This is a genomic window from Serinicoccus sp. CUA-874 (genome assembly GCF_001942225.1).
GTDB classification, from domain to species: Bacteria; Actinomycetota; Actinomycetes; order Actinomycetales; family Dermatophilaceae; genus Ornithinicoccus; species Ornithinicoccus marinus.
In genome coordinates this window covers 1-57,671 of sequence record NZ_MKJZ01000005.1, presented here as the reverse complement: position 1 = coordinate 57,671, position 57,671 = coordinate 1, and the positions used below count along the sequence as shown (strand labels likewise).

Here is a 57,671-nt window from a genome sequence, read left to right as displayed (position 1 = left end):
CGTCCTCCGCGGCCCGGGCGGCGCGACGCACGTGGGCCTGCGGGTCGAGGTCGTAGACCAGGGCGGTCACGGCGTCGCGGAGCTGCTTGGTGGACAACCCGCAGAGTCGACCGGCCAGGCGCTCGTCGACGAGGGAGCGGTCCTCCACGGAGAGGCAGGCGGTGGCGCGCGTGACGACCTCGGCCTGGTGCGCGTCGATGACCCCCTCGCGCAGGGCGGCCAGGGTCCGCGGCATCTCCCGGGTGAGGGCGCGCGAGCAGGCGAGCCGGTTCGAGGACCGCGCGGGGGACACCTTGCCGGCGAGAGCCAGGTCGTCGGCCACGCCGGTGCCGACGCGGGCAGCCGGGACGCCCTCCGCCTCCTGCCGGGCTCGCTGCGAGCGGTCGAACTCGTCGCTCAGCACGGCGTGCGCGGCAGCGGCGGACCGGGTGAGGTCCTCCAGCGCCCGCACGAGCTCCAGTCGCTCGGCGTCGCCGCAGTCCGGCCGTGCCATGGCGAGGCGCCCGGTGAGCGCCCGGATCTCGTCCACCCTCGCCGGCTCCACCTGGCTGCTCGGGCTGCCATCCACGTCCCCCACCCCCTCCGGAGGTCTCTATTTTCTACCCTCAAGGTATCGAACACATGTACGATTGTCAAGGGAAGGGGCCGACCCGTCGCCGCGACGGTGGCGATCATGCTCATCGTGGTCCGCGGCAACTCCGGGTCAGGGAAGAGCACGGTGGCGCGTCGGCTCCAGGAGCTACTCGCACCGCCCCCGACGGCGATCCTCCAGCAGGACCACGTCCGGCGGGTCGTCTATCGCGAGCGGACCGGTGAGGGCACGGCGCACGCCGAGATGCCCGAGGTCGCCGCCCGTCATTGCCTCCACCGCGGGCACCACGTCGTGCTCGACGGCATTCTCGATGCCACGACCTACGGGCCGATGCTCCAGCGGTCGGCCACGCTCGCCGGGAACGCCCGGTTCTTCGCCTTCGACCTCACCTTCAAGGAGACGGTGCGCCGGCACGCGACCAGGCCGCAGGCCAGGGAGTTCGGGGTCGAGGCGATGGCCGGATGGCACCACGGCTGGCAGCCGCTGCCTTTCGTCGAGGAGGAGCGCATCACCGCCGAGGAGTCCGTCGACGAGATCGTCACCCGCGTCGTGGGCGTCAGGCACCCCTGAGCAGGGCGAGGTCTCCAGGCCCAAATGTCGAGTGGCCCACTCCGGGGCACGTCAGCGGCCTCTCGGGTCACCGGAGTGGCCACTGGGCGTCATGGGTCAGTCGCTCCGGGCGAGCATGCGTGAGTGCCAGGCGCGGGCGGTGCGATAGCCGATCCGCGCATACAGTCGCCGGGCGGCGTCGTTGTCGCTGAAGACGCCGAGCGTGCAGACGCCGTGCTCGGCCACCGCCCACCGCGTCAGCGCGGCGCTGACGACCCGCGCGAGCCCGGCGCCGCGACGGTCGGTGGCGGTGACGATCCCGGCGAGGTGGGGTATGCCCGTTGCCTCGCGCTCCGCCCCGCCGATCGCGACCAGTCCGCCAGAGCGGTCGCGCAGCCCGACCCACCGGTGCACGCGCCCGGTGCCGATCTCGGTCCAGACCCGCGGGTTGTGGGCACGCGTGAACGACTCCAGCTCGGCCGCGTCAGCCGCGTCGTCCAGGGGTATGACGTCGCGCTCGCGGACGTCGACCTCGGGTGGCTCCTGCGTCCACATCCACTCCCAGTCGCCCCCGCCGCCGAGGTCCAGCACCTCGTGCGCCACGGCCGCGTGCTCCTGCGGCACCGACACCGCCCGTGCGGCCAGCCGCCGCAGGTGACCCCCGTCGCGCAGCTGGGTCAGGGCGGCCCGGACCCGGGAGCCCTCCCGAGGGTCGGCGCCGGCATCAGGCATACCCGAGGACAGCGGCGCGACCCAAAAGCCGGGCCGCTCGCCGAGCCGCTGCACCAGCGCCACGTCCTCGTGCACCCACACCTCACCCAGGAGCGGGTCCGGCAACGCCCAGCGCACCCACGGGTCGCCTCCGGAGAGCGCCAGCAGGTCGGCGTGCCGGGTCAGTCGGTCCACGGCGTTAGCCTGACATCCGTGTCCGACCTGTTCACCTCCGCCCAGAGCGACGCGACCGCAGGGGCCGCGGCCGGGGACGCCGGCGGGGCGCTCCTCGCCCCGCTCGCGGTGCGGATGCGGCCTCGCACGCTGGAGGAGGTCGTCGGTCAGCGGGAGGCGCTGCGGCCCGGCTCACCGCTGCGGCGGCTCATCGAGGGTGGTGGGGGAGCGGCCGGCCCGCTCTCGGCGATCCTGTGGGGCCCACCGGGGACGGGCAAGACCACCTTGGCGCACCTCGTCGCGCACGCCGCCGACCGCACCTTCGTCGAGCTCTCGGCGGTCACCGCCGGGGTCAAGGACGTCCGCGCCGTCATGGACCAGGCGGTCCGCGAGCGCTCGCTGCACGGCCGGCAGACGGTCCTCTTCCTCGACGAGATCCACCGCTTCACCAAGGCCCAGCAGGACGCGCTGCTGCCCGGTGTGGAGAACCGCACCGTCATCCTCGTCGCCGCCACCACGGAGAACCCGTCCTTCTCGATCATCGCCCCGCTGCTGTCCCGCTCGGTGCTCGTCACCCTGACCTCGCTCGACGACGACGACGTGCGCGGCGTCGTCGCCCGCGCGCTGACCGACGAGCGCGGCCTGGCCGGGGCGCACACCCTGGGCGAGGAGGCAACCGAGCACGTGGTCCGGATGGCCGGCGGCGACGCCCGCCGGGCGCTGACCACGCTGGAGGCGGCCGCCGGGGTCGCCGCGGACGAGCGGGCCGCCGGGCGCGAGGACGAGGTCACCGAGATCACGCTCGCCCAGGTCGAGCAGGCGATGGCCCAGGCCGCGGTGCGCTACGACCGGGCCGGCGACCAGCACTACGACGTCGCCAGCGCCTTCATCAAGTCGATGCGCGGCTCCGACGTCGACGCGGCGCTGCACTACCTCGCCCGCCAGCTGGAGGCCGGCGAGGACCCCCGGTTCATCGCCCGCCGCATCGTCATCGCGGCCAGTGAGGACGTCGGCATGGCCGACCCGACGGCGCTGCAGACCGCGGTCGCCGCGCTGCACGCCGTCGCCCAGATCGGTATGCCGGAGGCCCGGATCATCCTCGCGCAGGCGGTCGTGCACAACGCCGTGGCGCCGAAGTCCAACGCCGCCTACGCCGCGGTCAACGCCGCGATCGCCGACGTCCGGGCCGGCAAGGGCGGCCCGGTCCCGCCTCATCTGCGGGGCACGGGGTATGCCGGGGCCACGCGGCTCGGTCACGGCGAGGGCTACCGCTACACCCACGACGAACCCGCCGGGGTGGGGGAGCAGCAGTTCCTCCCCGATGACCTCGCTGCGGCCGACGCCGACTACTACCGGCCCACCAACCGGGGCTGGGAGGAGCGACTGGGCCCGCGCTGGGCCGAGTTGCGCCGGGTCATCCGCGGGCGCCTCCGCGGCGGGGAGTGAGGGCATACCGGGTGGCGCCGGTGATCTAGAGTGGATCAGTCCCGATCCGCCTCGTGAGGAGACCATGGAAACCGCCGAGATCCGCCGCCGCTGGCTGTCGTTCTTCGAGAGCAAGGGCCACGCGGTGGTGCCCAGCGCCTCGTTGGTCAGCCAGGACCCGACGCTGCTGTTCACGGTCGCCGGGATGGTTCCCTTCATCCCCTACCTCACCGGTCAGCAGACCCCGCCCTGGGATCGTGCGACGAGCGTGCAGAAGTGCGTGCGCACCCTCGACATCGAGGAGGTCGGCAAGACCACCCGGCACGGCACGTTCTTCCAGATGAATGGCAACTTCTCCTTCGGCGACTACTTCAAGGAGGGGGCGATCTCCTACGCCTGGGAGTTCGTCACCGGGTCGCAGCACGAGGGCTGCCTGGGCTTCGACCCCGAGTCCATCTGGGTCACCGTGCTCAAGGGCGACGACGAGGCGCGCGAGCTCTGGGAGCGCGTCGCCGGCCTGCCGCCGGAGCGGATCCAGGAGCGGGGGCTGGAGGACAACTACTGGCACACCGGCGTCCCCGGGCCGGGCGGCCCGTGCAGCGAGATCTACGTCGACCGCGGCCCGGAGTTCGGCCCTGACGGCGGCCCGGTCGTCGACGAGGACCGTTTCCTGGAGATCTGGAACCTCGTCTTCATGCAGGAGGAGCTCACCGAGGTGCGCTCCAAGACCGACTTCGACGTCGCCGGCGAGCTGCCGAGCAAGAACATCGACACCGGGATGGGCCTGGAGCGCGTCGCCTACCTGCTGCAGGGCGTGGACAACCTCTACGAGATCGACGAGGTCTACCCGGTCATCGAGCGCGCCGAGGAGCTCGCCGGCCGGACCTACGGCGAGGACCACGAGGACGACGTGCGCTTCCGCGTCGTCGCCGACCACGTGCGCTCCGGGCTCATGCTCATGGGCGACGGCGTGGTGCCGGGCAACGAGGGCCGGGGGTATGTCCTGCGCCGCCTGCTGCGCCGCGCGGTGCGCTCGATGCGGCTGCTCGGGGTCGAGGAGCCCGCGCTGCCGCACCTGCTGCCGGTGAGCAAGGACGTCATGAAGGCGTCCTACCCCGAGCTCGAGGAGCAGTGGGGTCGGATCAGCGAGGTCGCGTATGCCGAGGAGGAGGCCTTCCGCCGCACCCTCGCCAGCGGCACGAGCATCCTCGACGGTGCGGTCGCCCGGGCGAAGGAGGCGGGCTCGACCCGGCTCGCCGGCTCCGAGCGTTCGCGCTGCACGACACCTACGGCTTCCCCATCGACCTCACCCTGGAGATGGCCTCCGAGCAGGGGCTGAGCGTCGACGAGGACGGCTTCCGCACGCTCATGACCGAGCAGCGGGAGCGGGCCAAGGCCGACGCCAAGGCGAAGAAGACCGGCAGGGGCGGAGCGGGCGCATACCGCGGGCTGGCCGACCGGCTGGGCGCGGCGACCGAGTTCACCGGCTACGAGCAGATGACGGGGGAGGACCGCGTGCTCGGGCTCCTCGCCGGTGGGCAGGAGGTCGAGCGGACCCGGGTCGGGGGTGACGCGGCCGAGCACGGTGCCGAGCTGGAGATCGTGCTCGGCAGCACCCCCTTCTACGCCGAGGCCGGCGGTCAGCTGGCCGACCACGGCACCATCCGGCTCGGTGGCGGCGGACTCTTCGAGGTCACCGACGTGCAGCGCCCGGTGCCCGGGCTCGTCGTGCACCGGGGTCGCCTCGTCGAGGGCGAGGTCGCGGTGGGCGAGGGTGCGTTCACCGAGATCGACGTCGTGCGCCGCGCCTCGGTGTCGCGCGCGCACACGGCCACGCACATCGTGCACAAGGTGCTGCGCGAGACCCTCGGCGACAACGCCACGCAGGCCGGCTCGGAGAATGCCCCAGGACGGCTGCGCTTCGACTTCCGCTCGACCCGGGGGCTGGACGCCGCCGAGCTGGCCGCGGTCGAGGCGCGGATCAACGAGCGACTCATGGAGGACCTGCAGGTCAGTGCTGCCGAGATGAGCTTCACCGAGGCCCGGGAGATGGGCGCGATGGCGCTCTTCGGGGAGCGCTACCCTGACCTCGTGCGCGTCGTCTCCGTGGGCGGCCCGTGGAGCCTGGAGCTGTGCGGCGGCACCCACGTCCCGGGCAGCGCGCAGCTGTCCCTGGTCAAGATCGTGGGCGAGTCCTCGATCGGGTCCGGCATCCGTCGCGTGGAGGCCCTCGTCGGCGCGGACGCCTACACCCAGCTGGCGCGGGAGAACATCATCGTCAACCAGCTCACCGACACCCTCAAGGTGCGTCCGGACGAGCTCTCCGACCGGGTCGCCCAGCTGGTGTCACGGCTCAAGGACGCGGAGAAGGAGATCGCCCAGGCCAGGGCCTCCCAGGTGCTGTCCTCGGCGGCCGGGCTCGTGGACCAGGCGCGCGACGTCGACGGCACCACCTTCCTGGGGCACGACCTGGGTGAGGGCGTCGGCGCGGACGACCTGCGCCGCCTCGTCACCGACCTGCGGACCCGGTTGGGTCAGGACCGGCCCTCGGTCGTGGCCCTCACCGGCGTCCAGTCGGGCCGCCCGGTCGTGGTCATCGCCACCAACGAGGCGGCGCGGGAGCGCGGCACCACGGCCGGCGCGCTGGTCAAGGTCGGGGCCGGTGCGCTCGGTGGCGGCGGTGGCGGCAAGGACGACCTCGCGCAGGGCGGCGGCCAGGACGCTGCCGCCACCGGCACCGCGCTCCGCGCGGTCGAGGACGCGTTGCGAGGGTGAGCGATCCGCACGGGGCGTCGCCGGAGGGGCCGGCCGGCGTCCTGCTGGGGATCGACGTCGGCGAGGCCCGGGTGGGCCTGGCCGCCTCCGACGCGCTCGGGCTGCTCGCCCACCCCGTCGACACGCTGCGGCGGGACCACGAGGGAAGCACCGACCTGGACCGCGTCGCGGACGAGGTCCAGGAGCGGGCTGCCGTGACGGTCGTCGTCGGGCTCCCGCGGTCCCTCGACGGCCAGGAGCGGGTGGCCGCCGCCCGGGCGCGGGAGTACGCTGAGCGGCTGCAACGGCGCCTGGAGGTGCCGGTCCGCCTGTGGGACGAGCGTCTGACCACGGTCGACGCGCACCGGGCGCTGCACAGCAGCGGCGTCCGGGGCCGTGACCAGCGTGGCGTCGTCGATCAGGCGGCGGCGGTGCTTATCCTCCAGGGAGCCTGGACGCTCGCCGAGCCGGCCGCCCCGTCGGCTCGCCCCTGAAGGCGAGGAAGCCACGGGGCCGACGGTCTCGCGACCCTGACGCGAAGGACGCCACATGAGCCAGCCGCCCGGCGGGCGCGACGCGCACGACGAACCCGGCGACCAGCACCTCGGCGCGGGCTATGCCGACGAGCACGGCGCGGCACACCTCGAGGACGACGTGCTCGGGATGCGCGGCGCTCGGCACGACGACGAGTCCCTCGCCGACCACGTGCTCTCGCCCGAGGAGCACGAGGAGCACGAGGAGCACGAGGAGCTGATGTTCGGGCCACGCCGTCGGCGCCGCAACCCGGTGCTCAAGGGTCTGGCGCTCGCCCTCGCGGCCGTGGTCGTGGTGGTGGCGGCGGTCTACTCCTTCGGGTCCCTGCGCTCGATGCTGCCCGACCTGTCCGCGGGCGAGTCCGTCGACACCACGGACTACGAGGGCGAGGGCAGCGGCGAGGTGATGGTCGAGATCCCGCAGGGCGCGGCCGGTGGGCAGATCGCCCAGATCCTCACCGACGAGGGGGTCGTGGGCTCGGTCTCCGCGTTCTCCACCGCCCTGCAGGCCGAGCCGGACGCCGCGGCGATCCAGCCCGGGACCTACCGCATGGCCCACGAGATGAGCTCGGAGGCGGCGCTGGCACGGCTGCTCGACCCTGCGTTCCGCGAGCGCAACGGCGTGACGATCCGCGAGGGTCTCTGGGTCGCCGAGACCTTCGAGCTGCTGGCCGAGGGCACCGACCACGAGGTGGCCGACTACGAGTCCGTCGACCCGGCGGACCTCGACCTGCCCGCCGCCGCGGAGGGCGAGCTCGAGGGCTTCCTCTACCCCAGCACCTACGAGTTCGGACCGGACAGCACGCCGCAGGAGCAGCTGCAGACGATGATCGACCAGGGGCAGCAGGTCTACTCCGACATCGGCATACCGGAGGAGGACCTGCGCGAGGTCGTCATCAAGGCGAGCATCGTGCAGGGCGAGGGGCAGTTCGCCGAGGACCTGCCCAAGATCGCCAGGGTCATGGAGAACCGCATCGAGGGCAACTCCGAGACCGACGGCTTCCTGCAGATGGACTCCACCATCCACTTCATCTTCCAGGAGCGCGGGCGCGCCGGCACCACCGAGGAGCAGCGCGCGCACGACAGCCCCTACAACACCTATCGGAACCCGGGTCTGCCCCCGGGGCCGATCAACTCGCCCGGCGAGGACGCGCTGCGCGCCGCCTTCGAGCCCGAGCCCGGCGACTGGGTCTACTTCGTCACCGTCAACCCCTCGACCGGTGAGACGAAGTTCGCCGAGACCTACGACGAGCACCTCGTCAACCAGGACGAGTTCCTCCAGTGGTGCGAGGACAACCCGGACCAGTGCTGAGGCGCGCCGGCGTCGTGGGCTCACCCGTCGCCCACTCGTTGTCCCCGGTGCTGCACCGGGCCGCGTATGCCGAGCTGGGGCTCTGCGGCTGGTCCTACGACCGGGCCGAGGTCGGCTCCGGTGGGCTCGCGCGGCACGTCGCCGGCCTGGGGCCGGACTGGGTCGGGCTCTCGGTGACGATGCCCGGCAAGGAGGAGGCGCTCGCGCTGGCCGATGTCGCGGGCGAGGAGGCGGTGGCGGTCGGGGCCGCCAACACCCTGGTGCGGGGCGAGGCGGGCTGGTCGGCCCACAACACCGACGTCCACGGGCTCACCGCGGCGCTGCGCGAGGCGGGGGTCGGACGGGCGGGGCGTGCCGTGCTGCTCGGCGGCGGGGCCACGGCCCGGTCGGTCGTGGTCGCCCTGCACGCCCTCGGCGTGGACCGGCTGACCTGCTGCGTGCGGGACGACCTGCGACCGGCGACCCGCGAGCTGACCGAGCGGATCGGGATGGGGACGACCGTGAGCCGCCTGGCCGAGGGCATACCCCTGGGCGGCGTGGACGTGGTCGTCAGCACCCTGCCTGGTGGTGCACCCGCCCCACCCGTCGTCGGGACGACGGGGCGGCTGCCGGTCGTGATGGACGTGAGCTACGACCCCTGGCCGAGCGCCGTCGGGACGGCGGTGCTGTCGGCGACGGGCGGTAGGGTCCAGGTCGTGAGGGGAACGCGGATGCTGCTGCACCAGGCGGTGCGCCAGGTCGAGCTGATGACGGGGCGGCCGGGGCCGACCGCCGCGATGGACCGGGCGCTCAGCCGACACCTCGCCGCCGAGGCGACCTCGTGACCGACCTGGTGCTGCCCTCGGTGGTCGCGGTCGTGGTCGCGGTCCTGGGGCTCCCGGTCGCGCGCTGGCTGGAGCGCACGACCTACCGCAAGCCGGACGAGGTCGACGAACCCTCGCCGGGACGCCGCTGGTGGGTGCCCGTGGCCCTCGGCCTGTCGTCTGCGGCCCTCCTGCACCGGGTGTGGCAGGTGCCCGACGACGCCGTGCCCGGGTGGCCGGTGGCGCTCGTCCTGAGCCTGACGCTGCTGCCGGTCGTGCTCTCCTGCGTCTGCCTGGCGGCGATGGACCTCGACGTCCACCGGCTCCCGGACCGGATCATGTGCCGACGATGGGGCTGCTGGGGGTCGGGCTCCCGGTGGCCGCCCTCGTCGGCGGAGGTGTCGACCCGCTGCTGCGGGCGCTGCTGGCCGGTGTGGGTGCCGGCGGGTTCTACCTGCTCATCGCGCTGCTCTCGCTGGCGCGCGGGTCACTCGCCCTCGGGCTGGGCGACGTCAAACTCGCCGTGGTGCTGGGTGCCGGGCTGGGCTGGTTCGGGTGGCCTGAGGCGGTCCTGGGGATCTATGCCGGTTTCCTGGTCGGCGGTCTGTTCGCCCTCGGCCTGCTCGTGGGGCGCAAGGTCAGCTGGAAGGGCGAGTTCGCCTACGGTCCGGCGATGATGCTCGGCGCGCTCCTGGGGCTGCTCGTCGGCCAGGGCATGCTCGTCGGGCTGGCCTGAGCAGCCCGCCCGCGGTGGTGACCGCCAGGGTGGGGTGACCTGCGTGGGAGGATGACGCCATGCTGCGTTGGTTGACCGCCGGTGAGTCCCACGGCCCCGCCCTGACCGCCGTCCTGGAGGGTCTGCCCGCGGGCGTGACGGTGGAGCGGGAGGCCGTGGAGGGCGCCCTCGCCCGGCGCCGGCTCGGCTACGGCCGGGGCGCCCGGATGAGCTTCGAGGCCGACCGGCTGCACTTCCTCGGCGGGATGCGGCACGGGCTGTCGCTGGGGTCGCCGCTGGCACTGCAGATCGAGAACACCGAGTGGCACAAGTGGCAGGCGGTCATGGGGCCCGAGCCGGTGCCGGCGCAGGACCTGCAGGGGGCCGACGACGTCGGCGCCCCGCAGGAGCTGGCCCGCAACCGGCCGCTCACCCGGCCGCGGCCCGGCCACGCCGACCTGGTGGGCATGACGAAGTACGGCTTCGAGGAGGCCCGGCCGGTCCTCGAGCGGGCCTCGGCCCGCGAGACGGCGGCCAGGGTGGCGCTCGGCGCGGTCGCCGCCGCCTTCCTCGAGCAGGCCACCGGCATACGCCTGGTCTCGCACACCGTGAGCATCGGGCGCGCCGGCGTCCCCGGTATCGAGGACGACGCGCCGGACCCGGCGAGCCTGCCCGGCGCCGACGACGTGGACCGCGTCGACGCCGACCCGGTCCGGACCCTCGACCCCGAGCTGTCCGCCGCCATGGTCGCCGAGGTCGACGCCGCCAAGAAGGCGGGCGACACGCTCGGCGGGGTGGTCGAGGTGCTGGCCTACGGGGTGCCGCCCGGTCTCGGCTCGCACGTGCACTGGGACCGCCGGCTCGACTCGCGGCTGGCGGGGGCGCTCATGGGCATCCAGGCGATCAAGGGGGTCGAGGTCGGCGAGGGCTTCCGCACGGCGGCCCGTCGCGGCAGCCAGGCGCACGACGAGATCGACCGCGACGAGCACGGGCTGATCCGGCGCTCGACCCTGCGCAGCGGCGGCACTGAGGGCGGCATGAGCACCGGCGAGGTGCTGCGCGTCCGGGCGGCGATGAAGCCCATCTCCACCGTGCCGCGCGCGCTGCGGACCGTCGACACCGCCACCGGTGAGGCGGGCACCGCGATCCACCAGCGCTCCGACGTCTGCGCCGTCCCGGCCGCCGGCGTCGTGGCCGAGGCCATGGTCGCCCTCGTGCTGGCCGACGCCGTCCTCGAGAAGTTCGGCGGCGACTCGGTGCCGGAGGTCGCGCGCAACCACGCGGCCTACCTCGCGGCGGTGGCCGAGCACCAGCGCACGCCCGCGACGGAGGGGGACCGGTGAGCCGTCCCGTCGTCGTCCTCGTCGGACCTCCCGGAGCGGGCAAGACCACCGTCGGCCAGGTCCTCGCGGACCGGCTGGAGGTGACGTTGCACGACTCTGACGCCGCGATCGAGGCCGCGCAGGGGCGCTCCATCAGCGACATCTTCGTCGAGGACGGCGAGCCGGCCTTCCGCGAGATGGAGCGCGCCGAGGTGCTGCGGGCCCTGGACGGTCACGAGGGCGTGCTCGCGCTCGGCGGCGGCGCGGTGATGCAGCCGGACGTGGCCGAGGCGCTCACGGGCGGGCACGTCGTGGTCTTCCTCGACGTCGGCATCGCGGACGCCTCGAAGCGGGTCGGGTTCGACGCCTCGCGGCCGCTGCTCCTGGTGAACCCGCGCGCCGCCTGGACCCGGCTCATGAACGCCCGGCGCGAGACCTACGAGAGCGTGAGCGGCCTGCGGGTCGACACCGCCGGTCGCACCCCGGAGGAGATCGCCGACGAGGTGGGCGCGTGGCTGAGCCGCTGAGCCGCACCATCCCGGTCGGCGGGGAGCAGCCGTATGCCGTGCACGTCGGCCCCGACGCCGTGCAGCGGCTGGCGGTCCACGCCGGTCCGGAGCCGGGTAGGCAGGTGCTGGTCGTGCACCAGCGGGGACGGGAGGAGCTCGCGCAGGAGGCCGCCGAGGTGCTGGTCGCCGCGGGCGCGCGCCCGCGGCTCGCGCCGGTCCCGGACGCGGAGGCGGCCAAGGCCACGGGCGTCCTCGTCGACCTGTGGGACGTCCTGGGCGAGGCCGGCTTCACCCGCTCCGACCTCGTCGTCGGCATCGGCGGGGGAGCCACGACGGACCTCGCCGGCTTCGTCGCGGCGACCTGGCTGCGCGGGGTCGAGGCGGTGCAGCTGCCCACCTCGCTGCTGGCCGTCGTCGACGCGGCCGTCGGCGGCAAGACCGGCATCAACACGGCAGCGGGCAAGAACCTCGTCGGTGCCTTCCACCCGCCCGTCGAGGTGCTGTGCGACCCGGCCTGGTTGACCACCCAGGACCGGGCCGACTACGTGTCAGGCCTGGCCGAGGTCGTCAAGTGCGGTTTCATCGCCGACCCGGTCATCCTCGACCTCGTCGAGGCGGACCCGACGGGTGCCGGCGACCCGCTCGCCGACCCCGACCGCACGCTGGAGCTCATCGCCCGGGCCGTGCAGGTCAAGGCGGACGTCGTCGCAGCCGACCTCACCGAGTCCTCGCTGCGGGAGATCCTCAACTACGGCCACACCTTCGGCCACGCCGTCGAGCAGGTGGAGGACTACCGCTGGCGGCACGGCGACGCCGTCGCCGTGGGGATGGTCTACGTCGCCGAGCTGGCCCACCGGGCCGGGGTGATGCCGGCGGCGCTCCTGGACCGGCACCGGCGGGTGCTGGAGTCCGTCGGCCTGCCCACGGCATACCTCCCGGGGCGCTGGGAGCAGCTGCGGGCGGCCATGGGCCGCGACAAGAAGTCGCGCGGGGCCACGCTGCGCTTCGTGGCGCTCGAGGGCCTCGCGCGTCCCACGCGGCTCGTCGCTCCCCCCGAGGAGGACCTCGTCGCGGCGTATGCCGCGGTCTGCGGCTGACCGGGTCAGCGCCGCGCGGTCGCCGACGGCTCGGCGGAGCCGCCGTGCGGAGCCGCGGCCATGATGCTGCGCAGCTGCTCGACCTGGGCGGTCGAGGGCAGCCCCCAGTCGGGGGAGTCGTAGCCGACCTGCTGCCACAGCGGTGTCGAGGCCCGGTGGCCGAGCAGGATCTCCACCATGTCGCCGGTGATGAGGGCCGGGTGCACGACGCCACAGGCCTCCGCCAGCTTGAGCATCTCGCGCCGCCAGGAGCGCAGGTAGTTGGCCGCCCGGGCCGACGTGAGGTCCGGGTCCAGCCCACGCGTCAGCCACCGGTTCTGCGCCGCCACCCCCGTGGGGCCATCTTCTCCAGGGCGTAGCGGGCGTGGCCGAGCACCGGGAAGCTGCGCAGGGTCGCGTGCTGGCGCTGGGTGAGGTCGCGGACCGCGACGGCGGCGAGGCCGGCAGCGGGGATCGCCAGGGCGGTGCTCGACTTCATACCGCTCACCGTGCCGTATGCCGGTCGCCCGGGCGGGGAGGCCGGTGCGGGGGAGCGTGGCCCCGGCCCGGGTAGACTCGACCGGGTTTGAGCACGCTAGACCGGCATACCGAAGGAAGACACACGACGTGGCAAGCACGAACGACCTGAAGAACGGCATGGTCCTGGACATGGACAACGGGCTGTGGCAGGTGCTGGAGTTCCAGCACGTCAAGCCCGGCAAGGGCCCCGCCTTCGTGCGGACCAAGCTCAAGAACGTCCTGACCAACAAGATCGTGGACAAGACCTTCAACGCCGGCACCAAGGTGGAGACGGCGACCGTCGACCGGTCGGACTACCAGTACCTCTACCACGACGGCACCGACTACATCTTCATGGACGAGAAGACCTACGAGCAGGTGCCGGTGAGCCCCGAGGCGATGGGCGACGCGGCCAACTACCTGCTGGAGAACAACCGGGCCATGATCGCCCAGCACGAGGGACGGGTGCTCTACGTCGAGCTGCCGCCGTCGGTCGTGCTGGAGATCACCCAGACCGACCCGGGCCTGCAGGGGGACCGCTCCACCGGCGGCACCAAGCCGGCGACCCTGGAGACCGGCGCCGAGATCCAGGTGCCGCTCTTCCTCGAGACCGGCACGAAGGTCAAGGTGGACACCCGCGACGGTTCCTACCTCGGCCGCGTGAACTGACCCGTGGCGGCACGCACCCGGGCCCGGAAGCGGGCCCTGGAGCTGCTGTTCGAGGCCGAGCAGCGCGGCGTCAACGTCGCTGAGCTGCTCGAGCAGCGGATCGAGGCCCCCACGACCCAGCACGCGCTGCCCGACTACACCGTCGAGGTCGTGCGCGGCGTCGTCAGCCGATGGGGCCAGATCGAGGAGGTCCTCGCGACCTGGTCCCAGGGCTGGAGCCTGGACCGGATGGCCGCGGTCGACCGCGCCGCGCTGCGCGTCGGCACCTGGGAGATCCTCTGGAACGACGAGGTCCCCGACATGGTGGCCGTCTCCGAGGCGGTCGAGCTGGTCCAGCGGATGAGCACCGACGAGTCCCCCGGCTTCGTCAACGGCCTCCTCGCCCGCATCTCCGAGGTCAAGCCCACCATCGTCTGACCGACCGCAGCGCGGTATGCCTTGACATCCCGGGCGTGACGGCGCCACCGGATCTCGCCTCGGTCGAGCGCGCGCTCGGCCGACGCAGACCGTGCGGCCGCTCGGGGGTGGGGAGAGCGGGGTGTCGTGGTTGTAGGGTGGTGCGCACCGACACGTCCTTTAACCACCGTCCTGTGAGGCGGGGAAGGAGAGTGGGCCCGCATGAGCCCTGCCCGTGACCGAGAGGCGGCCTCGCCGTCACCGACCCGGCCGCCCGATCACGAAGGACGTGAGGTCCTCGCCAGCGACGACATCCAGCGCGCCCTGACGCGGATCGCGCACGAGATCCTCGAGGGCAACAAGGGCCACGCCGACCTGGTCCTGCTCGGCATCCCGACCCGCGGCGTCCCGCTCGCGCAGCGGCTCGCCGAGGCCATCGCCGGCGTCGAGGGCGGCACGGTGCCGACCGGCTCGCTGGACATCACGATGTACCGCGACGACCTGCGCAGCCAGCCCACCCGTGCTCCCGAGCCGATGAGCGTCCCGGCCGGCGGCGTCGACGGCAAGGTGGTCGTCCTCGTCGACGACGTGCTCTACTCCGGCCGCACGGTGCGCGCCGCGCTCGACAGTCTCGCCGACCTGGGCCGCCCCAGCGCGGTCCGGCTGGCGGTCCTCGTCGACCGCGGCCACCGCGAGCTGCCGATCCGCGCGGACTACGTCGGCAAGAACCTGCCGACCTCGCGCACCGAGCGCGTGATGGTCCGGCTCACCGGCGCCGGTGACGAGGTCGAGGGGGTGTGGATCGCGTGAAGCACCTGCTCTCGATCGCCGACCTCGACCCGCAGGAGATCACCTCGATCCTCGACACCGCCGTGTCCATGCACGAGGTCCAGGACCGCCAGGTCAAGAAGCTGCCGACGCTGCGCGGCCGCACCATCATCAACTTCTTCTTCGAGGACTCCACCCGCACCCGCGCCTCCTTCGAGATCGCCGGCAAGTGGATGAGCGCCGACACCATCAACCTCACCGGCAAGGGCACCTCGGTCTCCAAGGGCGAGTCGCTGCGCGACACGGTGCTGACCATCGACGCGATGGGCGTCGACATGATGGTCATCCGGCACCCTGCGAGCGGTGCCCCGGCGCAGATCGCGGACTGGGTGGACTGCTCGATCGTCAACGCCGGCGACGGCACCCACGAGCACCCCAGCCAGGCGCTGCTCGACGCCTACACCCTGCGCCGCGCGCTCGGCGGGGACGACCTCGCCGGTCGGCACGTCGCGATCGTCGGCGACCTCACCCACTCCCGGGTGCTGCGCTCCAACCTGCTCTGCCTGCGGGCGCTGGGCGCGCACGTCACCCTGGTGGCACCGCCGACGCTCATGCCCAGCGGCGTCACCGGCTGGGCGGCCGCCGACGGCTTCGACGTCTCCTACGACCTCGACGAGGTCCTCCCGCAGGTGGACGCGGTGATGATGCTGCGGGTGCAGCGCGAGCGGATGAGCGGGGGCTACTTCCCGACCGCCCGCGAGTATGCCGTCACCTACGGCCTCACGGCCCGGCGGCTCGGCCTGCTGCAGGACCACGCGGTCATCTGCCACCCGGGCCCGATGAACCGGGGCCTGGAGATCTCCGCGGACGCCGCCGACGCCGCGCGCTCGCTGGTGCTCGACCAGGTCAGCGCTGGCGTGGCCGTCCGCATGTCGATCCTCTACCACCTCCTCGCCGGGGAAGGAGACGCGCCGTGAGCACCACGCCGCCCCTGCTCATCACGGGTGCCGACATCGCGGGGGAGGGTGCCGCCGACGTGCTCGTCGTCGACGGCACGATCCGCGCCGTCGGCACCGACGCCGGCGCGGAGGCCCCTCAGGGCATCTCGCGCCTCTCCGCGGACGGACTCGTGCTGCTCCCCGGTCTCGTCGACCTGCACACCCACCTGCGCGAGCCGGGCCGCGAGGACGCCGAGACGGTCGAGACCGGCTCCCAGGCCGCGGCGCTCGGCGGCTTCACCGCGGTCCTGGCCATGGCCAACACCACCCCGGTCACCGACTCCGCCGAGGTCGCCGAGACCGTCCTCGACCTCGGCCGCCGCGCCGGGTATGTCGACGTCCAGCCGGTCGGTGCCGTCACCAAGTCCCTGGCGGGTGAGGAGCTCGCGGAGCTCGGGCTCATGGCCCGCTCCCGCGCCCGGGTCCGGGTGTTCTCCGACGACGGCCGCTGCGTCCACGACGCGCGCCTCATGCGCCGGGCGCTGGAGTACGTCAAGACCTTCGACGGGGTCGTCTCGCAGCACGCGCAGGACCCGCGCCTGGCGGACGGCTCGGCATGCTGCCACGAGGGGGAGCTGTCCGGGCGGCTGGGGCTGCCGGGCTGGCCCGCCGTGGCCGAGGAGACGATCGTGGCGCGCGACGTCATGCTCGCGCGGCACACCGGCTCCCGGGTGCACGTCGCGCACGTCTCCACCGCCGGCAGCGTCGAGGTCGTCCGCTGGGCCAAGGCCCAGGGGATCGCGGTCACCGCGGAGGTGACCCCGCACCACCTCATGCTCACCGAGGCCGAGCTGGGGGGCTACGACCCGACCTACAAGGTCAACCCGCCGCTGCGCCCGGCCGAGGACACGCTGGCCCTGCGCGAGGCGCTGGCCGACGGCACGATCGACGCGGTCGCCACCGACCACGCCCCGCACGTCCGCCAGGACAAGGAGCACGCCTTCGCCGACGCCGCCTTCGGGATGCTCGGGCTGGAGACCGCGCTGCCGGTGGTGTCGACGATCATGGTCGCCGAGGGCCGGATGACCTGGGCCGATGTCGCCCGCAGCATGTCGAGCGCCCCGGCGCGGATCGCCCGCCTCGCGCACCACGGCCAGGGGGTCGTGGCGGGTGCCCCGGCGAACCTCACCCTGGTCGACCCGACCCGCACCCAGACCGTGGACCGCGCCCGCTCCCGCTCGCTGTCCCGCAACAACCCCTGGCACGGCCGCGAGCTGACCGGCGCCGTCCACCTGACGATGCTCCGGGGCCAGGTGACGGCGCGCGAGGGGCTCGTCTGGGGAGCCGACCACGAGGAGAGCCACCGGTGACCACGACGACTCACGAGGCCGCCGTCCTCGTCCTCGAGGACGGCCGCACCTTTCGAGGTGAGGCCTACGCGCCCGCGGTCGCACCGTCGGTGAGGCGGTCTTCTGCACCGGCATGACCGGCTACCAGGAGACCCTCACGACCCGTCCTACCACCGCCAGGTCGTCGTCATGACCGCGCCGCACATCGGCAACACCGGGGTCAACCAGGCCGACATGGAGAGTCAGCGGATCTGGGTCGCCGGGTATGTCGTCCGCGACCCCGCGATCCGCCCCTCCAACTGGCGCTCGCAGGGCGACCTCGGCGAGGCGCTCGAGCACGCCGGGGTGGTGGGGATCAGCGGTGTGGACACCCGCGCGCTCACGCTCCACCTGCGCGACCGCGGCGCGATGCGGGTCGGGATCTTCTCCGGCGAGGCCGCGCGCGCCTCGCACGAGGAGCTGCTGCGCACCGTCACCGAGACCCCGCGCATGGCCGGCTCGGCGCTGGCCGCCGAGGTCTCCACGCAGGAGGCGTATGTCGTGTCCCCGCCGGAGGGCACCCCCACCCGCTTCCGGGTGGCGGCGCTCGACCTCGGCATCAAGGGGATGACCCCGGCGCTCATGGCGCGCCGCGGCATCGAGGTGCACGTGCTGCCCAGCCACACCACCAGCGAGGAGCTGCTGGCCCTCGAGCCGGACGGCGTCTTCTTCTCCAACGGCCCGGGCGACCCGGCGACCGCCGAGCACGAGGTGGCGCTGCTGCGGGAGGTGCTCGACCGGCGCATCCCGTTCTTCGGCATCTGCTTCGGCAACCAGCTGCTCGGCCGCGCGCTGGGGCTGGACACCTACAAGCTGGCGTTCGGCCACCGCGGCATCAACCAGCCGGTGCTGGACCGCACCACCGGCAAGGTCGAGGTCACCAGCCACAACCACGGCTTCGCGATCGCCTGGCCCGACGGCATACCGACCGACCAGCCGGTGGACACCGCCTACGGCGCCGTCCGCTGCGACCACGTCGCCCTCAACGACGACGTCGTCGAGGGCCTGGCGTGCGTCGACGTGCCCGCCTTCAGCGTGCAGTACCACCCCGAGGCCGCGGCCGGCCCGCACGACGCGGAATACCTCTTCGACCGCTTCGTCGACCTCCTGCAGACCTCGACCAAGGAGTCCTGAGCCAGTGCCCAAGCGCGACGACATCAGCAGCGTCCTCGTCATCGGGTCGGGCCCGATCGTCATCGGGCAGGCCGCCGAGTTCGACTACTCCGGCACCCAGGCGTGCCGGGTGCTCCGCGAGGAGGGCATCCGGGTCGTCCTGGTCAACTCCAACCCGGCGACGATCATGACCGACCCGGGGGTCGCCGACGCGACCTACGTCGAGCCGATCACCCCCGAGATCGTGGAGTCGATCATCGAGCGGGAGCGGCCGGACGCCGTGCTGGCCACCCTCGGCGGGCAGACAGCGCTCAACACCGCGATCGCCCTGCACGAGTCGGGGGCGCTGGAGCGCCTGGGCGCCCCGCTCATCGGCGCCAACGTCGAGGCGATCCAGCTGGGCGAGGACCGGCAGGCCTTCAAGGGCGTCGTCGAGCGCTGCGGCGCCGAGTCGGCCCGCTCGGCGATCTGCCACACGATGGAGGAGGTGCTCGCGGCCGCCGACGAGCTCGGCTACCCCGTCGTGGTGCGTCCCTCCTTCACCATGGGCGGCCTGGGCTCCGGCTTCGCCTTCGACGAGGCCAGCCTGCGCCGCATCGCGGGGGCGGGGCTGCAGGACAGCCCGACGACCGAGGTGCTGCTCGAGGAGTCGATCCTGGGGTGGAAGGAGTACGAGCTCGAGGTCATGCGCGACCGCGCGGACAACGTCGTGGTCGTCTGCTCGATCGAGAACCTCGACCCGATGGGTGTGCACACCGGAGACTCGATCACGGTCGCCCCGGCGATGACCCTGACCGACCGGGAGTACCAGCGGCTGCGCGACATCGGCATCGCCGTCATCCGCGAGGTGGGGGTCGACACCGGCGGCTGCAACATCCAGTTCGCGGTCAACCCCGCCGACGGGCGGATCATCGTCATCGAGATGAACCCGCGGGTGTCGCGCTCCTCGGCCCTGGCGTCCAAGGCGACGGGCTTCCCGATCGCCAAGATCGCCGCGAAGATGGCGCTGGGCTACACCCTCGACGAGGTGCCCAACGACATCACCACCCCCCGGGGGCTCCGCCCCCCGGGCACCCCCCGGTCCGCCTTCGGCATGGTGGTTTCTACTCGGCTGCGTTCGAGCCGAGCCTGGACTACGTCGTCGTCAAGGTCCCGCGCTTCGCCTTCGAGAAGTTCCCGCTGGCGGACCCGACGCTGACGACGACGATGAAGTCCGTCGGCGAGGCGATGTCCCTGGGCCGCAACTTCACCGAGGCGCTGCAGAAGGCGCTGCGCTCGACCGAGGCCACGCACACCAGCTTCCACTGGCGCGAGGACGAGGCGCCGACGCGGGAGATGGCCCGGGCGCTGCTCGACCAGGCCCGCACCCCGACCGACGGCCGGCTGGTGCTGGTCCAGCAGGCGATGCGGGGCGGCGCGAGCGTCGAGGAGGCGCACGAGGCGACCGGCATCGACCCGTGGTTCCTCGACCAGATCGCCGTGATCAACGAGATCGCCGAGCGGGTCCGCGCGGAGGCGCGCACCAACTCCGGTGGCCGCCTGACCCCGGAGCTGCTCCGGCTCGCCAAGCGGCACGGCTTCTCCGACCCACAGCTGGCCCAGCTCACCGGTCTCAAGGAGGCCGTGGTCCGCGGGGTGCGGCACGCGCTCGGCGTGCGCCCCGTCTACAAGACCGTGGACACCTGCGCCGGCGAGTTCGCCGCGCAGACGCCCTACCACTACTCCTCCTACGACGAGGAGACCGAGGTCCGGCCGCGCGAGCGGCCCGCGGTCCTCATCCTCGGGTCGGGGCCCAACCGCATCGGCCAGGGCATCGAGTTCGACTACTCCTGCGTGCACGCCTCGATCACGCTGCGCGAGCACGGCTTCGACACGGTCATGGTCAACTGCAACCCGGAGACGGTCTCGACCGACTACGACACCTCGAGCCGGCTCTACTTCGAGCCGCTCACGCTGGAGGACGTCCTGGAGGTGGTGCACGCCGAGCGCGCGGCCGGTCCGGTCGCCGGGGTCGTGGTCCAGCTCGGGGGCCAGACCCCGCTCGGGCTGGCGGCCGCGCTCAAGGCCGAGGGGGTCCCGATCGTCGGCACCCCGCCCGAGGCGATCCACCTCGCCGAGGACCGCGGAGCGTTCGGCCGGGTGCTGGCCGAGACCGGCCTCACCGCGCCCCGGCACGGCACGGCATACACCGTGGACGACGCGCTCGCCGTCGCCCGGGAGATCGGCTACCCCGTCCTGGTCCGGCCCTCCTACGTCCTCGGCGGACGCGGTATGCAGATCGTCTACGACGACGAGTCGCTCACCTCCTACGTCGGCCGGGCGACCGCGGCGACCGGCGAGGACGAGGCCCACCCGGTGCTCATCGACCGCTTCCTCGACACCGCGGTGGAGATCGACGTCGACGCGCTCTACGACGGCACCGAGCTCTACGTCGCGGCATCATGGAGCACATCGAGGAGGCCGGGATCCACTCCGGCGACTCGGCCTGCGTGCTGCCGCCGTTCACCCTGGGCCGCTCCGAGCTGGACGCGGTGCGCGAGGCGACCCGCTCCTGGCCGAGGCCATCGGCGTGCGGGGCCTCATCAACGTGCAGTTCGCGCTCGCCCAGGACGTGCTCTACGTGCTCGAGGCCAACCCCCGGGCCAGCCGCACCGTCCCCTTCGTCGCCAAGGCGACCGGCGTGCCGCTGGCGCAGGCCGCGGCCCGGGTGATGCTGGGCGCGACGATCCAGCAGCTGCGCGACGAGGGGGTGCTGCCCCAGGGCGTCGACGGCGGCTCGCTGCCCGCCGACGCCCCCTTCTCGGTCAAGGAGGCGATCCTGCCGTTCCGCCGCTTCCGCACCCAGACCGGCGAGGCGATCGACTCCATCCTGGGGCCGGAGATGCGCTCGACCGGCGAGGTCATGGGGATCGACGCGGCCTTCGGATCGGCCTTCGCCAAGAGCCAGCTGCGGGCCGGGTCGAGCTTGCCGACACAAGGGACGGTCTTCGTCTCGGTGGCGAACCGTGACAAGCGCTCGATGATCTTCCCGGTCAAGCGCCTCGTGGACCTCGGCTTCTCGGTGCTCGCGACCGAGGGGACCGCGGACGTCCTGCGGCGCAACGGCATACCGGCCCAGGTTGTGCACAAGCACAGCGAGGGCCGCGCCGACGGCACGGTCCGGACGATCGTGGACCAGATCGCCGACGGCGAGGTGGACATGGTCATCAACACGCCCTCCGGCCGCGACGCGCGGGCCGACGGCTATGCGATCCGGGCGGCGACGACGTCGCTGGACCGCCCGATCATCACGACCGTCCAGCAGCTCGCGGTCGCGGTGCTCGGCATCGAGGCGATGCGCGCGGGCCCCCTCGGTGTGGCGCCGTTGCAGGAGCACGCGCGGGCGCTGGACCTGTATGCCCGCGCGTCCGGCGGGCGCTGAGGACCCGGGCATGACCGCTCCCGGTCGACCCGGCCACCGCTCTGCGGCGGTGCTGGAGGCCGTGGTGACGCTGACCCGTGCGTCCGGCGCCTACGACGTCGTCAGCCTGGCGGTGCCACCGGACCCGGCGTGGGAGCGCTGCCGGCCGGGGCAGTTCGTCGTGGTCCCGGGTGAGCTCAGCCGTGGCGAGCCGCTGCCGACGCTGCTGTGGGTCGCCGGGGTGTCGGTGGACCCGGTGCACGGGACGACCGTCGACGTGGTGCTGGCGGCCTCCGACGGGCAGCGCCTCCGCGAGGGGCGTGCGCAGCGTCTGCTGGGTCCGCTGGGCCGGGGTTTTGGTCTGCCGGCGCATCCGGTGCCGGTCCTCGTCGCCGGGCACGAGGCGGGGAGCGTCCCGCTGCGCTGGCTGGTGGCGCTGCTGCGGGAGCGGGGGTGCGAGGTGCACCTCGTGCTCTCCGCCGACGACCCGGACCGTCACCTGGAGGTCGGGCCGCTGCGCCGGCAGGCGAGCACCGTGATGCTCACCGAGGGCGACCGGTTCGCGACGACCGTCGGCGGGCGGCTGGACGAGCTGGACGGCGTCGGGGTCGTCTACGCCACCGGCTCGCGGGACCAGGTCCGGGACGTCGCGGCGGCGGCCCGGGACCGGGGGAGGGCCTCCCGGGTGGCCGCGCTGGACCTGCAGGAGCCGGTCCTGTGCGGGACGGGTCTGTGCGGGCAGTGCGACCTGCGGGTCGTCGTCGACGGCCAGACGCGGCGGCTGCGCGCCTGCCTCGAGGGGCCGGTCCTCCCCGGGGAGTGGGTGGCCGATGCGGCGCGGTGAGGCTGCGTCCCTGCCCCGGGTGCTCGTCGCCCCCGGTGCCGTGGACGACGCCCGGGGTCTGATCCGCTTCGGGCCCCTGGAGCGCGTCCTCGTGCCCGTCGGGCCGGTGGTCGCCGAGCCGGAGCACGACGGGCCGGCGCTCGTGCACGGCCACGGCCCCGGGGGGCTGGAGCACGGGTCGGTCCCGGGGATCACCCTGCTCACCGCGGTGGACCGGCTGCGGTGGTGCGCCACCCGCGGGCTGCGGGCCGTGGTCGCGGTCCGCGGCAGCTTGACCGGAGAGGCCGCGGCCCTGGCCGGGCGGCTGTGCCGCGGGCTGGAGGGTGACAGCGTCGGCGCGGTCGAGGTCGACCTGCGGGGCGCCGACGACCAGCACGCGCTGCGGGTCATGGCCCGGCTGCGCGAGGAGACCCCGCGCGACCTGCTGCTCCTCGCCCGGCTCTCCGCGCTGCAGCCCGACATCGTGGGCGTCGCCCGCGGCGCCGTGGCCGGCGGTGCCGGCGCCGTGGTCGTGTGCGGGTCGATCGCGCTGGGCGAGGGGCGCTGGTGGTCCGGACCCTCGACCGGTGCCGTGTGCCGTGCCGGCGTCCGCGCCTTGACCGCCGCGGCGCAGGAGCAGCGCTGGCCCGCGGTCCCCCTCGTCGCCGCAGGGGGCGTCCACGACCTCGACAGCGCCCGCCGCGCCCTGGCCGCCGGTGCGGTGGCGGTGCAGCTCGGCACCGCGCTGTGGGCCGACCCGACCCTGCTCGACACCCTCACCCGCCGCCTGGACCAACCACCCGACCGCACGGAGGAGCTCCCATGACCGACGACCCGACCTCGCCCGGCCCAGGGGGCCACGCCGCGCCGCAGCGATTCGGGCTCCGGCTCACCGAGGCCCTCGGCCGGCACGGGCCGGTGTGCGTCGGGCTGGACCCGCACCGGGAGCTGATGCAGGACTGGGGCCTGCCGGACACCGCCGCGGGGGTCGCCGAGTTCTGCAGCGTCGTCCTGGACGCCGCTGCAGGGCGCTGCGCGGCGGTCAAGCCGCAGTCGGCCTTCTTCGAGCGGCACGGCGCCGCGGGGGTGGCGGTCCTCGAGGACGTCCTGCGCGGCTGCCGCGACCGGGGTCTGCTGACGGTGCTGGACGTCAAGCGCGGTGACATCGGCTCCACGATGGCGGGGTATGCGCAGGCCTACCTCGAGGACGACGCCCCGCTCGCCGCCGACGCGGTCACGCTGAGTCCCTACCTCGGCTACGGCGCGCTGCGCCCGGCCCTGGACCTCGCGCGATCCACGGGGCGCGGTGTCTTCGTGCTCGTGCGCACGTCCAACCCCGAGGGCGGGCAGGTCCAGTCGGCGGGCCGCCCGAGCGTGGCCCAGCAGCTCCTGCAGGAGGTCGCCGCGTACAATGCCGGGCAGGCACCCTGCGGCGACGTCGGGGTGGTGGTGGGGGCCACGCTGGACCCGGCCGCGGAGGGGCTGGACCTCGCCGGGTCGCTCGCCCCGGTGCTCGCGCCCGGCGTGGGGGCGCAGGGCGCCGACGAGCACGACGTCGCGCGCGCCTTCGCCGGTGCCGCAGGTCGCGTCCTCGTGCCGGTGTCGCGGGGTGTCCTGCGCGAGGGCCCCGAGGGCGTGGCGAGCGCGCTGGAGCGCTGGACGCAGCGTCTCGCCGGGGCGCTCGGCGACGGCTGACCCCCGACCGCCGCAGGTCAGCGGGGTCGCGCGGCGACACCGGGGTTGGCACGGGACGGAGAGGGTCGCTATGTTCGACGGCACCAGGGTTGCCCCCTGGCACTGGACGATCAAGGAGTAGGACCGTGGCCCTTCCCGAGCTGACGCCGGAGCAGCGCGCCGACGCCCTCGCCAAGGCGGCCGCCGCCCGCCGCGAGCGCGCAGCCGTCAAGAACCGCCTGAAGAACTCCCAGGGGTCCCTCAAGGACGTCATCGCCGAGGGCAAGGAGAACGACGTCATCGGCAAGATGAAGGTCTCCGCGCTCCTGGAGTCGATGCCCGGCGTGGGCCGGGTCCGGGCGCGCCAGCTCATGGAGGAAATCGGGATCTCCGAGAGCCGCCGGGTGCGCGGGCTGGGCGCCAACCAGGTGCACCACCTGCTCGACCACTTCAGCGACCGCTGAGCGCCGGGGAGACCGGCGGCGCGCCGCAGGGCCGCGACGTCGACGGCGCCCCGCGCCGCCTGGTGGTGCTGGCCGGCCCGACCGCGGTCGGGAAGGGGACCGTGGCGGCCTACGTGCGCGAGCACCACCCGGACGTGTGGCTCTCGGTGTCCGCGACCACCCGGCCGCCGCGCCCGGCGGAGCGGGAGGGGGAGCACTACTTCTTCGTCGACGACGAGGAGTTCGACCGGCTGGACCGGGAGGGCCAGCTGCTGGAGTGGGCCACGGTGCACGGCCGCGCCCGCTACGGCACCCCGCGCGGGCCGGTCGAGCGCTCCCTGGCGGAGGGTCGTCCCACCATGCTGGAGATCGACCTGCAGGGTGCCCGGCAGGTGCGGGAGGCGATGCCGGAGGCGCTCTTCGTCTTCCTCGCCCCACCCAGCTGGGAGGAGCTCGTGCAGCGCCTCGTCGGCCGGGGCACCGAGACCGAGGCCGAGCGGACGAGGCGGCTGCAGACCGCACGCACCGAGCTGGCGGCCGCGCAGGAGTTCGACGTGACCATCGTCAACGACGATGTCGCCCGGGCGGCCGAGGAACTCGTATCATTGATGGCCGACCCCCCTGCGCAGACCGCAGCCCCGACCCCTGAACAGACCCGAACGAACGAAGGACTGAGAGCACCGTGAGCGAACCGGCACCATCGCCCACCCCGACGGCATCACCAACCCCCCGATCGACAGCCTGCTGCAGCGCGCCGACAGCAAGTACGCCCTGGTGATCTACGCCGCCAAGCGGGCGCGCCAGATCAACGCCTACTACTCCCAGCTCAGCGAGGGCCTGCTCGAGTACGTCGGCCCGCTGGTCGAGGCGGACGCCACCGACAAGCCGCTGTCGATCGCGCTGCACGAGATCGACCAGGGCAAGCTGCACACCAGCTCGCCCGAGAGCTGACACCCACAGGGCACGGAGGGCACACCGGTATGCGCGTGGTGCTCGGCGTCTCCGGAGGGATCGCGGCCTACAAGGCGTGCTCCGTCCTGCGGCTGCTGACCGAGGCCGGGCACGAGGTCACCGTCGTGCCGACCGCCGCCGCGCTCCGCTTCGTCGGCGCACCCACCTGGGAGGCCCTCAGCGGACGTCCCGTGTCCAGCGAGGTCTGGGACGACGTCCCGCTCGTCCCGCACGTCCGACTGGGCCAGGAGGCCGACCTCGTGCTCGTCGCCCCGGCGACCGCCGACCTGCTGGCCCGCGCCGCCCACGGCCTGGCCGACGACCTGCTCACCTCGACGCTGCTCACCGCCCGCTGCCCGGTCGTGCTGGCGCCGGCCATGCATACCGAGATGTGGACGCACCCGGCGACCGGGGCCAACGTCGCCCTCCTGCGCGAGCGCGGTGTGCACGTGGTCGAGCCGGCCTCGGGGCGGCTGACCGGGGCGGACACCGGCCCGGGCCGGCTGCCCGACCCGGAGGAGATCGTGGCCGCCGCGCTGGCGGCCGTGACGCCGGCCGCGACCGGTGACGACGCCGGCCGCAGCGCCGCCGGCGACCTGGCCGGGCGGCACGTCGTCGTCACCGCCGGGGGCACCCGCGAGCCGCTGGACCCGGTCCGCTACCTCGGCAACCGGTCCTCCGGCAAGCAGGGGTATGCCGTCGCGGCCGAGGCGGCCCGGCGCGGGGCGCGGGTGAGCCTGGTCGGTGCCAACGTGAGCCTGGAGACGCCGGCGGGATGCGACCTCGTGCCGGTGCAGACGGCGCTGGAGCTGCAGCGCGCCGTCGACGGCCTCGTCGACGGCGGTGGGGTGGACGCCGTGGTCATGGCGGCCGCCGTCGCGGACTTCCGCCCGGCGCACTACGCCGAGAGCAAGATCAAGAAGACCCACGGCGAGGGCGACGACAGCGCCCCCACGATCGAGCTGGTCCGCAACCCGGACATCCTGGCCGGTCTCCTCGAGCGCCGTGCGGGAGCCGCCTCGCCCTTCCTCGTGGGCTTCGCGGCCGAGACCGGGGACGGCACCGGCGACGTGCTCGCCCTGGCCCGCGCCAAGCTCGAGCGCAAGGGGTGCGACCTGCTCGTCGCCAACGAGGTGGGGGACGGCAGGACCTTCGGCCAGGACACCACCACGGCACACCTCCTGCGGCCGGGGACCGAGGAGGTCCGCACCGTCGGTCCGGGCGACAAGGCGCTGGTCGCAGCGGCCATCTGGGACCACGCGGCACCGCTGCTGCGCTGAGGCGGCAGCGGCTCCGGAGGTGTCGGTCCCGGACCGTAGACTCGCGCAGGTCAGTCAGCAGCCGCTGCCCCGAAGGAGCACCCCCATGACCCGCCTGTTCACCTCGGAGTCCGTCACCGAGGGACACCCGGACAAGATCTGCGACCAGATCAGCGACGCCATCCTGGACGACCTGCTCGCCCAGGACCCGCACTCCCGGGTGGCGGTCGAGACGATGGTGACGACCGGGCTGGTCCACGTCGCCGGCGAGGTGCGCACCCAGGGCTACTCCAACATCGCCCAGCTCGTCCGGCAGACGATCCTGGACATCGGCTACGACAACTCGCACAAGGGCTTCGACGGACGCACCTGCGGGGTGGAGATCTCGATCGGCGACCAGTCCGTCGACATCGCGACCGGTGTCGACGACGCCGTCTCCAGCCGCGGGTCCGAGCAGGCCGACCCCTACGACCAGCAGGGCGCCGGCGACCAGGGCCTCATGTTCGGCTACGCCTGCGACGACACCCCCGAGCTCATGCCGCTGCCCGCCTTCCTGGCGCACCGGCTCGCCGAGCAGCTGGCCGCCGTCCGCCGGAGCGGTGAGCTGGACTACCTGCGGCCGGACGGCAAGACGCAGGTCACCATCGCCTACGACGGCGAGCGCGCGGTGCGCCTCGACACCGTCGTGCTGTCCACGCAGCACGCCCACGGGATCGACCTGGAGGAGCAGCTGACGCCGGACATCCGGGAGCGGGTCATCACCCCCGTCCTCGACCAGGCTCACGATGCTGGTGTCGAGCTCAAGACCGACGGCTACCGCATGCTCGTCAACCCCACCGGCGTCTTCACCATCGGGGGTCCGATGGGCGACGCCGGGCTCACCGGGCGCAAGGTCATCGTCGACACCTACGGCGGCATGGCGCGGCACGGCGGCGGGGCCTTCTCCGGCAAGGACCCCTCCAAGGTCGACCGCAGCGCGGCCTACGCCATGCGCTGGGTCGCCAAGAACGTCGTGGCCGCCGGGCTCGCGCGCCGGTGCGAGATCCAGGTCGCCTACGCCATCGGCTACCCCCACCCGGTCGGGCTCTACGTCGAGACCTTCGGCACCGAGAGCGTGCCCGTGGAGTCGATCCAGCGGGCCGTGACCCAGGTCTTCGACCTGCGGCCCGCCGCGCTCGTGGCGCAGCTCGACCTGCTGCGGCCGATCTACCGCCCCACCGCCGCCTACGGCCACTTCGGGCGGACCAGCGCCCCCGGCCTCGACGACGGCTTCACCTGGGAGCGGCTGGACCGGGTCGACGCCCTGCGCGCCGCGGTCTGAGCGTCAGGTCCCCAGGGTCGACATGGCCGAGCAGCTGGAGCTGGTCCCGGCGCCGGCGAGCCCGACCTCGCCGCGCAGGCGCGCGCGCGGCCCGGCGGCGTCCGTGCCGCTGGCGCAGACCGACCCGGTGGCGACCGTGCTCGTCGAGACACCCCTGGCGCACCTCGACCGGTCGTTCGAGTATGCCGTCCCGGCCGACCTCGACGAGGCGGCCCGGCCGGGGGTGAGGGTCCGGGTCCGCTTCGCCGGACGGGACCACGACGGCTTCCTGCTGACGCGTGAGGCTCACGCCGAGCACGAGGGCAGGTTGGCCCCGTTGCGCTCGGTCGTGAGCCCCGAACCCGTGCTCACACCGGCGGTGCTGGACGCCGCCCGGGAGGTCGCCGCCCACTACGGCGGGACGCTCTCCGACACGGTGCGGCTCGCCGTGCCGCCGCGGCACGCCCGAGCCGAGCGGGCGGTGCCACCGCGTCCCGGGCCTGGCGAGGCCGAGGATCATGAGCCTGGGCCGGGAGTCGATCCCGCCGGTGACACCGCGATCGACCCTGCGTGGACGGCTTATCCCGCGGGGCCGGCCCTGCTGCGGCGGCTGCGCGACGGGCAGGCACCCGCGGCGGCGTGGCTCGCGCTGCCCGGTCAGGGGCCGGGAGACGACTGGCCCGACGCGATCGCCGCCGCGGTCGCGGCGACGACCGCAGGGGGTCGTGGCGCGCTCGTCGTCGTGCCGGACCGCCGCGACGTGGAGCGCGTCATGGGGCCGGTGACCCGGGCGGTGGGGGAGGGCCACGTGGTCCGGCTCACCGCCGACCTGGGCCCCGAGGCCCGCTACACCGCCTTCCTCCGTGCCCTGCGCGGCCACGCCCGCGTGGTGGTCGGCACCCGCGCCAGCGGCTTCGCCCCGGTGCCGGACCTGGGGCTGGTGGTCTGCTGGGACGAGGCCGACGACCTGCACGAGGAGCCGCGGGCGCCCTATCCCCACGTCCGCGAGGTGCTCCGTCGGCGTGCACGGCGTGAGGGGGCCGCGCTGCTCGTCGGCGGCTTCACCCGGAGCGTCGTCGTGCAGCAGTGGGTGGACGAGGGGGTGGTCGCACCGGTGGTCGCGGACACCGACCGCGTGCGCGGCGTCGCCCCCGCCGTCGTGGTGGCCGGGGAGGGTCACCAGGAGGAGCGCGACCCGGCGGCCCGGACGGCGCGGCTCCCGAGCGTCGCCTGGCGGGCGCTGCGCGCCGGCCTGGAGAGCGACCGGCCGGTGCTGGTGCAGGTGCCCCGCCAGGGGTACGTGCTCGGCCTGGCCTGCCAGGACTGCCGCACCCCGGTGCGCTGCGAGCGCTGCCAGGGGCCCGTCGGCGCGGGCGGTCCGGTCGCCGGCAGCCAGGGACCACCGGCCTGCCGGTGGTGCTCCACCGAGGTCCCCGTGGACCATGCGTGCACCGAGTGCGGCTCCCGGCGGCGGCGGGCCACCGGGATGGGGGAGCGCCGGACGGCCGAGGAGCTGGGGCGGGCCTTCCCCGGGACCCGGGTGGTGAGCTCGGGCGGGGAGCACGTCGTGGACGAGGTCGAGGGGGGTGCGACCCTCGTGGTCGCGACCCCCGGGGCCGAGCCCTGGGCCGAGACCGGCTATGCCGCCGCCGTCCTCCTCGACGGCTGGTCGCTGCTGGAGCGGGCCGACCTCGACGCGCCGGTGGAGGCGCTGCGTCGCTGGTGCGCCGCCGCCGCGCTCGTCCGCGCCCGTCCTCGGGCAGCGCCGGCGCGGCGCGGGCCGGCCGTCGTGCTCTGCGGGGTGCCTCCGCACGGCTCCCTGCCCGCGGTCGAGGCGCTGGTGCGCTGGGACCCGGCCTGGCTCGCCCGACGTGAGCTCGGTGACCGTGCCACTCTCGGCCTGCCCCCGGCGACGCGTCAGGTCGAGGTGAGCGGCCCGGTCGGCGCGGTCGACCAGGCCGGGCGGGCGCTCGCCCGGGTCGGGCACCGGCTGCTGGGCACGGTGCCGCTCGACGGGGGCGAGGGGGAGGGCCGCCGGGCCCGGGCCACCGTACGCGAGGGCGACGGGCACGACCTCGCGCAGGCGGTGCACACGGTGCGCGCCGAGCGCAGCGCCCGCAAGGCTCCGGAGGCGCTCCGCCTGGTCCTGGACGGGCACGCACAGTAGCCCTGAAGGGCCCCGGCGACGGGTCGTGCGGACGCCCGTTCTGATTGACGTAGCGTCACCGCTACGGAAGTCTCAAAAGAGTAACGATCCCGTCACCGTGTGGGCACGACGGTGGCGTGGCAAGCACGCAGGTGTCTACGTTGTCCACGCAACCCCCGGCGCGTCGATGACACGCGCGCGGCGGACCAGGGCGGTCCGCCGGCGTGAGACGCCCATTCACTAGGAGGAACATTGAAGATCAGGCGCGCGACCATGGCCGTTGTGGCCGCTGGTGCCCTGGCTCTGGCTGGCTGCACGTCCGACTCCGGATCCGGCGACACCGGTGCCGAGGGCGGCGGCGAGGGCGACAGCTCGGAGGAGAGCGCAGGCTCCGGCGAGGAGTCCGAGGGTGATATGGGCGGCGAGGAGGGTTCCACCGCCCTGGCCGACATGGGCGAGGTCACCACCAACGACGACACGGTGTCCTTCTCCAGCGGGGCTGAGGAGTACAACGCCTACAACGGCAACACCGCTAACACGAACTCGACCTACAACGCGGTCGTCAACAACCAGTTGCACTCCGGCTTCTGGTACTGGGGCACCGACGGCACCATCTACCCGAACGAGTGGTTCGGCTCCTACGAGCAGACCTCCGAGGACCCGCTCACCGTCGAGTACACCATCTCCGACGACGCGGTGTGGTCCGACGGCACTCCCATCACCTCGAACGACTTCCTGCTGGCGTGGGCCTCCACGAACCCCGAGTCCATGGGCGGGGCCGAAACCCTTGGGTTCGATCCTGTCTCGACGTGGTCGACCTACGCTACCGACGGCCTGGAGACCGAGCCGAGCAGCAAGACCTTCACGGTCGTCTACCCCGAGCCTTACCCGGACTGGGAGATCGCGGTCGAGCCGCCCTTGCCGGCCCATATTGCGGCGGAGCAGGGTGGCATGGAGCCGGACGAGCTGGCGCAGGCGATCCTGGATGGCGAGGGCGAGACCGTGGCCGAGGTGTCCGAGTTCTGGAACGACGGTTGGCTTTTCCCGAACTACCAGGTCGAGGACGAGGCCCTGGTGCCCTCGAGTGGGCCCTACACCCTCGAGGGTGCGGCCTGGGAGAGCGGCAACCAACTCGCGCTGGTCCCCAACGAGTCCTTCTTCGGCCCGGCCCCGGCCACCGGCAACCTGGTCTACAAGTTCGCCGCCCCGGAGACCCACGTGCAAGCGCTGCAGAACGGTGACATCAACGTCATCGAGCCGCAGGCCACCGTCGACACACGGCAGCAGCTCGAGGGCATGGGCGACATGGTGTCGGTTGAAAGTAACCAGCAGATGACCTGGGAGCACCTGGACTACAACTTCGCCGAGGACTCGGTCTTCAACGACGAGAACGGTGGTCTGGCGGCACGTGAGGCCTTCGCCATGTGCGTCCCGCGTCAGAACATCATCGACAACCTCATCGCGCCGATCAGCGAGGACGCTGAGATGCTGAACGCACGGGAGCGCTTCCCGTTCCAGGACGGCTACCAGGAGCTCGTGGACGCGGCCTACGACGGTACCTACGACGAGGTCGACATCGAGGGCGCCACCGCCAAGCTGGAGGAGGCCGGGGTCGAGACGCCGGTCGAGGTCCGGATCGGCTACTCCGCCCCGAACCAGCGCCGCACCGAGGAGGTGGCCCAGATCAAGGCCTCCTGCGACGAGGCGGGCTTCGAGATCGTCGACGCGGGCAACCCGGACTTCTTCGAGTCCGGCGGCACGCTGGAGCAGGGTGACTGGGAGGTCGCGCTCTTCGCCTGGGCCGGCTCGGGCCAGGTCGCCTCCGGTGAGCCGATCTACTCCACCGGCGGTTCGCAGAACTTCGGCGGTTTCTCCAACGAGGAGGTCGACGCAGCGTGGGACACCCTGGCGTCGTCGCTTGACGAGGAAGTCCAGATGGAGCAGTTGAAGATCATCGAGAAGCTGCTGTGGGACAACCTCTACGGCATTCCGCTGTTCACTCACCCGGGAATCGTGGGTTCGGACAGCACCCTGGAGAACGTCCGGCCGACCTCGGTCCAGACCGGTGTCTCCTGGAACGCCCAGCAGTGGGTGCGCGCCAGCTGACGCACCTTGCCTGAACCGGCAGCGGGACTGGTCCCGCTGCGGCCCGGCACCGGTGAACGGGGTGGAAGGGTCGACGCCCTCCCACCCCGTTCGTCGTCCGTCACCTCCCCACCCGGCGTGCTGCTCCGGCGGCGACACGCGCCGGGAGCGTCCGTGGTCACCACCCCTGCCGAGGGGTTAGAGTCTGCGGGCAGTCCGTCACACCGCCGTGAACCGTTCTCACCGCAAAGGTCAGGCCCGTGCTCCAGTTCATCCTCCGCAGGATCGCGATCTCCGCGCTGATCATGTTCCTCGGCTCCGTGCTGATGTACGTCCTCACGATCAACTCGGGCGACCCGCTCGAGGACCTGCGCGAGTCGCGCGCCGAGAACCGCCAGCAGCTCATGGACGCCCGGACCGAAAACATGGGGCTCAACGACCCGTGGTGGGAGCGCTACCTCGGCTGGTTCAGCGGGGTCAGCCGGTGCTTCGTGCTCCAGTGCGACCTCGGGATGACGCGGGACGGAGCAAGCGTCAACAACCTGCTGCTGTCCGCCGCGGGAGCGAGCCTGCGGCTGGTGACCATCGCGACCTTCCTGGCGATCTTCATCGGCGTCACTCTCGGTGTCCTCTCGGCCATCCGGCAGTACTCCGGCTTCGACTACGCGGTGACCTTCGCCGCCTTCCTCTTCTACTCGCTGCCGATCTTCTGGGCCGCGGTCCTACTCAAGGAGGTCGGGGCGATCCGGTTCAACAACTGGATGGCCGACCCGGACGTGTCGACGGCAGCGATGGGCGTCGTCGCCTTCTTGTTCGCCCTCGCCGTGGCCTCGGTGCTCGGCGGCGACCTGCGGCGGCAACTCGTCACCGGGGCCGTGACCTTCGTCGTCGTCTTCGGGCTGGTCTTCGCCTTCGACCAGGTGAACTGGTGGGTCCAGCCCGCGCTCGGCCTGCCGCTGATCATCGTGGGTGCGCTGGCCGCGCTGGCCTTCATGCTCGTGATGACGGTCGGTCTGTCCAACCGCAAGGTCCTGTATGCCGGGCTGGTCACCATCGGGCTGGGGCTCGTGGGCTACTTCATCACCGGGCCGATCCTCGAGGACCCGTCAGGCTGGCTGACGATCCTGCTGCTGGCCGTCGTGACGGTGGCGGTCGCCCTCGCCGTGGGCTGGGTCATGGGCGGCTACGAGCGGCGGACCGCGATGATCGTCAGCGTCGGGACCGCTCTGGCCATGGGCTTCCTCATCTTCATGGACCAGTTGCTGCGCGGCTGGGCCGGGTTCCTCGAGATGTCCGGTGACCGACAGATCAGCACCATCGGGGAGAACCGCTTCATCCCGGAGCGCTTCGACGGCACCTTCTGGGAGGGCATCTACAACTGGGGGGTCCAGCTGGTGCTTCCCACCATCGTGCTGACGCTGATCTCGATCGCCTCCTACAGCCGATACACCCGCGGTTCGATGTTGGAGACCATCAACCAGGACTACATCCGCACCGCCCGCTCCAAGGGGCTCTCGGACCGCGTGGTCTTCACGAAGCACGCGCTGCGCAACGCGCTCATCCCCATCACGACGATCGTCGCCTTCGACTTCGCCTCGCTGCTCGGCGGCGCCGTCGTCACCGAGTCCGTCTTCGGCTGGCGCGGGCTGGGCGCGATGTTCCGACAAGGGCTGCAGTTCGTCGACCCCAACCCGGTCATGGCCTACTACCTCGTGGCCGGCGGCGCGGCGGTGCTCATGAACATGTTCGCCGACATCGCCTACGCCTCGCTCGACCCGCGGATCCGTCGGTGAGCCCGGTGACACCCACCCGCGACCGCCCCGCGACCCACCCGACAGAGCAGAGGACCACCCGATGAGCGACAGCCAGCGCCCGGACGACCCGGAGCCCACGCCGGCCGCGAGCCGGGTGGAGGAGGTCTACTCGGTCGAGAAGCAGATCGACCTCAGCCAGAAGTCCTACTCGCAGGGGCAGCTCGTCCGCCGCCGGTTCTTCCGGCACAAGGGCGCCATGGTCTCGCTCTTCGTCCTGGTCTTCATCACGCTCATGGCGTTCACGTCCATCGGCTACGGATGGATCCCGGCCTGGTGGGACAAGACGTTCTACGACGCCGGTGTCGCGGTGGACGGCGGCCGACCGACGCTGCAGCTCTGGCCGCCGCAGATCGGCGAGAGCCCGTTCGGGCAGGACACCATCGGCAAGGACTACTTCGCGCTGACGATGCGGGGCACGCAGCGGACCCTGATCGTGGCCTTCACCGTCGGGCTGCTCTCCACCCTGGTCGGGACGATCATCGGCGCGCTGGCCGGCTTCTACCGCGGCTGGGTCGAGGCGATCCTCATGCGGGTGACCGACCTGTTCATCATCATCCCGCTGCTGGTCCTGGCCGCGGTGCTCGGCAAGATGGCCGGTGGGGGCATCTGGTCGCTGGCGCTGGTCCTCAGCCTGGTCTCGTGGACCGGCCTGGCCCGGCTGGTGCGGGGCGAGGTGCTCTCGCTGCGCGAGCGCGAGTTCGTCACCGCTGCCGAGGCGATCGGGACCGGGTCCGGCCGGGTGATCTTCAAGCACATCCTGCCCAACACCATCGGCACGATCATCGTCAGCGCCACCCTCACGATCGCCACGACCATCCTGCTGGAGTCCTCGTTGTCGTACCTCGGCTTCGGGGTCCTGCCACCGGACACCTCGCTGGGCCTGCTCATCTCGGACTACCAGAACGCCTTCCTCACCCGACCGTGGCTGTTCTGGTGGCCCGGCATCATGATCCTCGCGATCGCGCTCTCGGTGAACTTCCTCGGTGACGGGCTGCGTGACGCCTTCGACCCCCGGCAGAACAGGACGGCCGACTGATGACGACGACCACGCAGAGCAGCTCGGGGCAGCCGGTCTACACCGGCTCGGGCACGCCGACCGGTGACGAGGAGGTCGTGCTCGCTTTCGACGACGTCGACGTGCGCTTCCGCACCGAGTTCGGCAGCGTGCACGCCGTCAAGGGCGTGGACCTGCGGGTGCGCCCGGGCGAGGTCGTCGCCCTCGTCGGCGAGTCCGGCTCCGGCAAGTCGGTGACGTCGATGACCGCCATGCGCCTCCTGCCCCGCAACGCGACGATCGGGGGTCAGGTCAACGTGGCGGGGCGCGACGTGGGCGGGCTCACCGAGTCGACGATGCGCCGCCTGCGCGGCAACGACGTGGCCATGGTCTTCCAGGAGCCGATGACAGCGCTCAACCCGGTCCTCACCGTCGGCACCCAGATGGTGGAGTCTATGGAGCTGCACGGCGTCGCCCGCGGCGCCGCGGCCTGGAGCCGGGCCATCGAGCTCCTGGGCATGGTGGGCATCCCCGAGCCCGAGCGGCAGATGAAGAAATACCCGCACGAGCTCTCCGGAGGTCAGCGGCAGCGCGTGGTCATCGCCATCGCGATCAGCTGCGACCCCAAGGTCATCATCGCCGACGAGCCGACCACGGCCCTGGACGTCACCGTGCAGGCCGACATCCTGGACCTGCTCCGCTCGCTCAAGGACAAGCTCAACACCGGCATCCTGCTCATCACGCACAACATGGGCGTGGTCGCCGACATGGCCGACCGCGTCGCGGTGATGTTCAAGGGCGAGATCGTCGAGCGCGGGACCGTGGAGGAGGTGCTGCTGCACCCCAACCACGACTACACCAAGATGCTCCTCGGGTCCGTCCCCCGGATGGGCGCCGGGCGCGGGCAGATGGGCATCAGCGTCAAGGAGGAGGTCGACGCCGAGGCGCCGCTGGCGATCGAGCTGAAGAACCTCGTCATCGAGTACCAGCGGCTCGGCAAGGCGCCCTTCCGCGCCGTCGACGACGTCAGCTTCGACGTGCGACAGGGTGAGATCGTCGGCCTGGTCGGGGAGTCCGGCTCGGGCAAGAGCACGATCGGCCGGTGCGCCCTGGGCCTCATCCCCGCCGCCTCCGGCGAGTTCAGGCTGCTCGGCCAGGACATCACCGGGGTGAGGCGCAAGGACCTCAAGCCGCTGCGCAAGCGGATCGGCGTGATCTTCCAGGACCCGGCCGCCTCGCTCAATCCGCGGTTGCCCATCGGCGAGTGCATCGCCGAGCCGCTCGTCGTGCACAAGGTGGGCAACCGCAAGTCCCGTGAGGACAAGGTCTACGAGCTGCTCGACGCCGTGCAGCTGCCGCGCGAGGTCTACAACCGCTACCCGCACGAGGTCTCCGGCGGCCAGCGGCAGCGCATCTCGGTCGCGCGCGCCCTGACCCTCGACCCGGAGCTGCTGGTGGCCGACGAGCCCACCTCGGCCCTCGACGTGTCGGTGCAGGCGCGGGTGCTCAAGATCTTCGCCGAGCTCCAGGAGCAGTTCGGCTTCGCCTGCCTGTTCATCAGCCACGACCTGGCGGTCATCGACCTGCTCGCCCACAAGGTGGTCGTGCTGCAGAACGGCAAGGTCGTCGAGGCCGGCCCGCGCGAGCAGATCATGGAGCAGCCCACGCAGGAGTACACCCAGCGGCTCATCGCCGCCGCGCCGGTGCCCGACCCGGTGGAGCAGGGACGTCGCCGGAGGGACCGGCACGAGCTGCTGCGTGAGCAGGGCGAGGAGATCGTCGAGCTCAACGTCGACGCCGAGGAGTTCCACCAGTCCTCCAGCGAGGCCGAGGTCGTGCAGGTGGACGAGGTCGGCGACGTCCGCGACCGGAAGCGTCGCTGAGCCCGCGTGCGTCTCGTCTTCGCCGGGACTCCCGAGGCGGCGGTCCCGAGCCTGCGTGCCCTGCTGCGTTCGGAGCACGAGGTCGTGGGAGTGCTGACCCGCCCGGATGCACGGGCCGGCCGCGGCCGCTCGCTGCGCCCGTCCCCGGTCCGCGAGGTCGCGCTCGAGGCAGGCATACCCGTCGCCACCCCGTCCTCGCTCCGTGACGCCGAGGCCCAGGACCAGCTCCGGGACTGGGCACCCGACGCCTGCCCGGTGGTCGCCTACGGCCTGCTGGTGCCACCTGCCATGCTGCCCCTCCCGAGGCACGGGTGGGTCAACCTCCACTTCTCCCTCCTGCCGGCCTACCGTGGCGCGGCGCCGGTGCAGCACGCGCTGCGTGCCGGTGACGACGTCACCGGTGCGGTGACCTTCCTGCTGGAGGAGGGTATGGACACCGGGCCGGTCCTCGGCCGGCTCACCGAGACCGTGCGGCCGCGGGACACCTCCGGCGACCTGCTCGACCGGCTGGCCGAGGCCGGGGCCCACCTGCTCGTCAGCACTCTCGACGCGCTGGAGGCCGGGGCCCTGACGCCCGAGCCGCAGCCCGCCGACGGGGTGAGCCTGGCGCCCAAGATCACGGTCGAGGACGCCCGGGTCGTCTGGGACCACCCCGCCTACGCGGTGGACCGGCTCGTGCGCTCGTGCACACCCGCACCGGGCGCCTGGACCACCTTCCGGGGCGCGCGGCTCAAGCTCGGCCCGGTCGTGCCGGCGGAGCAGGGACCGCAGGAGGTGCGGCTCGCGCCCGGCGAGGTGCACGTCGGTAGGGACCAGGTTCTCGTCGGCACCGGCAGCACCCCCGTGCAGCTGGGGCAGGTGCAGGCCCAGGGCAAGCGCGCGATGGCCGCGACCGACTGGGTCCGGGGCGTGCGGCCCGGGCCCGGGGAGGTGCTCGGTGGCTGAGGACCGCCCGGCCCGCGGTCGGGGCGGCCGGGGTCGGTCCGGCGGCGGTGGCCGGGACCGGACGGGCGGCCGCGACGGCCGGCGCGGGCCGCGGCGCCGGTCGGCCCAGACCCCCGCGCAGCGCACCAGAGTGGCCGACCCCGCCCGCACGGTCGCCTTCCGCGTGCTGCGGCAGGTGGACACCGACGAGGCCTTCGCCAACCTGGTGCTCCCGGGGGAGCTGCGCTCGGCCTCGCTCTCCGGCCGCGACGCCGCCTTCGCGACCGAGCTGACCTATGGCACCCTCCGGATGCGGGGGCTCTACGACGCCGTCGTCGCGCAGGCCGCGGGCCGCCCGGTCGCGGAGATCGACGGACCGGTCCGCACCGTCCTGCGCCTCGGCGTCCACCAGCTGCTGGGGATGCGGGTGCCGGACCACGCCGCGGTGAGCGCCACCGTGGGGCTGGCGCGACAGCAGGTGAGCCAGGGCGCGGGCGGCTTCGTCAACGCGGTGCTGCGCCGGGTGAGCAGCCAGGACCGGGACGCCTGGGTCGCGAGCCTGGTCGAGGGGCTGGAGGACCCGCTCGCCCGGCTGGCGCTGGAGCACTCGCACCCCGAGTGGGTCGTGCGTGCGCTGCGGGCCGCCCTCGTCTCCGGCCGCGGCACCGACGCGGTGGAGCGGGGCGAGCTGTCGGACCTGCTGGCCGCGCACAACCGCCCCGGTCCGCTGACCCTGGTCGCCCGGCCAGGCCTCGGCGCCGAGGAGGAGCTCGAAGCCGCCGGCGCCCGCCCCGCACCGGTCGGCCGCACCGCCTGGGAGCTGGGGCAGGGCGACCCCGGTGCCCTCGAGGCGGTCCGGGACGGTCGGGCGGCGGTGCAGGACGCCGGGTCCCAGCTGCTCACGCTCGCCCTCGCGGAGGCCCCGCTGGAGGGCTCCGACGAGCGCTGGATCGACCTGTGCGCCGGCCCGGGCGGCAAGGCCGGCCTGCTGGCGGCCCTGGCGACGGAGCGCGGCGCCCGGCTGCGGGCCAACGAGGTGAGCGAGCACCGGGCCGAGCTCGTGCGGCACACCCTCGTGGGCCCGGTGCACGGCGGCGCGCGCGTCGAGGTGACCGTGGGCGACGGCCGGGACGTGGGCCCGCAGGAGCCGGACACCTACGACCGGGTCCTCGTCGACGCGCCGTGCACCGGCCTGGGCGCGCTGCGCCGACGCCCCGAGGCGCGCTGGCGACGCTCCCCCCAGGACCTCGGCACCCTCGGTCCGCTCCAGCGTGCCCTGCTCGACTCCGCGCTCACGGCGGTGCGCCCGGGCGGCCTCGTGGCCTACGCCACCTGTTCCCCGCACCTCGCGGAGACCGAGCTGGTCGTCAAGGACGTGCTCAAGCGGCGACCGGACGTCGAGCCGGTGGACGTCCGCCCCCTCCTGCGGGACCGGGCCGGCATACCGCTGCCCGACACGGGGGAGGGTCGGTGGGCCCAGCTGTGGCCGCACCTGCACGGCACCGACGGGATGTTCGTGGCCCTGCTGCGGCGCTCTCTAGACTGAGGTCATGGCCGAGCCCGCGCACCTCCAGATCAGCCCCTCCATCCTCGCCGCGGACTTCGCCCACCTGGCCCGCGAGCTGCAGGCCATCGAGACCGCGGACTGGGCGCACGTGGACGTCATGGACGCCCACTTCGTGCCCAACCTCACCCTCGGCCAGCCCGTCGTGGAGGCGCTGGCCAAGGTCAGCCCGGTCCCGCTCGACTGCCACCTCATGATCGACGACCCCGACCGGTGGGCCCCGGGCTACGCCGAGGCGGGGGCCTCCTCGGTGACCTTCCACGTCGAGGCCGTGGCCGACCCCGTCGGCACCGCCCGGGCCGTCCGCGCCGCCGGCGCCCGGTCCGCCATGGCGCTCAAGCCCGGCACGCCCTTCGGGCCCTACGCCGACCTGCTGCCCGAGGTCGACATGGTCCTCGTCATGACGGTCGAGCCCGGCTTCGGCGGCCAGTCCTTCATGGAGGACCAGCTCGTCAAGGTCCGCGAGGTGCGCGACGCCGTGCGCCGGCGCGGCGGCGAGATCTGGGTGCAGGTCGACGGAGGAGTGGCGCAGGACACCATCGGGCGCTGCGCCGAGGCCGGGGCCGACGTCTTCGTCGCCGGCTCGGCGGTCTACGGCGCGACGACGTCGCCGCGGCCATCGCCGACCTGCGGCGGGCGGCGGCGAACCCCTCGGAGGTGTGAGCGTGGACGTCTGGGGCGACCTGTTCTACGCCGAGGTCTCCGTCCTCGGGCACACCGTGGCCTGGCGGGAGGTCGTCGGCAACGTCTTCGGCTTCGCCTCGGCCCTGCTCGGCATGCGCCGCACCGTGTGGGCGTGGCCGGTGGGGATCATCGGCAACCTGCTGCTCTTCACCGTCTTCATGGGCGTGTGGTTCACCAACCCGCAGGAGCACAGCCTCTTCGGGCAGGCGGCACGGCAGGTCTTCTTCATCGCGACCAGCGTCTACGGCTGGTGGCGGTGGCAGGCCTCGCGCCGCACCCGCGCCAAGGGTGAGCCCGCCATCACGCCGCGCTGGGCGACCCTGCGGGAGCGGACGGCATACCTCGTCGGGGCGGTGCTGCTCATCGTGCTGGCCCAGTGGGTCTTCGCGCAGGTCGGCGCGGGCTGGCCGGCACCGCGCTGGTACTACTGGACCGACGCCTGGATCTTCGTGGGGTCGATGCTGGCGACCTACGCCATGGCCCGCGGCTGGGTGGACTTCTGGCTGGTGTGGATCGCCGTGGACCTCGTCGGGGTGCCGCTGCTGTGGCACTCGGGCTACTACCCCTCCGCGGTGATGTATGCCGTCTACGGCGCGCTCGTGCTGTGGGGCTTCGTCGTGTGGTCCCGGGCCGCGCGGGACGAGGCGCCGCAGGGCGCGGTGACCGGGGCCGGCCCGGCCGCGGGTGACGCCAGGGTGCGGTCGTGAGCGGGGCGACCGACCCCTACGCGCCGTTCCGCCCGGTGACCGGCGCGCGGGTGGCTCGGGTCGCGGGGCTCGCCTCGGTGCTGGTCTTCGGGCTCGTGGCGGTGCTCGGTCCCACCTACGCCGGTGCCGGCCCGACGATGGCGCTGCTCAACCGGATCTTCATCGCCGGCTTGGGCCTCGCCATGGGGGCCTTCCTCTGGCGGTATGCCCTCATCCGCGCGATCCCCTCCGCCGCCGGGATCGTGGTCGTCAACCTCGTGCTGCGGCGCGAGCTGGAGTGGTCGCAGGTCGCCTCGGTGACCTTCACGCCCGGCGCGCCCTGGGTGGTGCTCGAGCTGAACGACACCGAGGAGCTGGCCGTCATGGCGATCCAGCGCGCGGACGGCGAGCGGGCGAAGCGTGAGGCCTCCCGGCTGGCGGCCCTGGTCGAGCACCACCAGCGCTGAGCTACTCCACGGGGTCGATCTCCTCACGGGTCGGCGGCACCCGGCGCCGCGCCTCGGCGGTCGTCATGCCGGAGAGCACCAGCAGGTCCACGACGGTGGAGCGCACCTGGGCGCGGAGCACCTCGGCGGACAGGCCGGCGCGGGAGTGCCCCCAGGTCGACTGCCGGGCGAGGTGCACCAGGTCCTCCTGCGCGCCGCCCAGCGGCTCCCGGTGCTCCAGCTTCTCCTGCAGGACGGCGGCCGCCTCGGCCAGCCCCTCGACCATGTCGGTGTAGGAGTCCGGCACGAACTCCCCGGCCCCGACCGCCGCCTCGGCGCGTCGGGCGAGCACCCGGATGTTGCGGATCGCGAGGTCGAGCGGTTGCAGCAGCACCTTGATCTCCTGGACCTCCGCCTTGTGCACCCCGGACAGCAGCGGAGCCAGGCGCGCGGCAGCCGCGGCCTCGGCGGTGGTGTCCTGGAGCGCCTCCAGCTCGGCGGACAGGCCCCGGGCGGTCTGCAGCGCCCGGGTGGCCCGGCCCACGTCCCGGTTGCGCAGGCTCTGCGCGGTGTCGGTGAGCACCTCGGCGAGGTGACCCACGAGGGCGATGATCCGCTCCCGCGGCCGCTTCGTGGTCGAGCGCATCGGCGCCAGCATGGCGATGAGCAGCGCCACCCCGCCGCCGACCGCGGCGTCCAGCCAGCGGTTGAAGGCCTGTCCGTCCCCGGCGACCAGGGTGGTGATGATGACGCCCTGGATCCCGGCCTGCATCATGAGCAGCTGCCCGGCCCCGGCCAGGACCGCGAGCGACATCGCGACGACGCAGACCGCGAAGATCTGCCACAGCCCGGTGCCGAAGATGTGGACGAAGAGGTCGCCGATGCCTACGCCGATGGCCACCCCGATGGTCAGCTCGACGATGCGTCGGAGCCGGTCGCCATAGGTCAGTCCGAGACAGACCATCGCCGTGATCGGGGCGAAGAAGGGCAGCGCGTGGCCGAGCAGGTCGTGGGCGACGAACCACGCCAGGACCGCACCGGTCGCCGCCTGCAGGATCAGCCAGGCCCGGGAGCGCAGTCGCAGCACCCTGGTCCGTGCCGCGCCGGGGGTGATCTCCTCGCGCAGCGGGTCGAGGACCACGTGCCCGGCGGCCCGGGCGTGCTCACGGGCGCTGCTCATGCCCTCAGTGTGGCCTACCGACTCCTCCCGCGGCGCAGGGCTCAGGCGCCGCGCCGGTGGGAGGACAGCGCCTGGACGTCGCGGTCCTCGCCCGCCGCCTCCACCCGCGCCACCTGGTCCCGGCCGAAGGCGTGGAGCAGCAGCTCCAGCGGGGCACCGGTCAGCACGACGCTGCCGCGGCCCGCCGGCGGCCGACGCACGGCGGCGCGGCCGTGGCCCGGTGCGACCACGACGACGCCGCAGGGTGCGTCGCGGTAGAGCAGGCGCCCGGCCGTGCGGACGGTGCCCCACAGCTGGGCGGGCACCGGGTCCGGCAGGTCGGTCGGGGCCCATCCGGGTCGCGCCCGCGCCAGGTCCTCGTGGTGGATCGCGAGCTCGGCCACGTTGACCGCGCGGTCCAGGACGGGCAGCCGCGTCGGCCACCACGGCGGCGGGCCGCTGCGCACCTGGTCGACCAGCTCGGCGAACGGCCGCGCGGCGACCTCGTCCTGCACCCGCTCGGTGTGCCGCTGCAGCGGGGGCAGCGGCAGACCGATGCCCGGGAGCGTGTCCGGGCGCGTCTCCCGGACGACGAGGTGCGCGAGCAGGTCACGTACGGTCCAGGGGGAGCAGAGCGTCGGCGCGTCCGGTCCCAGCTCGGTGGCGGTGCGCGCGACGAGATCGCGGAGCAGGTCGGGGGAGTGCGGCATACCCCTCATCGAACCACGCCGACGGTCTGTCGGGACCGCGTGGTTGGATGGGAGGAACCACCACCACCCGCCTCGTCACCGGAGGTCCCCTGCCCCATGCCCTCGTCTACCGCCGCACCGGTGCCCCGCCCCGTCGCCGACCGCGCGGTGCTGCGCCGCGGGCTGCGGGTCATCGGCGGCGGGATGGCCAGGCAGCGGGGACCGACGACGGTCGCGGTCGTCGGTGCGGTGCTGTGGGCCGGGGCCACCGTCGCCACCGCGTGGGCGATCGGCTGGCTGACCGACGAGGTCGTCGAGCCCTCGGTGCGCGCCCAGCGGGTCGAGGCGGCCGGCCTGTGGACCATCTTCGGGGTCCTGCTCGCCGTGCTGGTCGTCAATGTCGCGGGCGTGATCCTGCGTCGCGTCTGGGCGACCATGGCGGGGTTCAACCTCCAGGCTGACTACCGGCGTCGGGTGACCCGGCAGTACCTCCGGCTCCCGCTGTCGTGGCACCACGCCCACCCCTCGGGCCAGCTGCTCTCCAACGCGCACGCCGACGTCGAGGCGACGTGGCAGGTCTTCAACCCGCTGCCCATGGCGATCGGTGTCCTGTTCATGCTGGTCATCGCCGGCACCATGATGGTGCTGGTCGACCCGCTGCTGGCCGTCCTGGGGCTCCTGGTCTTCCCCGGTCTGTTCGCCGCCAACCTCGTCTTCCAACGGGTCATGTCGCCGCGGATCACCCACGCGCAGCAGCTGCGCGCCGAGGTCGCGGAGGTGGCGCACGAGTCCTTCGAGGCCGGTCTGGTCGTCAAGGCGATGGGGCGGGAGGACCAGGAGACCGGGCGGTTCCGCGCCAAGGCGCACGAGCTGCGCGATGCCCTCATCCTGGTCGGTCGCACCCGCGGCGTCTTCGAGCCCGTGATCGAGGCCATCCCGACCCTCGGCACCCTGGCGGTGCTGGGCGTCGGCACCTGGCAGGTCTCCCGCGGCGCGCTCGACGCCGCCGACGTCGTCCAGATGGCCTACCTCTTCTCCATCCTGGCCTTCCCGGTGCGTGCGCTGGGGTGGGTGCTCGCCGAGATCCCGCGCTCGGTGGTCGGCCACGACCGGGTGCAGCACGTGCTGCAGGCCCGCGGGGGTATGCCCTACGGCACCGCGACGCTGCGGGGCGGCGCCCCCGCGGAGTCCGCGCTCGCCGGGGTGACCTACTCCCATGCCGGGGAGGAGCAGGCGACGATCCGCGGCGTGACGCTCACCGTCCCCAGCAGCAGCACGGTGGCACTGGTGGGGCCCACCGGCGCGGGCAAGAGCACCCTGGCCAACCTCGCGCTGCGCCTGGTGGACGCCGACGCGGGCTCGGTCCGCCTCGACGGGGTCGAGGCCCGCGAGCTGGCGCACGGCGAGCTGCCCGCCAACGCCACGCTCGTCGCGCAGCAGACCTTCATGTTCGACGACTCGGTGCGCGGCAACATCACGCTGGGTGAGGACGCCGACGACGCCTCGGTCTGGGAGTCCCTGCGGATCGCCCAGGCCGACGACTTCGTGCGCTCCCTCCCCGACGGGCTGGACACCGTCATCGGGGAGCGCGGCGGGACCCTCTCCGGCGGGCAGCGGCAGCGCATCGCCCTCGCCCGCGCGATCTGGCGCCGGCCGCGGCTGCTCGTCCTCGACGACGCCACCAGCGCCGTGGACCCGTCGGTGGAGCAGGCCATCCTCGCCGGGCTGCGGGAGGCCCGCGGCGGGATGACCGTGCTCGTGGTGGCCTACCGCATGGCGACCATCCTGCTGGCCGACGAGGTCGTCTACCTCGAGCACGGCCGGGTGGTCGACCAGGGCTCGCACGACGAGCTGCTCTCACGCTGCCGCGGCTACGTCGACCTCGTCCAGGCCTACTCCCGCGAGGCCGCCGAGCGTGCCGCGGTGACGCGGCAGGAGGAGGTGACCCCGTGAGCGAGGCACCGGAGCGCGAGCAGGAGGAGCCGGTCTCCAGCCGGATCGACGGCCGGTCGCAGCTCGGGACGCTGGCCACGCTGCGGCGCGGGCTCGAGCTGTCGCCGGAGCTGCGGACCGGGCTGACGCTGACGCTGGTCCTCGCGGTGGTCGCGACCGTCGGCCGGGTGGTCATCCCGTTCGTCGTGCAGCAGACCACGGACAACGGGATCAACGCGCCAGGCGGTCCGGACGTGGACTTCGTCGTCCGCGCGATCGCCCTCGCCGCCGGGGTCGTCGCGCTCACCTCGCTGGCGCAGTATGCCGTCAACGTCCGGTTGTTCACCGCGGCCGAGTCCGGTCTCGCGACGCTACGGCTCCGCGCCTTCCGGCACATCCACGACCTGTCCGTGCTCACCCAGAGCACCGAGCGGCGCGGTGCGCTCGTGTCCCGGGTCACCAGCGACGTCGACACGATCTCGATGTTCGTGCAGTTCGGCGGGCTGATGCTGCTCGTGAGCACGGCCCAGATCGTGCTGGCCACCATCCTCATGGTCGCCTACAGCCCGCTCCTGGCCGGCGTGGTCTACCTCTGCCTGGTGCCGCTGGTCTTCCTGGTCCGCCGCTTCCAGCCGATCCTGGGGCGCTCCTACGGGACCGTCCGGGAGCGGGTGGGGGACCTGCTCGGCTCGATCAGCGAGTCGATCGTCGGGGCCACGACGATCCGCGCCTACGGCGTCGAGGACCGCACCGCCGCCCGGATCGACGAGGCGATCGAGGCGCACCGGTCCTCGGCCATCCGGGCCCAGGTGCGCTCGGTCATGGCCTTCGTCTCGGGCCAGGCCTTCGCGGGCATCACCACGGCGGTGGTCCTCGTCGTCGGCACCGTCCTCGCGGCGCGGGGCCAGCTCACGCTCGGGCAGCTCGTCGGCTTCCTCTTCCTGGTCAACCTCTTCACCCAGCCGGTGCTCATGGCGACGGAGATCCTCAATGAGATGCAGAACGCCATCGCGGGCTGGCGTCGGGTCATCGGGGTCATCGACACCCCGGCCGACGTCGCCGACCCGGGCGAGGAGGGCGTCGTGCTCGAGCGCGGCCCCATCACGGTGGACTTCGAGGACGTCTCCTTCGCCTACCCCGGTGGCGAGCGCGTGCTGCGCGAGGTCGACCTGCGCATCGAGCCGCACACCCGGGTGGCCGTCGTCGGTCAGACCGGCTCCGGCAAGACCACCCTGGCCAAGCTCCTCACCCGGCTCATGGACCCGAGCGAGGGTGTGGTCCGCCTCGACGGGGTGGACCTGCGGCAGATCAGCTTCGCCAGCCTGCGGCAGCGCGTGGTGCTGGTCCCGCAGGAGGGGTTCCTCTTCGATGCCGACCTGGCCGACAACATCCGCTTCGGACGACCCGAGGCCTCCGACGACGACCTGCGGCTCGCGGTCACCGAGCTCGGCCTGGACGCCTGGGTCGAGGGTCTCCCGCACGGCCTGCGGACGCAGGTGGGGCAGCGGGGCGAGTCGCTGTCGGCCGGTGAGCGCCAGCTCGTCGCCATCGCCCGCGCCTACCTCGCCGACCCCGACCTGCTCGTCCTCGACGAGGCCACCAGCGCGGTCGACCCTGCCACCGAGGTACGGGTGCAGCGGGCGCTCGAGGGGTTGACCACCGGTCGGACCTCGGTTGCCATCGCGCACCGGCTGTCGACCGCGGAGGCGGCCGACGTGTCGTGGTCGTGGACGCCGGCCGGATCGTCGAGCTCGGTCACCACCGCGACCTCGTGGCCCGGGGCGGGGTCTACACCCGGATGCACGCCTCCTGGGCGGCGCAGCAGGCGGTCTGAGGATGCCGGAGGTGCGGCGCGCCGTGCTGCCCGTCACCCTGCTCGCCACGGGCCTGGCCCTGCTTGCGGCCGGTCAGCCGTGGTCCAGCGGGACCAGGGTGGACGCGGCCGGCATCGCCTGGGACGAGGTCCGGACGGGCACCGACCTCGCCCCCCTCGTCACGGCGCTGCTCCTCGTCGTGGCCGTGGCCGCCCTCGCCGGGGCGCGGGCGAACGGGTGGGCCGGTGGCGCCGTCCGCGCGCTGACGGTGCTCGCCGCCGCAGGTGCGGCGGTCGCGACCGGCCTGGCACGGCCCGCCGGGGCCACCGCATGGTTCTGGGTCTGCCTGCTCGCCGGCGTCGTCGCGGCGGTGGGCGCGCTGGTGCTCCTCCCGGGCGCGCGGGCTGGCACAATGGCGCCCGACGGACCCCTCGGCCCGTCGCCCGACGAGTGAGGAGAGCGCCACATGCACGAGGACAGCCACGGTCACAGCGTCGCCGCCTGGGTGGGCGTGACCATCATGCTCGTCGGCAGCGTGGTCGCCGTCTGGGGCGTCGTGCTGTCCCCGGACTGGCTGCTCTACGTCGGTCTGGCGCTCGGCGTCGTCGGAGCCTTGCGTGGTACCTCCTGGACCGTGCCGGGATGGGCGAGCCGGAGCACGACGCCGCCCACCGCTGACCGGACACCCTCGTGGTCACCGCACCCGGCGGCGCGTTCTACGCTGGGGGAGTGTCTTCCGTGCTAGAGCAGATCGTCGACGGCGTCCGCGAGGACCTCGACCGGCGGCGGGCCACCGCCCCGATGGAGGCGGTGCAGGAGCTCGCCCGGGCCGCGGAGCCGGCCAGGGACGCCTGGGCCACGCTGTCCCGCACGGACCGGATCCACGTCATCGCCGAGGTCAAGCGGAGCAGCCCCTCCAAGGGCGCGCTCGCGGCCATCGCCGAGCCGGCCGGGCTCGCCGCCGACTACGCGGCCGGGGGCGCCAGCGTCATCAGCGTCCTCACCGAGGAGCGGCGGTTCGGTGGCTCGCTCGCCGATCTCGACGCCGTGCGCGCTCGGGTCGACATGCCCGTGCTGCGCAAGGACTTCATCGTCGACCCCTACCAGCTCTGGGAGGCCCGCGCCCACGGTGCGGACCTGGTGCTGCTCATCGTGGCCGCCCTGGACCAGCAGGTGCTCGTGAGCCTGCTGGAGCGCACCGAGTCGCTCGGCATGCACGCGCTCGTCGAGGTGCACGACGAGGAGGAGCTGAGCCGGGCGCTGGACGCCGGTGCGCGGATCGTCGGCGTCAACAACCGCGACCTCAAGACCCTCGAGGTCGACCGTGGGACCTTCGCCCGGCTGGCGCCGCACGTCCCGGCCGGCTGCGTGGCGGTGGCCGAGTCCGGGGTGCGCGGTCCGCTCGACGTCCTGAGCTTCGCCGAGGCCGGCGCCCAGGCGGTGCTCGTCGGGGAGGCGCTGGTCACCTCCGGCTCGCCGCAGGAGGCCGTCCGGGAGATGGTCGCCGTGGGGGCGCACCCGGCCGTGCACGCGACCGCCACTCGGGCGGGGCATACCCGATGAGCAGCCCGATGAGCGACGAGGTGACCGCGGCCGAGCGCTTCGGCGAGTTCGGCGGACGCTACGTGCCCGAGGCGCTGGTGGCCGCGCTCGAGGAGCTGGACGAGGCCCGCCTCGCGGCGATGGCCGACCCGGACTTCCGCTCCGAGCTCGACCGCCTGCAGCGCGACTACACCGGGCGGCCCAGCCCGCTCACCGAGGTGCCCCGCTTCGCCGAGCACGCCGGCGGCCCTCGCGTCCTGCTCAAGCGCGAGGACCTCAACCACACCGGGTCGCACAAGATCAACAACGTGCTGGGCCAGGCGCTGCTGGCGGTCCGCATGGGGAAGCGCCGGGTGATCGCCGAGACCGGAGCCGGGCAGCACGGCGTCGCCACCGCCACCGCGGCCGCGCTCATGGGGCTGGAGTGCACGGTCTACATGGGCCGGGTCGACACCGAGCGCCAGGCCCTCAACGTCGCCCGGATGCGGCTGCTCGGCGCCGAGGTCGTCGCCGTCCCCACCGGGAGCGCCACGCTCAAGGACGCCATCAACGAGGCGATGCGGGACTGGGTGACCAACGTCGACCACACGCACTACCTGCTCGGCACGGTGACCGGCCCCCACCCGTTCCCGACCATGGTCCGCGACTTTCACGCGGTGATCGGCGAGGAGGCCCGCAAGCAGGTCGACGAGGCCGTCGGCGGGCTGCCCGACGCGGTCTGCGCCTGCGTCGGGGGCGGCTCCAACGCCATGGGTATCTTCCACGCCTTCCGGGACGACCCCTCGGTCGCGCTGTGGGGTTTCGAGGCCGGGGGAGAAGGCGTCGAGAGCGGCCGGCACGCCGCGCGTTTCTCTGGCGGTGAGCCGGGGGTGCTGCACGGCGCCGCGACCTACGTGCTGCAGGACGAGGACGGTCAGACCCGCGAGACCCACTCGGTCTCGGCCGGGCTGGACTATCCCTCGGTCGGTCCCGAGCACGCCTTCCTGCACGACAGCGGACGCGCCCGCTACGCGCCGGTGACCGATCGGGAGGCGATGGACGCCTTCTCGCTGCTGTGCCGCACCGAGGGGATCATCCCGGCCATCGAGAGCGCGCACGCCCTGGCCGGCGTCCTGAAGATCGGCCCGGAGCTCGGTCCCGGTACGACGGTGCTGGTCAACCTCTCGGGGCGCGGGGACAAGGACGTCGACACCGCCGCCCGGTGGTTCGGGCTCGTGGACGACGACGGCGAGGCGCACGTCGACGGTGAGACGGGGCCCGGTGCCCAGGAGACCGTGTCGTGAGCACCCTGGACGACGTCTTCGCCCGGTCCCGGGCTGAAGGTCGGGCCGCCCTCGTGGGGTACCTGCCCGCGGGATACCCGGACCTGCCCACCTCGCTGGAGGCGGTCCGCACGCTCGCCGAGCACGGCTGCGACGTCGTCGAGGTGGGCGTCCCCTACACCGACCCGCTCATGGACGGTCCGGTCGTCGAGCGGGCCGCCAGCACAGCCCTGACGGCGGGCTTCCGGCTCAGCCACGTCTTCGAGGTCGTCGCCGCGGCCCGCGCGGCCGGGGCCGTCCCCGTGGTCATGCCGTACTGGAACCCGGTCCTGCGCTACGGCGTCGAGCGGTTCGCCGCCGACCTGGCCGCCGCAGGTGGCGCCGGCCTCATCACCCCGGACCTCATCCCCGACGAGGCGCAGGACTGGCTGACCGCGGCGGACGCGCACGGGCTCGCCCCGGTCTTCCTCGTCGCGCCCAGCTCCACGCCGCAGCGGTTGCGGTCGACGACGCAGGCCTGCCGCGGGTTCGTCTACGTCGCCTCCACGATGGGGGTCACGGGCGTGCGGGCCAGCGTCGGTGACGCCGCGCAGTCGCTGGTGGCCCGGACCCGCGAGGTCACCGACCTGCCGCTGTGCGTCGGCCTGGGCGTGAGCACGGGCGAGCAGGCCGCCGAGGTGGCCGGCTTCGCCGACGGCGTGATCGTGGGCTCCGCCCTGGTCCGCGCGCTCGGGGAGGACACCTCGCTGGGCCGCCTGGCCGAGCTGACCGACGAGCTGGCCGCCGGGGTGCGCCGGGCGTGACCGCGGTGCAGGAGGAGCGCACCTCGGTTCAGGGTCCGCGGTCGCAGCGCTGGATGTGGTGGGGCTGCTGCTGCGCCTCGGGCTGGCCGCCGTCCTGGGGTATGCCGGCTGGACCAAGATCAGCGACCTCACCGGCTCGGTGCAGAACGTCGTGGCCTACGAGCTCTTCCCCTACGACGTGGCCCGCGCGGTCGGGGTGCTGCTGCCGGTCGTGGAGCTGGCGCTGGCCCTGCTGCTCCTCGTCGGCCTGCTCACCCGCGCCGCCGCGCTCGGCAGCGCCGTGCTCATGCTCGTCTTCGTCGCCGGTATCGCCTCGGCCTGGGCCCGCGGGCTCAGCATCGACTGCGGGTGCTTCGGGTCGGGCGGGCCGGTGGCGCCCGAGGACACCCGCTACCTCACCGAGATGCTTCGCGACGTGGGGTTCCTGGCGATGGCCTCGTGGCTCGTCGTCAGCCCGCGTTCCCTGCTCTCTCTCGACACCCTCCTCCGGAAAGGCGACTGACATGCCCCGTCCCCCCGCACCCGAGGTCAAGCGGGTCTCCTCCGCCGGTCCCTCGCCGGTCCTCATCGGCGCGGTCGTGCTGCTCGTCGTCGCGCTCGTGGGCGGGCTGGTGCTGTGGGCCGTCACCCGGCAGGGGGGTCTGGAGGCGACCGGCAGCGCCAATGCGCTGCCGGAGGGCGGCGGCATACAGGTCGGTGCGCCCGTCTCGGACGACGTGCCGCAGGTGCAGCTCTACGAAGACTTCCAGTGCCCGTGGTGCGGCGTGCTGGAGGAGGCGGTGGGTGACGACCTGGCCGCCCGGGCCGAGGCGGGGGAGATCACGCTGACGGTGACGATGATGTCCTTCCTCGACGGCACCCTGGGCAACGACTCCTCCCGTCGCGCCGCCGGAGCGGCTCTGTGCGCCGACGACGAGGGCGCCTTCCTGCCCTACCACGCCGTGGTCTTCGCCGGTCAGCCCGCGCAGGAGGGCACGGGATGGACCGACGAGGAGCTCCTGGGGTTCGGGGAGGCGGCCGGACTCACCGGGGAGTCCCTGAGCTCGTTCACCGCGTGCGTCCAGGACGGCACCTACGACGACTACGTGGCCGACATGCAGGAGCGCTCCAACCGGGACGGCATCACCGGGACCCCGCGGCTGCTCGTCGACGGCGAGCAGGTGGAGGACACCCGGCTGCAGGGTCTGATGGAGGGCTCCGCGGACCTGGGTGAGCTGCTCGCCGACGGCTCCTGACGTCGCGGCAGGCGATGCGGGAAAGCGGCCCCCGCACCACTAGGCTTGCCCCCATGCGTCGCGCAAAGATCGTCTGCACCCTCGGCCCCGCCACCGCCTCCTCCGCCCAGATCGAGGCGCTCGTCTCCGCCGGGATGGATGTGGCCCGGCTCAACCTCTCGCACGGCTCCTACGAGGAGCACTACGAGCGCTACATCAAGGTCCGCGAGGCCAGCGACGCCACCGGCCACGCGGTCGCCGTCCTGGCCGACCTCCAAGGCCCCAAGATCCGCACCGGCACCTTCGCCGGGGGGCCGGTGACGCTCGCCGCGGGCTCCACCTTCACCATCACCACCCGCGACGTGCCCGGTGACCAGGACTCCGTCGGCACGACGTATACCGGTTTGCCCGGCGACGTCGCCTCAGGGGACGACCTGCTCATCGACGACGGCAAGGTGATGCTCCGGGCCACCGAGGTGACCGCCACCGACGTGGTGTGCGAGGTCGTGGTCGGCGGAGTGGTCTCCAACAACAAGGGCATCAACCTCCCCGGTGCGGCGGTGAGCGTCCCGGCCATGTCGGACAAGGACGAGGAGGACCTGCGCTGGGCGGTGCGCAGCGGGGTGGACTTCATCGCCCTGTCCTTCGTGCGCTCGGCCGACGACGTGCAGGACGTGCACCGGATCATGGACGAGGAGGGCCGTCGGCTGCCGGTCATCGCCAAGATCGAGAAGCCGCAGGCGGTGGACAACCTGGCCGACATCGTGGACGCCTTCGACGGCATCATGGTCGCGCGTGGCGACCTGGGGGTGGAGCTCCCGCTCGAGCAGGTGCCTCTCGTGCAGAAGGACGCCATCCAGCTGTGCCGGGAGAAGGCCAAGCCGGTGATCGTGGCCACCCAGGTGCTGGAGTCCATGGTCGACAACCCGCGACCCACCCGGGCCGAGGCCAGCGACTGCGCCAACGCCGTGCTGGACGGGGCAGACGCGATCATGCTCTCGGGGGAGACCTCCGTCGGCGCCTGGCCGATCCGGGCGGTCGAGACGATGGCGAGCATCATCTGCAGCACCGAGCAGCACGGGATGCACCGGATCCCGCCGATCACCACCAAGCCGAAGACCCCCGGCGGTGCGGTCACGCGAGCCGCGATCTCGCTCGCCGACGCCCTCGGTGAGCAGGTGAAGTTCCTCGTGACCTTCAGCAAGAGCGGTGACACGACGACCCGCATGGCCCGGGTGCGCCCCACGACACCCATGCTCTCGTTCACCACCGAGCAGCACACCCGGTCTCGGCTGGCTCTCACCTGGGGTGCGGAGACCTTCCTCGTCCCCTTCGTGTGGCACACCGACCAGATGGTCAAGCAGGTCGAGGAGACGCTGCTGCGCGAGGAGCGCTGCACCGCGGGCGACGTCGTCGTCATCGTGGCCGGCTCGCCCCCCGGGGTCTCGGGCACCACCAACGCGCTGCGGATGCACCGCGTGGGCGACGCCATCCTCGGGGAGGCTCCGGCCTACACCCAGGACCCCGAGGTGTGAGCGTGGTGCCGGTATGCTCGGACCGGCTTCTGGGCGTGGGCCTGACCGCGCCGACCACCTGCCGGGGTGGTGGAATGGCAGACACGGGGCACTCAAAATGCTCTGCCCGAGAGGGCGTGCGGGTTCGAGTCCCGCTCCCGGCACCAGCCCCCGGTCCGCGACGTGCTGGCCGGGGTGAGACGCGACAGATAGGGTGCGAGACGTGAGTGAGACGAGGCCGCAGGGGGAGCAGGACCAGCCGGTGCCCGAGGCCGACGAGAGGCAGACCTCCGGCGCGGAGGGCGCGGAGACGGGGATGCGCATCCTGCTGGCCGAGGACGAGGCGCTGATCCGGATGGACCTCGCCGAGATGCTGACCGAGGCCGGCCACACCATCGTGGGCCAGGCCGCCGACGGCGAGCAGGCGGTCGCACTGGCCCAGGAGACGTCGCCGGACCTCGTCGTCATGGACATCAAGATGCCGGGGATGGACGGGCTCACCGCAGCCGAGCAGATCGGCCGCGACGGCCTCGCGCCGGTGGTGATGCTCACCGCGTTCAGCGACAAGAACCTCGTGGAGCGGGCCCGTGACGCCGGGGTCATGTCCTACGTGGTGAAGCCCTTCAGCGCCGCCGACGTGCTCCCCGCCATCGACATCGGGCGGGCCCGCTGGGCCGAGCGCAAGGCGCTCGAGGCCGAGGTGGCCGACCTCGGCGAGCGGTTCGAGACCCGCAAGCAGGTGGACCGCGCCAAGGGGCTGCTCATGTCCCAGCTCAAGCTGAGCGAGGCGGACGCCTTCCGCTGGATCCAGAAGGCGGCGATGGACCGCCGGCTCTCCATGCGCGAGGTCGCCGACGCGGTGATCTCAGGCATGCCCGCCAAGAAGTAGCCCCACGAAGTAGCCCCGCGAAGTAGCCCCGAGAAGTAGCCATGAGCCGACCGGGTCAGGCGACCGGGTCAGCCGCCCGGGGGCCGCTCCCGCAGCGCGCAGGTGAGGCGTGCGGTGCACACCCGGCGGTCCTGCTCGTCGGTGACGACGATGTCGTAGGACACGACCGACCGGCCGAGGGACAGCGGGGTCGCGACGGCGGTGACGACCCCCTCGCGCACGGCCCGGTGGTGGGTCGCGTTGAGGTCCACCCCGACCGCGATCCGCCCCTCGCCGGCGTGCATGGCCGCGGCGACCGATCCCACGGTCTCGGCGAGAGCGGCAGAGGCCCCGCCGTGGAGCAGGCCGTAGGGCTGGGTGTTGCCGGCCACCGGCATCGTGGCCACGGTGCGCTCGGCCCCGACCTGGACCAGACGCATACCCATCCGCTCGGCGAGATCGCCCCGGGGGACGTCGGCCGGTGCGGGGGAGCCGGGGGTCGCAGCGGCATCCGCCGGGGGCCGAGGCGTCGGAGTGTCGGTCATGGGACATAGGCTGCCATGCGTGAGTCGCTTGCTGCTGCTGGACGGACACTCGTTGGCCTACCGCGCCTTCTTCGCGCTGCCCGTGGAGAACTTCTCCACGACGACCGGGCAGAGCACCAACGCGGTCTACGGCTTCACCTCGATGCTCATCAACGTGCTGCGCGACGAGGCGCCGACGCACGTCGCCGTCGCCTTCGACAAGTCGCGGCAGACGTTCCGCACTCAGGAGTATGCCGAGTACAAGGCGGGTCGATCGAGCACGCCGGGGGAGTTCGTCGGGCAGGTCGACCTCGTCAAGCAGGTCCTGGACGCCCTGCGCATCGCGCACCTGGACGTCGACGGCTACGAGGCCGACGACATCATCGCCACCCTCACCACGCAGGCGCGGGAGGAGGGGATGGAGGTGGTCATCGTGTCCGGGGACCGCGACGCCTTCCAGCTGGTGGACGACCGGACGCTGTTGCTCTACCCGGTCCGCGGTGTCTCCGAGACCTGGCGCATGACCCCCGAGGCGGTGGAGGAGAAGTACGGCGTCCGGCCGGAGCGCTACAGCGACCTCGCGGCCCTGGTGGGGGAGAGCTCGGACAACCTGCCCGGCGTGCCGGGTGTCGGCCCCAAGACGGCGGCGAAGTGGCTCGCCCAGCACGGCGACCTGTCGGGCATCGTGGACCATGCCGACCAGCTGCCCGGCAAGGCGGGGCAGGCGACCCGGGACCACCTGGACCAGGTGCTGCGCAACCGCCGGCTCAACCAGCTCGTGGCCGACGTGCCGCTGGAGCTGACGGTGGCCGACCTGCAGGCGCGTGGATGGGACCGGGAGGAGGTGCACCGGGTCTTCGACGGCCTGGAGTTCCGGGTGCTGCGCGAGCGGCTCTTCTCGACGTTGGAGTCCGCGGAGACCGAGGCCGAGGAGGGCATCGAGGTCGCGGGGACGATCCTCGACGCCGGTGCGCTCCCGCAGTGGCTCGAGGCCCCGGGAGCGCAGGGCCGGCTGGCGGTCGTCGTCGACGCCGACCCACGGACCGCCGCCGGACCGGGAGAGGCCACCGGGCTGGCGATCGCCGGGCCGGAGGAGGCGGTCTACCTGCACCTGTCCGACCTCGAGCCCACGGACGAGGCGGCCCTGGCCGCCTGGCTGGCCGACGAGGACCGGACCAAGGCGCTGCACGGCGGCAAGGAGCAGGTCGCCTCGCTCGAGGCCGTCGGGCTGCCGGTCGAGGGAGTCGTCAGCGACACCGCTCTTGCCGCCTACCTGGTCCGGCCGGACCAGCGCTCCTACGACCTCGCCGACCTGGCCCTGCGCTACCTCCACCGCGAGCTGCGGCTCGAGGCCGAGGGGGCGGGGGCGCGGGCCCCGCAGGGCCAGCTCGACCTCTCCTTCGACGAGGGGGAGCAGGACGCCCGGGAGGCCGCGGCACGCTCGGCGATGGTGCACGCACGGGCGGTCCACGACCTGGCGGACGCCCTCGACGCCGAGCTGGCCGACGAGGAGGAGCGGCATCTGCTGCAGCAGGTCGAGCTGCCGCTCGTGGGGGTGCTGCGCCGCATGGAGCGCGCCGGGATCGCCGTCGACCTGCCGGCCCTGACCGCCCTCGAGCAGGAATTCGCCGACGGTGTGGCACAGGCCCAGCAGGACGCCTGGAACGCCATCGACGACGACACGGTCAACCTCGGCTCGCCCAAGCAGCTGCAGACGGTGCTCTTCGAGACCCTCGGCCTGCCGAAGACGCGCCGGACCAAGACCGGGTACACCACGGACGCCGACGCCCTCGCTGGCCTCTACGCCCAGACCGAGCACCCCTTCCTCGAGGCACTGCTCCGGCACCGGGACGTGACCCGGCTCCGGGTGACCGCCGAGGGCCTCATCAAGGCGGTCGCCGACGACGGGCGCATCCACACCACCTTCCAGCAGACGATCGCCGCGACAGGGCGGCTCAGCTCCACCGAGCCCAACCTGCAGAACATCCCCATCCGCACCGCCGCCGGTCGTCGGATCCGCGAGATCTTCGTGGTCGGGAGCGGTGGGGCGGGTGACTACGCGTCCCTGATGTCCGCGGACTACAGCCAGATCGAGATGCGCATCATGGCCCACCTGTCCGGTGACGAGGGACTGATCCACGCCTTCCGGGAGGGCGAGGACCTGCACCGCTTCGTCGGTGCCCGGGTATTCGGGGTCGACCAGGCCGACGTCACGCCCGAGATGCGCTCCAAGGTCAAGGCGATGAGCTACGGCCTGGCCTACGGGTTGTCCGCCTTCGGCCTCTCCAAGCAGCTCGGCATCTCCACCGCCGAGGCCAAGGAGCTCATGGAGGAGTACTTCGAGCGCTTCGGCGGTGTCCGCGACTACCTGCGCGACGTCGTCCAGGAGGCACGCCGGACCGGCTTCACCGAGACCATCCTGGGTCGGCGGCGACACCTGCCCGACCTCACCAGCGACAACCGGCAGCGCCGTGAGATGGCGGAGCGCATGGCGCTCAACGCCCCGATCCAGGGCTCGGCGGCCGACATCATCAAGGTGGCGATGCTGCGCACCGAGGCCGCCGTGCGGGAGGCCGACCTCGCCTCCCGGATGCTGCTCCAGGTGCACGACGAGCTCGTCCTGGAGGTCTCCCCGGGCGAGGAGGAGCAGGTCGAGGAGCTGGTCCGTGCCCAGATGGGGGCGGCGGCCGACCTCACGGTGCCGCTCGACGTCAGCGTCGGCCTGGGCCGGAGCTGGTACGACGCCGCCCACTGACCCGGGCGAGGCTTCGGAGACACGCCGCAGGGTGCGGGCCTCAGCTCACGCTATCGACGGCGGTGCGCCCACCATCGTCGCCATCGCCCTACCTGCTCGCTGTCCGTCTGCGGCGCTTGACATCGAACGTGTGTTCGATGAGCGTGAGGTCAGGACGAGGTGCTTCATCTGAGGGGGTGAGGGGCGTGGCGGTCGCGGCGATCGAGTCGGAGGGGTCGGCGGAGGAGGCGGCGCTGGGTGCGCTCGGGGCTGT

At 73.1% G+C, this 57,671-nt stretch carries 49 protein-coding genes, 1 tRNA gene and 5 pseudogenes (1 of these 55 running past the window's edge); 48 read left to right on the top strand and 7 right to left on the bottom strand.

Annotation, left to right across the window (positions count from 1 at the left end; genetic code table 11):
- On the bottom strand, positions 1–568 hold the beginning of the coding sequence (locus tag BJF80_RS02315) for an HNH endonuclease (RefSeq protein ID WP_143553938.1). 1,070 nt of this gene lie to the left of the window's left edge; 568 of the gene's 1,638 nt are visible here — the first part of the coding sequence; its start codon is at positions 566–568; its stop codon lies off the left edge, out of view.
- 105 nt (positions 569–673) lie between these two features.
- Between BJF80_RS02315 and BJF80_RS02310 the strand changes: the two genes are divergently transcribed.
- Positions 674–1,162 carry an AAA family ATPase gene (locus BJF80_RS02310; RefSeq protein ID WP_075811100.1) on the top strand — a complete coding sequence of 163 codons (489 nt, stop codon included), beginning with the start codon at positions 674–676 and terminating at the stop codon, positions 1,160–1,162.
- Positions 1,163–1,258: 96 nt separating this feature from the next.
- Here BJF80_RS02310 and BJF80_RS02305 read toward each other — a convergent pair whose 3' ends face one another.
- Positions 1,259–2,047 (bottom strand): GNAT family N-acetyltransferase, encoded by a 789-nt coding sequence (locus tag BJF80_RS02305; protein WP_075811086.1) that lies wholly within the window; start codon positions 2,045–2,047, stop codon positions 1,259–1,261.
- A gap of 18 nt (positions 2,048–2,065) precedes the next feature.
- On the opposite strand from BJF80_RS02305, the gene BJF80_RS02300 reads away from it, so the two are divergent.
- The 9 genes and pseudogenes from BJF80_RS02300 to aroB all read left to right on the top strand — a co-directional run bounded on the left by BJF80_RS02300 (position 2,066) and on the right by aroB (position 12,496).
- The gene (locus BJF80_RS02300) at positions 2,066–3,472 is read left to right on the top strand and encodes a replication-associated recombination protein A (RefSeq protein WP_075811085.1); all 1,407 of its coding nucleotides are present in this window, start codon (positions 2,066–2,068) and stop codon (positions 3,470–3,472) included.
- Positions 3,473–3,536: 64 nt separating this feature from the next.
- Positions 3,537–6,226 (top strand): annotated as a pseudogene (gene alaS / locus BJF80_RS02295) (alanine--tRNA ligase).
- Positions 6,223–6,699, top strand: a complete 477-nt coding sequence (gene ruvX, locus BJF80_RS02290) for a Holliday junction resolvase RuvX (protein WP_143553937.1) — start codon at positions 6,223–6,225, stop codon at positions 6,697–6,699. Before alaS ends, ruvX begins: the two are co-directional and overlap by 4 nt.
- Positions 6,700–6,754: 55 nt before the next feature.
- On the top strand, positions 6,755–8,050 hold the full coding sequence (mltG, locus tag BJF80_RS02285) for an endolytic transglycosylase MltG (protein ID WP_075811084.1): 1,296 nt from the start codon (positions 6,755–6,757) through the stop codon (positions 8,048–8,050).
- Positions 8,020–8,874 carry a shikimate dehydrogenase gene (locus BJF80_RS02280; protein ID WP_321166332.1) on the top strand — a complete coding sequence of 285 codons (855 nt, stop codon included), beginning with the start codon at positions 8,020–8,022 and terminating at the stop codon, positions 8,872–8,874. Before mltG ends, BJF80_RS02280 begins: the two co-directional genes overlap by 31 nt.
- Positions 8,875–9,202: 328 nt before the next feature.
- Positions 9,203–9,589 (top strand): A24 family peptidase, encoded by a 387-nt coding sequence (locus BJF80_RS02270; protein WP_143553935.1) that lies wholly within the window; start codon positions 9,203–9,205, stop codon positions 9,587–9,589.
- Positions 9,590–9,648: 59 nt separating this feature from the next.
- Entirely contained in the window at positions 9,649–10,911 is a 1,263-nt protein-coding gene (aroC, locus tag BJF80_RS02265; protein ID WP_075811080.1) for a chorismate synthase, read from the top strand.
- Positions 10,908–11,417, top strand: a complete 510-nt coding sequence (locus BJF80_RS02260; RefSeq protein WP_075811079.1) for a shikimate kinase — start codon at positions 10,908–10,910, stop codon at positions 11,415–11,417. The genes aroC and BJF80_RS02260 overlap by 4 nt, the downstream gene beginning before the upstream one ends.
- Positions 11,402–12,496 carry a 3-dehydroquinate synthase gene (gene aroB, locus BJF80_RS02255; protein WP_237767390.1) on the top strand — a complete coding sequence of 365 codons (1,095 nt, stop codon included), beginning with the start codon at positions 11,402–11,404 and terminating at the stop codon, positions 12,494–12,496. The genes BJF80_RS02260 and aroB overlap by 16 nt, the downstream gene beginning before the upstream one ends.
- A gap of 5 nt (positions 12,497–12,501) precedes the next feature.
- Here aroB and BJF80_RS02250 read toward each other — a convergent pair whose 3' ends face one another.
- Positions 12,502–12,825 carry a hypothetical protein gene (locus BJF80_RS02250; RefSeq protein WP_075811078.1) on the bottom strand — a complete coding sequence of 108 codons (324 nt, stop codon included), beginning with the start codon at positions 12,823–12,825 and terminating at the stop codon, positions 12,502–12,504.
- Positions 12,801–12,974, bottom strand: a complete 174-nt coding sequence (locus BJF80_RS18680; RefSeq protein ID WP_158068355.1) for a hypothetical protein — start codon at positions 12,972–12,974, stop codon at positions 12,801–12,803. The genes BJF80_RS02250 and BJF80_RS18680 overlap by 25 nt, the downstream gene beginning before the upstream one ends.
- Before the next feature lie 128 nt (positions 12,975–13,102).
- Here BJF80_RS18680 and efp point away from each other — a divergent pair, with 128 nt between their 5' ends.
- The 25 genes and pseudogenes from efp to BJF80_RS02125 all read left to right on the top strand — a co-directional run bounded on the left by efp (position 13,103) and on the right by BJF80_RS02125 (position 41,363).
- Entirely contained in the window at positions 13,103–13,663 is a 561-nt protein-coding gene (efp, locus tag BJF80_RS02245) for an elongation factor P (RefSeq protein ID WP_022924108.1), read from the top strand.
- A 3-nt stretch (positions 13,664–13,666) separates the two neighbouring features.
- Positions 13,667–14,080: a transcription antitermination factor NusB gene (gene nusB, locus BJF80_RS02240; RefSeq protein WP_022924107.1), complete on the top strand. Its 414-nt coding sequence runs from the start codon at positions 13,667–13,669 to the stop codon at positions 14,078–14,080.
- A 201-nt stretch (positions 14,081–14,281) separates the two neighbouring features.
- Positions 14,282–14,869: a bifunctional pyr operon transcriptional regulator/uracil phosphoribosyltransferase PyrR gene (gene pyrR, locus BJF80_RS02235; protein WP_075811077.1), complete on the top strand. Its 588-nt coding sequence runs from the start codon at positions 14,282–14,284 to the stop codon at positions 14,867–14,869.
- On the top strand, positions 14,866–15,804 hold the full coding sequence (locus BJF80_RS02230) for an aspartate carbamoyltransferase catalytic subunit (RefSeq protein ID WP_075811076.1): 939 nt from the start codon (positions 14,866–14,868) through the stop codon (positions 15,802–15,804). The genes pyrR and BJF80_RS02230 overlap by 4 nt, the downstream gene beginning before the upstream one ends.
- Positions 15,801–17,135 (top strand): dihydroorotase, encoded by a 1,335-nt coding sequence (locus BJF80_RS02225; protein ID WP_075811075.1) that lies wholly within the window; start codon positions 15,801–15,803, stop codon positions 17,133–17,135. Before BJF80_RS02230 ends, BJF80_RS02225 begins: the two co-directional genes overlap by 4 nt.
- Positions 17,132–18,287, top strand: a pseudogene (carA, locus tag BJF80_RS02220) (glutamine-hydrolyzing carbamoyl-phosphate synthase small subunit). The gene BJF80_RS02225 and the pseudogene carA overlap by 4 nt, the downstream one beginning before the upstream one ends.
- Positions 18,288–18,291: 4 nt before the next feature.
- Positions 18,292–21,687 (top strand): annotated as a pseudogene (carB, locus tag BJF80_RS02215) (carbamoyl-phosphate synthase large subunit).
- Between the two features lie 10 nt (positions 21,688–21,697).
- Positions 21,698–22,510, top strand: coding sequence for an iron-sulfur cluster-binding protein (locus tag BJF80_RS02210; protein WP_158068455.1), 813 nt, complete (start codon positions 21,698–21,700; stop codon positions 22,508–22,510).
- Positions 22,497–23,315, top strand: coding sequence for a beta/alpha barrel domain-containing protein (locus tag BJF80_RS02205; RefSeq protein ID WP_075811073.1), 819 nt, complete (start codon positions 22,497–22,499; stop codon positions 23,313–23,315). Before BJF80_RS02210 ends, BJF80_RS02205 begins: the two co-directional genes overlap by 14 nt.
- The gene (gene pyrF / locus BJF80_RS02200; RefSeq protein ID WP_075811072.1) at positions 23,312–24,184 is read left to right on the top strand and encodes an orotidine-5'-phosphate decarboxylase; all 873 of its coding nucleotides are present in this window, start codon (positions 23,312–23,314) and stop codon (positions 24,182–24,184) included. Before BJF80_RS02205 ends, pyrF begins: the two co-directional genes overlap by 4 nt.
- 125 nt (positions 24,185–24,309) lie before the next feature.
- Positions 24,310–24,627 carry an integration host factor, actinobacterial type gene (gene mihF / locus BJF80_RS02195; protein ID WP_010148593.1) on the top strand — a complete coding sequence of 106 codons (318 nt, stop codon included), beginning with the start codon at positions 24,310–24,312 and terminating at the stop codon, positions 24,625–24,627.
- Between the two features lie 62 nt (positions 24,628–24,689).
- A complete protein-coding gene (gmk, locus tag BJF80_RS02190) occupies positions 24,690–25,292 on the top strand; it encodes a guanylate kinase (protein WP_075811070.1) in 603 nt (200 codons plus the stop codon).
- Positions 25,293–25,305: 13 nt separating this feature from the next.
- A complete protein-coding gene (rpoZ, locus tag BJF80_RS02185; protein WP_075811069.1) occupies positions 25,306–25,557 on the top strand; it encodes a DNA-directed RNA polymerase subunit omega in 252 nt (83 codons plus the stop codon).
- Between the two features lie 29 nt (positions 25,558–25,586).
- Entirely contained in the window at positions 25,587–26,837 is a 1,251-nt protein-coding gene (gene coaBC, locus BJF80_RS02180; RefSeq protein WP_075811068.1) for a bifunctional phosphopantothenoylcysteine decarboxylase/phosphopantothenate--cysteine ligase CoaBC, read from the top strand.
- An 85-nt stretch (positions 26,838–26,922) separates the two neighbouring features.
- Complete coding sequence (gene metK / locus BJF80_RS02175) at positions 26,923–28,137, top strand: methionine adenosyltransferase (RefSeq protein ID WP_075811067.1); 1,215 nt, start codon at positions 26,923–26,925, stop codon at positions 28,135–28,137.
- 22 nt (positions 28,138–28,159) lie between these two features.
- A complete protein-coding gene (locus BJF80_RS02170; protein ID WP_158068454.1) occupies positions 28,160–30,283 on the top strand; it encodes a primosomal protein N' family DNA-binding protein in 2,124 nt (707 codons plus the stop codon).
- Positions 30,284–30,535: 252 nt separating this feature from the next.
- On the top strand, positions 30,536–32,368 hold the full coding sequence (locus tag BJF80_RS02165; protein ID WP_083673405.1) for an ABC transporter substrate-binding protein: 1,833 nt from the start codon (positions 30,536–30,538) through the stop codon (positions 32,366–32,368).
- 239 nt (positions 32,369–32,607) lie between these two features.
- A complete protein-coding gene (locus BJF80_RS02160; protein ID WP_075811065.1) occupies positions 32,608–34,140 on the top strand; it encodes an ABC transporter permease in 1,533 nt (510 codons plus the stop codon).
- Positions 34,141–34,201: 61 nt separating this feature from the next.
- Complete coding sequence (locus BJF80_RS02155; RefSeq protein ID WP_075811064.1) at positions 34,202–35,197, top strand: ABC transporter permease; 996 nt, start codon at positions 34,202–34,204, stop codon at positions 35,195–35,197.
- Positions 35,197–37,038, top strand: a complete 1,842-nt coding sequence (locus BJF80_RS02150) for an ABC transporter ATP-binding protein (RefSeq protein WP_075811063.1) — start codon at positions 35,197–35,199, stop codon at positions 37,036–37,038. Before BJF80_RS02155 ends, BJF80_RS02150 begins: the two co-directional genes overlap by 1 nt.
- Positions 37,039–37,044: 6 nt before the next feature.
- Positions 37,045–37,983: a methionyl-tRNA formyltransferase gene (gene fmt, locus BJF80_RS02145; protein WP_075811062.1), complete on the top strand. Its 939-nt coding sequence runs from the start codon at positions 37,045–37,047 to the stop codon at positions 37,981–37,983.
- Positions 37,976–39,508, top strand: coding sequence for an RsmB/NOP family class I SAM-dependent RNA methyltransferase (locus tag BJF80_RS02140; RefSeq protein ID WP_075811061.1), 1,533 nt, complete (start codon positions 37,976–37,978; stop codon positions 39,506–39,508). Before fmt ends, BJF80_RS02140 begins: the two co-directional genes overlap by 8 nt.
- A 4-nt stretch (positions 39,509–39,512) precedes the next feature.
- A pseudogene (gene rpe / locus BJF80_RS02135) lies at positions 39,513–40,189 on the top strand (ribulose-phosphate 3-epimerase).
- A gap of 2 nt (positions 40,190–40,191) precedes the next feature.
- Complete coding sequence (gene pnuC, locus BJF80_RS02130; protein ID WP_075811060.1) at positions 40,192–40,917, top strand: nicotinamide riboside transporter PnuC; 726 nt, start codon at positions 40,192–40,194, stop codon at positions 40,915–40,917.
- The gene (locus BJF80_RS02125) at positions 40,914–41,363 is read left to right on the top strand and encodes a PH domain-containing protein (RefSeq protein WP_075811059.1); all 450 of its coding nucleotides are present in this window, start codon (positions 40,914–40,916) and stop codon (positions 41,361–41,363) included. Before pnuC ends, BJF80_RS02125 begins: the two co-directional genes overlap by 4 nt.
- A gap of 1 nt (position 41,364) precedes the next feature.
- On the opposite strand, the gene BJF80_RS02120 is transcribed toward BJF80_RS02125, so the two are convergent.
- Together BJF80_RS02120 and BJF80_RS02115 are read right to left on the bottom strand one after the other, a co-directional pair.
- The gene (locus tag BJF80_RS02120) at positions 41,365–42,522 is read right to left on the bottom strand and encodes an FUSC family protein (RefSeq protein WP_075811058.1); all 1,158 of its coding nucleotides are present in this window, start codon (positions 42,520–42,522) and stop codon (positions 41,365–41,367) included.
- A gap of 41 nt (positions 42,523–42,563) precedes the next feature.
- A complete protein-coding gene (locus BJF80_RS02115) occupies positions 42,564–43,211 on the bottom strand; it encodes a TIGR03085 family metal-binding protein (protein WP_075811057.1) in 648 nt (215 codons plus the stop codon).
- Between the two features lie 120 nt (positions 43,212–43,331).
- Between BJF80_RS02115 and BJF80_RS02110 the strand changes: the two genes are divergently transcribed.
- The 12 genes and pseudogenes from BJF80_RS02110 (at position 43,332) to BJF80_RS02055 (ending at position 54,160) form a co-directional block, all read left to right on the top strand.
- Positions 43,332–45,143, top strand: coding sequence for an ABC transporter ATP-binding protein (locus BJF80_RS02110; RefSeq protein ID WP_237767388.1), 1,812 nt, complete (start codon positions 43,332–43,334; stop codon positions 45,141–45,143).
- A 44-nt stretch (positions 45,144–45,187) separates the two neighbouring features.
- Positions 45,188–46,956, top strand: a pseudogene (locus tag BJF80_RS02105) (ABC transporter ATP-binding protein).
- Between the two features lie 2 nt (positions 46,957–46,958).
- Positions 46,959–47,390 carry a hypothetical protein gene (locus BJF80_RS02100; RefSeq protein ID WP_022924081.1) on the top strand — a complete coding sequence of 144 codons (432 nt, stop codon included), beginning with the start codon at positions 46,959–46,961 and terminating at the stop codon, positions 47,388–47,390.
- A gap of 12 nt (positions 47,391–47,402) precedes the next feature.
- Positions 47,403–47,681: an HGxxPAAW family protein gene (locus tag BJF80_RS02095; protein ID WP_075811055.1), complete on the top strand. Its 279-nt coding sequence runs from the start codon at positions 47,403–47,405 to the stop codon at positions 47,679–47,681.
- Complete coding sequence (gene trpC, locus BJF80_RS02090; protein ID WP_075811054.1) at positions 47,666–48,499, top strand: indole-3-glycerol phosphate synthase TrpC; 834 nt, start codon at positions 47,666–47,668, stop codon at positions 48,497–48,499. The genes BJF80_RS02095 and trpC overlap by 16 nt, the downstream gene beginning before the upstream one ends.
- A gap of 8 nt (positions 48,500–48,507) precedes the next feature.
- The gene (trpB, locus tag BJF80_RS02085) at positions 48,508–49,761 is read left to right on the top strand and encodes a tryptophan synthase subunit beta (protein WP_143553646.1); all 1,254 of its coding nucleotides are present in this window, start codon (positions 48,508–48,510) and stop codon (positions 49,759–49,761) included.
- Positions 49,758–50,543 (top strand): tryptophan synthase subunit alpha, encoded by a 786-nt coding sequence (trpA, locus tag BJF80_RS02080; protein WP_075811052.1) that lies wholly within the window; start codon positions 49,758–49,760, stop codon positions 50,541–50,543. The genes trpB and trpA overlap by 4 nt, the downstream gene beginning before the upstream one ends.
- A 58-nt stretch (positions 50,544–50,601) precedes the next feature.
- Positions 50,602–51,045: a MauE/DoxX family redox-associated membrane protein gene (locus tag BJF80_RS02075; protein WP_237767387.1), complete on the top strand. Its 444-nt coding sequence runs from the start codon at positions 50,602–50,604 to the stop codon at positions 51,043–51,045.
- 1 nt (position 51,046) lies between these two features.
- Positions 51,047–51,778 carry a DsbA family protein gene (locus tag BJF80_RS02070; RefSeq protein ID WP_075811050.1) on the top strand — a complete coding sequence of 244 codons (732 nt, stop codon included), beginning with the start codon at positions 51,047–51,049 and terminating at the stop codon, positions 51,776–51,778.
- A 53-nt stretch (positions 51,779–51,831) separates the two neighbouring features.
- A complete protein-coding gene (pyk, locus tag BJF80_RS02065; RefSeq protein WP_075811049.1) occupies positions 51,832–53,292 on the top strand; it encodes a pyruvate kinase in 1,461 nt (486 codons plus the stop codon).
- A gap of 60 nt (positions 53,293–53,352) precedes the next feature.
- Positions 53,353–53,438: transfer RNA gene (locus BJF80_RS02060), tRNA-Leu, on the top strand.
- Between the two features lie 149 nt (positions 53,439–53,587).
- Positions 53,588–54,160, top strand: a complete 573-nt coding sequence (locus tag BJF80_RS02055) for an ANTAR domain-containing response regulator (RefSeq protein ID WP_075811097.1) — start codon at positions 53,588–53,590, stop codon at positions 54,158–54,160.
- A 68-nt stretch (positions 54,161–54,228) separates the two neighbouring features.
- Here BJF80_RS02055 and BJF80_RS02050 read toward each other — a convergent pair whose 3' ends face one another.
- On the bottom strand, positions 54,229–54,684 hold the full coding sequence (locus tag BJF80_RS02050) for a hotdog fold thioesterase (protein ID WP_075811048.1): 456 nt from the start codon (positions 54,682–54,684) through the stop codon (positions 54,229–54,231).
- Positions 54,685–54,703: 19 nt separating this feature from the next.
- On the opposite strand from BJF80_RS02050, the gene polA reads away from it, so the two are divergent.
- Positions 54,704–57,418: a DNA polymerase I gene (polA, locus tag BJF80_RS02045; RefSeq protein WP_075811047.1), complete on the top strand. Its 2,715-nt coding sequence runs from the start codon at positions 54,704–54,706 to the stop codon at positions 57,416–57,418.
- Positions 57,419–57,671 lie beyond the last annotated feature (253 nt).

Bases quoted from the DNA above. Each gene is read 5' to 3' on its own strand.
- pyk (WP_075811049.1), top strand. From the start codon at position 51,832: ATGCGTCGCGCAAAGATCGTCTGCACCCTCGGCCCCGCCACCGCCTCC.
- metK (WP_075811067.1), top strand. From the start codon at position 26,923: ATGACCCGCCTGTTCACCTCGGAGTCCGTCACCGAGGGACACCCGGAC.
- pyrR (WP_075811077.1), top strand. From the start codon at position 14,282: ATGAGCCCTGCCCGTGACCGAGAGGCGGCCTCGCCGTCACCGACCCGG.
- trpB (WP_143553646.1), top strand. From the start codon at position 48,508: ATGAGCGACGAGGTGACCGCGGCCGAGCGCTTCGGCGAGTTCGGCGGA.
- aroC (WP_075811080.1), top strand. From the start codon at position 9,649: ATGCTGCGTTGGTTGACCGCCGGTGAGTCCCACGGCCCCGCCCTGACC.
- BJF80_RS02170 (WP_158068454.1), top strand. From the start codon at position 28,160: ATGGCCGAGCAGCTGGAGCTGGTCCCGGCGCCGGCGAGCCCGACCTCG.
- BJF80_RS02100 (WP_022924081.1), top strand. From the start codon at position 46,959: ATGCCGGAGGTGCGGCGCGCCGTGCTGCCCGTCACCCTGCTCGCCACG.
- BJF80_RS02310 (WP_075811100.1), top strand. From the start codon at position 674: ATGCTCATCGTGGTCCGCGGCAACTCCGGGTCAGGGAAGAGCACGGTG.
- BJF80_RS02120 (WP_075811058.1), bottom strand. From the start codon at position 42,522: ATGAGCAGCGCCCGTGAGCACGCCCGGGCCGCCGGGCACGTGGTCCTC.
- BJF80_RS02165 (WP_083673405.1), top strand. From the start codon at position 30,536: ATGGCCGTTGTGGCCGCTGGTGCCCTGGCTCTGGCTGGCTGCACGTCC.
- BJF80_RS18680 (WP_158068355.1), bottom strand. From the start codon at position 12,974: ATGAAGTCGAGCACCGCCCTGGCGATCCCCGCTGCCGGCCTCGCCGCC.
- mltG (WP_075811084.1), top strand. From the start codon at position 6,755: ATGAGCCAGCCGCCCGGCGGGCGCGACGCGCACGACGAACCCGGCGAC.
- BJF80_RS02095 (WP_075811055.1), top strand. From the start codon at position 47,403: ATGCACGAGGACAGCCACGGTCACAGCGTCGCCGCCTGGGTGGGCGTG.
- BJF80_RS02070 (WP_075811050.1), top strand. From the start codon at position 51,047: ATGCCCCGTCCCCCCGCACCCGAGGTCAAGCGGGTCTCCTCCGCCGGT.
- BJF80_RS02205 (WP_075811073.1), top strand. From the start codon at position 22,497: ATGCGGCGCGGTGAGGCTGCGTCCCTGCCCCGGGTGCTCGTCGCCCCC.
- pyrF (WP_075811072.1), top strand. From the start codon at position 23,312: ATGACCGACGACCCGACCTCGCCCGGCCCAGGGGGCCACGCCGCGCCG.
- BJF80_RS02210 (WP_158068455.1), top strand. From the start codon at position 21,698: ATGACCGCTCCCGGTCGACCCGGCCACCGCTCTGCGGCGGTGCTGGAG.
- BJF80_RS02055 (WP_075811097.1), top strand. From the start codon at position 53,588: ATGCGCATCCTGCTGGCCGAGGACGAGGCGCTGATCCGGATGGACCTC.
- BJF80_RS02050 (WP_075811048.1), bottom strand. From the start codon at position 54,684: ATGACCGACACTCCGACGCCTCGGCCCCCGGCGGATGCCGCTGCGACC.
- BJF80_RS02150 (WP_075811063.1), top strand. From the start codon at position 35,197: ATGACGACGACCACGCAGAGCAGCTCGGGGCAGCCGGTCTACACCGGC.
- coaBC (WP_075811068.1), top strand. From the start codon at position 25,587: ATGCGCGTGGTGCTCGGCGTCTCCGGAGGGATCGCGGCCTACAAGGCG.
- BJF80_RS02270 (WP_143553935.1), top strand. From the start codon at position 9,203: ATGGGGCTGCTGGGGGTCGGGCTCCCGGTGGCCGCCCTCGTCGGCGGA.
- BJF80_RS02115 (WP_075811057.1), bottom strand. From the start codon at position 43,211: ATGCCGCACTCCCCCGACCTGCTCCGCGATCTCGTCGCGCGCACCGCC.
- BJF80_RS02155 (WP_075811064.1), top strand. From the start codon at position 34,202: ATGAGCGACAGCCAGCGCCCGGACGACCCGGAGCCCACGCCGGCCGCG.